Source organism: Paenibacillus tuaregi (genome assembly GCF_900086655.1).
Classification (GTDB): Bacteria; Bacillota; Bacilli; order Paenibacillales; family Paenibacillaceae; genus Fontibacillus; species Fontibacillus tuaregi.
This window is the reverse complement of sequence record NZ_LT575476.1, coordinates 5,006,640-5,064,310: the sequence shown is the minus strand read 5'-3', so window position 1 is coordinate 5,064,310 and position 57,671 is coordinate 5,006,640. Positions and strand designations below refer to the sequence as shown.

Below are 57,671 nucleotides of genomic sequence, written 5' to 3'. Positions count from 1 at the left end.
CGGTGGTTACCAATGAACTGCGCAGCTATGCCAGTATTGATGAAATCGTTCGTGAGTCCGCCCGAATCAAAAAAGTATGCAAAAAACACAGTTTCAGCTGCTACTGTACCAATGAGGGGGAGCAGTCTGAATCTGTGTTGAGACATTAGTCTGCAAAAAAAATGACCGTTTTCAGATGGAAGGGCTTCTTCTAGACATTTAGCTTGCTGCTGCAATCGGCTCCACAGCCCAATTAGTATATGTCTACTGTTGCTCCAAGGGTTGCAGCCTTTATGAAAGGGAGCTGCTGAAGTGTCTTTAGCTGATCCTTCGTTCCTGTAACAACAACGCCGATAATCATGCCTGATTGCTGGTGTGATTTAACCGCAGCAAGCGCTCGTCCTGCATTCTCTGCATAATACGAGTTCGTGCATTTTGCCACGGCCTCGAGATTATTTATGAACTGCTCCTCGGTAGTCCTGTTGCTGTCAGATAAACGTTCGGTATAGGCTTGAAACCCGTACAGCTCTTCGGCCCGCAGCGGTTCTGCCCCATTCTTCAGAGTGTCCCGACTATAGCTGTCTGCCCAGTACCAGGTGGCATGTATGCCCTGCGGCAACATACGGTCTACTTGACTTAGAGTATAGCCTTTATCGAAGGAAAGTCCCATTTCAATATACTGGTCATCGCGCATCCTATTCAGTAATGGAAGATCATTTAAATAACTTGAATATTTCACGGACGGATGGTAAAAGAGCATTTGGCGTTCCCCGCTGCGGTCATTATAGAACCGGGCATCCCCGCCATCATTAACCTGAACACCCATGCTGCTGCCATGCAGTACTTCGCCTTCGCCGCGAATAATATCGAAGGGGACTTTGTGGTCATCCCATGGAATGACCCGATTCTCGATCATCTTGAATTCTTGATACTCGAGGGTTCCTCTCAGGAGACTGAAGTGGAATTGAGGTTTATCCATATACAAATTAGGTCCGGTGATTCGTTTATTCAGCTCAAGCGGGGTTACTGCCTTCCAAGCGGTTTTGGAGAGCAAATACGAATTCAGTAAGTAACCACCACAGAAAACCAATATACTCACCACCCCCGAAATCAGAATATTTCGAAACACACTTCTCCATTTGGCCTTTTGAAATATTTTATTCACGGACTCATCATTGAAGGCCTCTTCCTGTGGGAGTTGTTTATTTCCATGCTCATTCATGCTTACCTGACCTCCTGTATATTTTGGCGAACTGTTTCTTTGCCCGTGATAGATAGGTCTTCACGTTATTAGGCTTCAAATCCATGGACTCGCCGATCTCTTTATAGCTCATTTCATGTTTGTATCTGAGTTCAAGCACTTGCTTGTGCAGCGGGGATAATTCCTGCAGCACTTTCTGCACTTCCTCGCTTTCTTCCTTGACCGCGAGCAATTCCTCAGGCAGGCCTTCTTTGGAGACAAGCTCCTCCGGGGAGGGAAGAGAAGCCAGCCGTGTAGATCGCCTGCATAGATCATAGTAAGCGTTAATGGCTACTCTAAACAGCCAGGCGGAAAGCTTCTCGGTATTAATGGAGTCCGAGTACAGGAATGCCTTGTAGAACGTGTCCTGTACAATATCCTTCGCATCCTCGCTTGAAGCGCCCATCTTTACCAAATAGTTGTGTATTTTGTTCATTTGATTCTGGGTCCATTCCCTCTGCGCAGGGTTCATCTCTTCCCTCCTCCCGGCTCTATAACGTTGGAGCAGCATGAAAGTATACACTTCACGAAAAATTTCTACCGAAAATGTTCATTTAGCTAAGGCTTCTGGACAGCAAAAAACCCGCGCAGCGCGCGGGCCAGGCTAAGGTATAGATGAATCCAGCTGCTTGATTCACTATCACTTACTTATGAAAATATTTGTCCACTCCGCCAGAAATCCCGGCAACCAGCTTGTCCTGGTAAGCGGGGGTCGACAAGCGCTTGTCTTCATCCGGATTAGACATAAATCCAACCTCGATCAGTGTGACCGGTACCTTGGACCAATTGAAGCCGGTCAGATCACTGCGGGGCACCACGCCTCTGGATTTGGCCTTGGTTGCACTCTTCATTTCCTGTTGGATATACTCGGACGCCAGCTTGCTCTTCGCGTAGATGGCTTTCGTGTACTTGTTGCTTTGAGCCGGATAAAGCACGCTGAAGCCTGCGGTCTTCGGAGAGTTGTCCCCATCCGCATGAATGCGGATGAAGAGATCAGCCTTGGCGTTGTTGGCGATATCCGAACGCTCTTTATTGCTCAAATTCACCTTATGTGTCTCGCGGGTCATAACCACCTTGTATCCGCGTTTCTCCAGCTCTTTCTTCAGCTTCAAGGAAATCTCCAGATTCAGCACATATTCCGGTTTTTTGGTAGCTACCCCCTGTGTCCCCGAGCTAACCTTGGGTTTCTTCTCGGCAGCCCCCGGGCCAATCGGTTCCTTCTGGTTGTTGCCCTTAAGCTGATGACCAGGATCAATGCAAATGACATAAGGCTTCTTGGCTTGTGACCCCTCAGCGGATTCAGATGTCCGGGACTTCGCTGCGGAAGAACCTTCAGCACTGGCAGAGGAGACGAAAGCAAACATTAAGGCAAGCATGGCAAGTAGAGATGTGTAATTCTTCTTCAACGCATGAACACTCCTAAATCGCTTGATAGTTAAGATTTCCATTCCAATCTAGTATACAACAATCCATACAACAACAAATACGAAAAATCAGGTTCAGCATAACCTAATGAAGACAGCATGTTCATATCAAAAAAAACGCAAGGCCTGACTCTGCTTCAGGCTTTGCGCTTTACTATTCAACCGTCTATTTCACGTTCTTCTTATTGTTTCTAATGATGTTGTGATAGCGTTCGAGATGCTGCTCATGGGATTTCAGATAAGCATTTGACCCAAAAAGATTATCGTAATAGTCCAAATCCAGGTGGTGGGTCTGCAAATACATTAAGCTGAATACCGAGGGAACGGTAGCCGGAAATTTACCGAAGGTATCAAACACATATTGGGCCTGCAGGGTAACGGCTGCACGGAATTGCTCATCGTGTACTTGCGCACTTTCACGGACTTTGCCACTCTTCTTCCAAGGGCCCGGAGTGTCAGGATGGAATGGTCCTCCGGGTCCAAACTTCCTGTCACAGAAGGCATCAACCGCGGCTTTCATAGACTCGAAGTGCGGCGGGGTGTAGGAGACAAATACATCTTCCAGCCCTGTAGGGTTAGGAAGAGACCATCGCTTATCGGTATCATAACGGAAGCCAAGTCCTGGAACGTCGGGATCTCCGCTGGCCCCTAGCACAGTCAACCGGTCAATTCCGTCGAACATCCAGCCGCCAAGACCTAACGCTTGCTGCATCAATGCACCGGCATAAGTGGATGTGGCAAGCTCAGCCGAGAGCTCTGCTAATGAATACTGGTCGAGGAAGGTGAGCGGAAGCGGATGATCTGTATCCACCAGGTCTTTAAACTGCTCAATGCCCGGGATTTGGCGCTGATTGACATCATCATATATGCATAGCCCGTTCTGTACATAAAAGCACAGGTTAGCGATCGTATGTTGAGCCAGATCACCCACCGGGAAGGCAAGCAGTGTACCGGGTTTGTTCGCTACCCAGGAATTGTGGCCTTCCATGTACGGTTCGTAATTAGGAATATGCAGACGCTCGTCAGAGAGCTTGTGAATGTGTTTCTTATAGGTGCGGAGGAGCTCTTCGACACTCAGCCTTCCATTCTCATCACGCTGGACTTCGGGAACCGCATCACGGGTTTTGAAGATATACGTTCCCGAATCGTCTGTAAAGAAGATTTCAGACGTATGGAAGCCGGCAGCCGAAGGAAAGGTCCGGCCTGTAGCTGAACCGGAGTAATTGGATAGATGGGGTTTATAACGGTCATGACGTGTAACCGAATGGTGCCATCCCGTTACGCCCCCAACTGCAAGCAGAATAAGCAGCCGCTCCAATTCATTAAGCGGGAGGGGTTCATGTTGCGATTTGTAAGCCAGCTGTCCGTCAGGAATCTCAGCTCCCAAGAAGAAACGTCTGGATCGTCTCCCGAACAAGGCATCAACCAAAGGGAAATTTAGCAGGTCTTCAAGCAGCAGGTCATTGTTTACATGATTTTCTTGCCCATTTTGTAATGTTGACATTATCGTACCTCCAAGTAAATTGAAATAAAAAAAGGAGATATTTCTATTGTTTGTTGCAAAAGAAATATCTCCAGTTTGTCTGGTAGAATGTTTATTAAATTCATAGGATTAGTTAAGTTTATGGATTTATAGGATATATTAAACAATGATATAAGGCTTGTCAATCTTGAAAATTACGGATTGACGAAGCTTTGAAAGTTGTGCTAACATGTCCCACATCAAAGCATACTATGTCTATGAGAATAATCACATTTACCGGACCGCCGGAGATGACTTCACTTAATTGCTATTAGGTGTGTCATCTCCTTTTTTATTCGGATCAGTGTATGCGCAATGAAAGCAGCATAGGAGGTACACAGGATGATGAAGTTAAAGGGTTCAATTGTAGATGTGCCGGGGACGAAATTGGGACATGCACACAATGAGAAAGCCCTGACTGGCTGTACGGTCGTTATTTGGGAGGACGGGGCTGTCTGCAGTGTGGATGTCCGCGGCTCTGCTCCCGGGACGCGGGAGACCGACTTGCTTGAACCGACCCGCTTGGTTGACCGGGTCCATGCCGTTTGTCTAAGCGGTGGTTCAAGCTATGGGCTGGATGCGGCAAGCGGAGTTATGGAGTTCCTGGAGCAGAAAGGAATTGGAGCGGATGTCCGCTTCGGTGTGGTGCCTATTGTCCCGGCGGCGGTGTTATTCGACCTGTCCGTGGGAGATCCATCTGTCCGGCCTGACCGGAATATGGGTTATCTTGCGGCCAGCCTCGCTTCGGACGTTGAAGCCCGGCAGGGCAACGTCGGAGCGGGGTGCGGGGCCTCGGTCGGCAAGGTCGGGGGCTTCGAGAAGGCCATGAAGGGTGGACTAGGCACCGCATCCATTAGCCTGCCCGGGGGACTGGTGATTGGAGCGGTTGCCGCTGTCAATGCGCTGGGCGAAGTTCGTGATCCTGCGACCGGAGAGGTACTGGCTGGACCGATTGGAGATGCCGGTGAGCTTGAAGACAGCATCACCTGGCTGGCGAAGCGGCCCTTCTCTTTCAATCCGGTTCCCCCTGGGACGAATACGACACTGGCTATCGTGGCCAGCAACGCTAATTTCAGCAAGAGCCAGGTGAAGAAGGTAGCCGAGATGGCCCAGAACGGGCTAGCCCGCACGATCTACCCGGTTCATACCCTGCATGATGGGGATACCGTGTTCGCTGCCGCGACCGGAGGTGTGGATGCTTCCGTAGACCTTGTCGGGTCTCTGTCAGCAGAGGTGGTGGCAGCGGCCATTGTACGAGCGGTCAAGGCATCTGAATCCGCAGGGGGACTCCCTGCATACCGGGATCTGGCAGGCGGAAGACAAGGGGGGGAATCCGTATGAGCGGCCGTTATCATGTCAGGGACATTCGGATCGAGCGAAATGTTCCCGTTCCCATGAGGGATGGGGTAAGGCTCTTCGCCGACATTTACAGGCCGGATACGGAGGAGGAGTTCCCAGTCCTGCTGATGCGGACTCCTTACAACAAGGAAGATGCACAGACGATGAATTATGCTCATCCATCCTGGTACGCACAGCATGGCTATGTTGTGGTGGTTCAGGATACCCGGGGGCGCTGGGCCTCGGAGGGGGATTTCGATCCTTATCGCAAAGAGAGAGAGGATGGGTTCGATACGATTGAATGGGCTGCGGCTCTACCCCACGTCATTCCGAAGGTAGGAATGTATGGATTCTCTTATGTGGGTGCAGTTCAGTGGCTGGCCGCTTTGGAGCGTCCCCCTCATTTAATCTGTATTGCTCCAGGCATGATCGGGAGTGACGCATATCAAGGAAAGACGTACCGCAGCGGAGCCTTCTCCCTTGCCCTGATCCAGTCCTGGGTCCTGTTCATAGGAGAGAATCATGCTCTGCGCAGCCAGCGGGACGATTGGACCCAAACGTTGTCCAGTCTTGCCTCGTCTGTCCAGAATCTGTATAAGTCCCTTCCCTTGAAGGAGGCCTTCCCTGAGGAGCTTGCGCCCTATTATCAGGAGTGGCTTAAATACTTCACCCGTGGTGAATATTGGGCATCCCAATCTCTGAGAGAGAATTACAATTCCATTGAGGTCCCGGCTCTCCATCTTGGAGGCTGGTACGACATTTTTCTGGACGGCACGATTGAGAATTTCCTTGGTGTGAGACAGGGGGGAGGGACCCAGACTGCAAGAGACAATCAATACCTGCTGTTGGAACCTTGGTATCACATGCCTTGGTCACGATATGTCGGTGAGCTGGACTTTGGCCCTGAGGCCGTCAACCGAATCGATCAGATTCAGCTGAAATGGTTCAACCGGTGGCTCAAGGAGGATCATGGCGCTTGGGAAGGTGTGCCGCCCGTAAGGTATTTCCTTATGGGAGAGAACAAGTGGAAATCGGCAGATCAATGGCCTCTCCCCGAGGCAGAAGAGACCCCTTTCTATCTGCACAGTACATCAAGGGCCAATTCCATTAACGGCGATGGACGGCTCGATCTGAACAAGCCGTCAGATGAGCATCCTGATATTTACGTCTACCATCCTTCAATCCCGGTTCCCGCATTGGGTGGGCGGTCAGGTGCCGTTCCGGACCTGACTCCGATGGGGCCTAAGAATCAGCTGCCGATTGAGATCCGGAATGATGTTCTTATCTATACGTCAGAGGTTCTTACCGAGGATCTAACGATAGCCGGGGATTTGGGAGCCGTTCTGTATGCATCTACCACAGCCGAAGATACCGATTTTGTAGTGAAGCTGGTTGATGTGTATCCCGATGGCAGGGCAATCAATATAGCCGAAGGCATTGTACGGGCAAGCTTCCGTCATTCCCTGGAGCATCCTGAACCCGTGACTCCGGGTGAAGTAGTCAGGTATGAGATTTCACTGGGAGCCACGGCTAATGTGTTCCTTAAGGGACATGCAATCCGTGTGGATATTACGAGTTCCCTGTTCCCTACGTTTGACCGCAATCCGAACCGGTTTAAGGAGCCGGGAGAGGTTAAGGAGACAGACTTTTTGACAGCAACCCAGACGATTTATCATGAGGCGCAGTATCCGTCCCATGTTCTGCTGCCTTGGATCAAGAATAAGAACTAAGAAGTTGAATTTAAGAATTACCAACAGGCAAGAGTGTGAATTGGTTCTGGAGAAGCGAAGCATTCGCCTTTGTGCATCAGGAGGAGAGCATGAAGAAATCTTTTATTTGGTTTGATTTGGGATATACGCTGGTCTATCAGCAGAGGGAGGCCGTCTATCAGCAGTTTCTTCTTGAGCAGGGAATAGACCTTCCCTTGGAGGAGATCGAGCGGGCGTATCATCTGACAGACAAGCTGTTTATGAGGCAGTATCCCGGAGCTTTGGGTAAGGAGATGACCACGTTCTATGCGTGGTATACCGGGGTTCTGAATTACACACTCGGATTACATTTCAATCTGCATGATCAGGTAAACCGGTTGGCTGAATTACAGAACTGTACGAAGCAGCGCTGGCTTCCATATTCTTTTACACCTGAAGTGCTTAAATGGTTGAAACAGAACGCGATTGGAGTCGGTCTGATCAGCAATTGGGATCACAGCGCCAGAGCACTTCTGGACGAGCTGGAGCTTCTCGATTATTTCGACCATATAATGATCTCTTCGGAAGTGGGTGTGGAGAAGCCGGACAAGGAGATTTTCGAACAAGCCCTGCACGCTGCAAGGGTTACCCCAGAAGAAAGCTTATATATCGGGGACAACTACTATGATGATGTGATTGGCAGTTCCAGAGTGGGGATGGAAGCCCTGCTGATTAACCGCTTTGGGCAGCTGGGGATTGAAGAAATCCGGCATGGCCATACGATTAAGTCCATTCAGGAGTTACCGGAAATTATACAAAGATAACCTATGTTCAGGAGGGAAATATGAAAAAGAGAAACCGGATTTTTTCATTTATGATGATCAGCGTGCTGCTTATTGGAGTTCTCTCTGCATGCGGCAGTAGCAAAAACGAGGCTGAAGGTAGTCCGTCTTCCGCAGTAACCGGAAAGGGGACTGGGGATGCCGGGAAGACGGCCGAGGCTGCCAAGGGAGGCAGCATTGTTGTCATTGTCCCGCAGGACCCTGATTATCTGGACCCTCATCTGGCCGTTGCGGCAGGGACTTCCGAGATGATGTTCAATGTGTATGAGGGGCTGCTCAAGCCAAACGAGAAAGGTGAGGTGTACCCGGCAATTGCCGAATCTTATGAAATTTCCAAAGATGGTCTTACCTATACGTTCAAGCTTCGGCAGGGGATTAAATTCCATAACGGGAACCCGCTGACTGCGCAGGATGTGAAGTATTCGTATGACCGTTTGGCCGGCAAGGATACCGGCAAGCCGCTTCAGCCTGCCTTTGCGGGAATTGACAGTATTACAACACCGGATGATCACACTGTTGTCATCAAGCTGAAGGAGAACAATGCATCTTTTCTGACCTCTTTGATTGCAGCCGTTATTCCTAAGAATTATCAGGACAGCAACAAGAAACCCATTGGCACCGGGCCATTCAAGTTCGTTGAGTACGTTCCGGGACAGCGCCTGGTTCTGGAGAAGAACCCGGACTACTATGTGAAGGATGTTCCGAAGCTGGATAAGGTAGAGTTCCGCATCATTCCTGACCAGGAAGCCGCTCTGCTTGCACTGAAAGCCGGCGAAGCGGATATTTTCCCGCGCATCGGTACGGAGAAGCTGGATGAGCTTGGCGATGACTTCAAATCGGTAAGTGCACCACAGAATCTTGTTCAATTGATGACCTTCAATATCGCACGTAAGCCTTTCAATGATCTGAAGGTCCGCCAGGCCATTAACTATGCGATTGACAAAGACGAAATCATCAACGGGGTTGCCCTTGGAAAAGGAACGAAGCTTGGGTCCAACATGAGCCCCATTATGTCCAAGTATTACGAGGCCGGTCTTGAGGATACCTATAAGACCAATCTGGACAAAGCCAAGAGTCTGCTGGCTGAAGCTGGCTACAAGGACGGTTTCTCGACAACGTTAACCGTTCCATCCAATTATAAATTCCATGTGGACACGGCACAGGTTATTGTGCAGCAGCTTGCCAAGGTGGGAATTAAGGTCAAAATCGTGCCTGTAGAGTGGGCCGTCTGGCTGTCCCAAGTCTACCAGGGACGTGACTATGATATGACGATTATTGGTCTCGATGGCAAATTGGACCCGAATGACATTCTTAACAAGTATGTCTCTGATTCGAAGAACAACTTCTTTAATTTCAGTGATCCCGCGTACGACAAGGTGCTGAAAGAGGGACTCAAGGAGATTGACCCGGAGAAACGGGCTGACCTGTATAAGGAAGCTCAGAAAATTCTGACGAATGATGCCGCAGCCGTCTATATTATGGACCCTAATTTGAACGTGGCTCTCAAGAAAAATATTGAGGGATACAAGCAGTATCCGCTGTACGTGCAGGACATTTCGACCCTATATTTGTCAAAATAGACATATCTGGTAATCAGCAAGCTTCAAAAGGGGATGCGCCATCATGAATATCTTGTATTTAACTAGACGTATATTGACATTGCTTCTTACCGTATTCTTTGTGGTTCTTCTATCGTTTGCCGCGTTCCGGATCATTCCGGGTAATCCGGCGCTGGCGATTCTTGGAATGGAGGCTTCACCTGGGCAGGTTGCCGAGCTTCAAGCGAAGCTCGGTGCGAACCTGCCGCTGTTCGAGCAATTTCTGAACTGGATTAAAGGGATTGTGACGCTGGATTTCGGAGAATCGATCCGATTCTCGGAACCGGTTCTTGATATGATTGTCAGCCGTCTGCCCGTAACTTTCTCACTCGCGGTGATATCTCTGAGCATTACGCTGGTCATTGCCGTTCCCCTCGGCATTCTGGCCGCACGGGCAAGAGGACGGGTTATGGATCTAATTATCTCGATTGGCACCCAGCTCGGCCTTGCGGTCCCGTCGTTCTGGACTGGAATTCTGCTGATTCTTATCTTTGGTCTGACCTTGAAATGGTTCTCCATCAGCCAATTCGTTCCCTGGTCGAAGGACCCTTGGCTGGCGTTCAAATCCTTGCTGTTACCTGCTACAGCCGTGGCTATTCCGCAGATTGCCATTGTGGTCCGCTATTTGCGTACAACCATGCTGGAACAGCTGAATCTGGACTATGTGCGGACCGCTTACAGCAAGGGCCTGAAGGAATCGAACATTTACTTCAAACATGTGCTGAAAAATGCTCTGATTCCTGTCATCACGGTCGTTGGCATGAATTTTGGCGAGATTCTGGCCGGAAGTTTGGTGGTGGAACAGGTGTTTACTCTGCCCGGATTTGGCCGCTTGTTGATTACAGCGATCAGCAATCGGGACTATCCATTGATCCAGGGGATGGTTGTGCTGATTGCTTTTATCGTAATCACACTTAATTTTGTGGTCGATCTGTCCTATCGGTGGTTGGATCCCAAAATCCGGTTGAAATAGGAGTCTGACATGAATAGCAAAATAAATTTAACGTTATGGCTGGGTGTTGTTCTTGTATCGATTCTTCTGATCATTATGATTGTCGGTTTATTCTATGTGCCTTACGGAGTGAACGATATGAATATTACGGACCGGCTTAAAGCACCCGGAAGTGCACATCTTCTGGGAACCGATAATTTCGGCCGGGATATTCTGAGCAGGGTGATGGAAGGGGCGCGTACGGCGTTCGCCGTAGGGTTTGTAGCCGTAAGCATAGGTGTTATAGGAGGTTTTATTATCGGCTCATTGGCCGGTTACGTTGGCCGCTGGGTGGATGAGGTATTGATGCGTGCTATTGATGCCCTGATGGCCTTCCCCGGAATTCTACTTGCCTTGATTCTTGTCGCCATCTACAAACCAAGTCTATTTCAGACCATGATCGCTATTGGGGTACTGTCTATTCCTACCTTTGCCCGCATCATCCGAAGCGGCTTCCTTCAGTACAAGGAGGCTGAATTCGTCAAAGCTGCGAAGGGGCTTGGAGCAAGCCATGCAAGGCTGATTGTCACTCATATATTTCCGAATATATTGTCCTCCATTATTGTGGCGGCCTCCCTCAGCTTCTCCACAGCGATTCTGATTGAGGCCGCGCTGAGTTATCTGGGGCTTGGGGTTCAACCTCCCGACCCCAGCTGGGGGAGGATGCTGAATGAGTCCCAGAGTTATATCAGCAAGGCGCCATGGTACACGCTGGCTCCCGGCATTTTCATTACACTGACGGTGCTCGGGTTCAATCTGCTGGGTGATGGAATTCGCGATCTGCGGGACCGCAGGAAATAGAGAGGACACGAATTGGAAAGGAGAATACAGATGCCGCACAAGATAGATGAACAAGCGCTCCTGCTTGATATCCGCAGTTTGGATGTTGACCTCAAATCCCCGAAGGAAACTCTGCCTGTGCTGGAGGGGATAACCTTATCTGTCCGTCCCGGGGAAGTTGTTGGTATTGTTGGTGAATCCGGGTGCGGCAAAAGCATACTTTCGCTGTCGGTGCTCGGTCTGCTTCCCGGTAATATGAGTATCCGAAGCGGAGAGATCTGGGTCGAGGCCAGCCCGGTGCATCAGCTGGGCAAGGAACAGATCCGCCGGATCCGCGGTCGGAAGGTGGCTATGATCTTCCAGGACCCGATGACCTCACTGAATCCTTCGCTGACCATTGGGCAGCAGTTGATTGAAGGCATCCGTCTGCATCTTGAATACTCCAAGACAGAGGCAAAGGCGCACGCAATCAGACTGCTGCACAAAGTAGGATTGTCCCGCCCCGAGACGCTGCTTGGTGAATATCCCCACCAACTATCAGGGGGAATGCGGCAGCGCGTAATGATCGCAATGGCGTTGTCCTGCAATCCTGATCTGATCATTGCGGATGAGCCGACAACGGCCCTGGATGTGACGATTCAGGCGCAGATTCTGGATCTTCTCAAGCAAATTAGCGAGGAGGAAGGAACCGCGATTCTTCTGGTGTCCCACGATCTTGGGGTCATCCTGGAGATGTGTGACCGGGTTGCTGTCATGTATGCAGGCCAAATTGTTGAAGAAGGTCCTGTTGATGATATATTTACCGGCCCGAAGCACCCTTACACCATTGGGCTGATGAGTTCGGTTCCATCTCCAGGCAAGAAGAATCAGCGCCTGTTCTCGATTAAGGGAACCGTGCCTTCCTTAAGAGAGCGTAGAGGAGGATGCCGCTTCAGCACGCGTTGTGCTCATGCGACAAGGGAGTGCTTTGAAGGAACCCCTGTACTCAAGCAGGTCAGCGGGGCACATTCCGCACGCTGCTTTTTACTGGAAGAGAGGGGAGCTGAAGCTGATGCAGTCAGTTGAGCATATTGTGGAGATAGACAGCCTCATCAAGCAGTATCCGGTCGGCGGCGGCTTGCGCGCCAAGCAGGTCCTTCGCGCGGTGGATGGAGTATCCCTCTCGATTCGAAAGGGCGAAACCCTAGGGCTTGTTGGCGAGAGCGGATGCGGGAAATCCACGACCGGGCAATTGGCGGCCCGGCTGATCCCGCTAACCAGCGGGGAGATTAAGTACAAAGGAAGGGACATTACACAGCTTCGCGCCAGAGAATCGAAGGCAGTCCGAAGAGAAATTCAATATGTGTTTCAAGATCCATACACATCGCTTAACCCCAGGCATACTCTGGGCACCTTGCTGGAGGAACCGCTCGTCATTCATGGAATTGGGGAACGGCGAGAGCGAAAATACAAAGTGCATGAGATGCTGGAGCGGATTGGACTTAATTCGGCTTATTCGGCTCATTATGCCCATGAGCTCAGCGGAGGGCAAAGACAGCGGATCGGAATCGCCAGAGCGCTGATGCTGGAGCCGGAATTTCTTATCCTGGATGAGCCGGTGTCGGCCCTGGATGTGTCGGTTCAATCACAGATTCTGAATCTGCTCAAAGATTTACAGAGTCAGTACGATCTAACCTATTTGTTCATCTCGCATGATCTGAATGTGGTTCATTATATGAGTGACCGGGTTGCGGTTATGTATTTGGGTAAGGTCGTGGAATTGACGGATGTGGATACCTTATACGCGTCCCCGCTCCACCCTTACACGCAGGCCCTGATCTCGGCTATTCCCACCGGGACGGGTGAGGTGAAGAGAGAACGAATTATTTTGCAGGGTGAACTGCCGAATCCGCTGGAGATTCAGGGGGGCTGCTCCTTTCAGAGCCGATGCCCTTATGCATACGACAGGTGTAGCAGGGAGGTGCCTGCTCTGACTCATGGAGGGGAAGGCCACTTGGTGAGGTGTCACCTGCACAGCTAATGGTAACAGGAGAGATAGGTATGAGAATAGGCGTTATTTCAGATGTGCACATCGATAAGAACAATGTAAAGAACGAGAGGACCATTCAGGAGGCCTTGGGCAGGATTGTACAGGAGACCGGAACGGACCTGCTTATCATAGCTGGAGATGTCTCCAATAATTATGCGACTACGCTGTCCTTCCTTGAAGAAATAGAGAGTAGATCAGGGGTAGACTGTCTATTTGTACCGGGTAACCATGATCTTTGGAATATCGATTACCCGGAGAAAGACGCTTGGTCTCTCTATCGCCACCTTCAAAAGTTCAAGGGAAATATCACAGCCGCTCCTTATCATATAAATGAAGAATGGGTAGTGATTGGAGATGTGGGCTGGTACGACTTCTCTTTTGGGAGCGATAAATTCGCGGAAGTGCATTTCCAAGAGATGAAGTATAACGGCCGTATTTGGAAAGACAAAATTTACGCAGATTGGGGATTGAGTGCTGCAGAGGTTCATCAATTCTTTTACCAGAAACTTAGAAATCAGATTGAGCAGCATAAGGATAAAAAGATTATTCTGGTTACTCATGTCGTACCCCATGAGAACTTTATTGTCCCTACCCCTCATCAGGTTTGGGACTACTTTAACGCCTTTCTGGGAAGCAGGCATTACAGCGACCTGATTGCCGAATTCCCGCACACTATAAAATATGCGATTTGCGGACACGTTCATTATCGCAAGCAGTTCCGGCTGGGCGAGACCTCGTTAATTTGCAATTGCCTGGGGGACAAGGAAGAATGGCTTCACTCCAAGGAGGCCTATGAGGAGATATCACATACTTATTTGACCATTGAAATTTGATCCAGGTCGCTTAGTTAGTCCTGTCTATTAACAGATCCTTAATCATATAACAAGCAGCCTGTTCCGAAGTGGAAGAGGCTGCTTGTTTCCATATATAAGAGGGACCTTCAAATCAAAATTAAAATCTAAATCTAAATCAGATTACCCGATCGTATCCACCACACGTCCCTGCTGGTCCTTGATTTCAGTTCGAACGACCTTGACCGTAAGGTCCTTGAAGCTGCTTAACTTGAATTCCTGGGCTACCGGGGTAAGCCTTGTGGAGAGCTCGCGAATGGCCTCTTCACTTAGGACAAGCTCTATGCCGCTTTCCTGTTGCTGTACGCCGGGTTGATCCCCTTGGCGGAGAACCACAAGGGTGTCCCGTGAGGATAGCCTAAGGGCCCGCTCTTTCAAAGCTCTTCCCGGCAGGACCTGGCTGATCACTGAAGCCTGCTTGGCCCCGATCACCAGGGTATAGCTTATGCCGCGGAACAGCCCTTTCTTCTCTTCCCATCCCAGCTGGTCCACGAATAGAAAACCGGTGCTGGAGCCTTCACGCTCGGCCCCCTGCCGGAGCTTCTGGGCTAGCTCTGCATCATCCAGTAGGGAGGATCTGAACAGGTCCGTAATATATAGAGGCAGCAGGCCGGAAGATAAGGCTTCGGCTAACACTCCAACGGTATTCCACGCCTGCATAGCTTCAAGCTCGTTCTGGGTGATGCCCACCATCTGCAGGAAAGCAACGCTGCCATTTGGGGTTTGTATTTCAGGAAGCTCCGGGTCTTGGATGAATGCCAGCGCGGTCAGCCTTGTATCGTGCTCGAGCGCAATAGGCCCGTTTGCATCCAGGTAATCGCCGGATTTGAATGTATTTCCGCTGCCAAATACGTATCTCCCCATGTTCTGCAAAAGATTCAGGGCCCAGGCCGGCGGCTCGTCTTCATCGTCCAGCTTCCGGAGCCGGAACGTCAGCTCGAAGCCATATCCGCTTTCCTCCACACTCTCAGATTCCTTCTCATAGAGTTCAGAGAACCCATAGGTGACAAAATGCCAATGCGGAACCGGCTCGGCCCGCAGGTATGCGCTGATTCCGTCCAGCGGGTCGGGTCCTCCCAGGATATAAGGGATCATCGTACCGTAATGCTTCGGCTCCTGATCCCCGTAAATGCCCTTCAACTGCTCATCTATGGCATCCCAGCCCAAGGCTTGAGCTTCGCGTTCTTCCTGATCCTCCACGTTCATCGTCAGTTTCCTCCCATCGGTAGTCCTCAAAGAAATTTTCAAGATTATTCCGGTATATTTTAACATAGGGCCGTCCCCTCAAGGAGGGATATAGCAAAATTGACACTTTAGTCCTGCCATCCTCCAGTGTGGCCGTGATTGGCTTTATTCCACGAATTTGTATTGTTACGGGCACTTTCCCCATATAAAATAAGAGATGCTACATATTAACAAAGCCTGTTAACTTCAGGCGGCAAAGGAACTGAGTTATGACCAACAATAAGATGACCAAGGCATATTTAGCCGCGATTTTGAACGCCCTGATAATCGGGTTTTCTTTTATTTTTGTGAAGCTCGCCCTTCAGGCGGCAGGTCCCATGGATGTTCTTGCGCACCGGTTCACGGTCTCCCTTCTTGCAGCGATGGTAATGCTGGTTGTAGGACGAAATAGGCTGAGGCTGCAGTGGAGCAGCATTTTGCGGATTCTGCCGCTGGCGGTTTTCTACCCGGCGCTTTTCTTCGCTTTTCAGACCTTCGGCCTTGTTTATGCTTCCTCTTCTGAAGCAGGCATTGTTACAGCCACGGTTCCAATTCTTACAATGATTCTGGCCACATTCCTTCTAAGGGAGCGATCCACCCTGCTGCAAAAGCTGTTTATGATTCTCTCTGTAGCCGGGGTTGTGTTTATCTTCGTTATGAAAGGGGCTCAGACCCATTCATTGAATGCCGCTGGCTTAATACTTATTCTTCTGTCCGCATTCTCGTCCGCAATGTATACTGTCCTGGCGAGAAAATGGATGAAGAACTTCAAGCTGTCCGATGTGTCTTTTGTAATGATCGCTATAGGATTTGTGGTCTTCAATGCCATGTCCCTTGTCCAACACATCTCCGAGGGGAGTGTGAGCAGCTACTTAGATCCGTTTCTAAGCCTAAAATTTGTGCTGGCGATCTTGTATCTGGCTGTACTCTCTTCACTGTTCACTTCCCTGCTGTCCAATTATGCCATCTCCCATATTGAGGCTTCCAAGATGAGTGTGTTCAACCAGCTGTCCACCATCGTTACAATCGGGGCGGGGGCTGTGATTTTGCAGGAGCAGTTATTTTATTACCATTTTCTTGGCACGATTATGATTCTAGTAGGCGTTATCGGGGTGTGCCTTCCCCAAGAGACGTTCTCCCGAAGAAACGGAATGCGGGGACAGTAAGCAGTAAAGCGATGAAGTAATGAAGTAATGAAGTAACGAACAATGAAACAACGAATGTTAAAGTAATGAATAAAGTAATGAATGGCAAAATAATGAAATAATAAAGTAATGAACGTTAAAGCAGGGGGCCACAAGCCGCCTGCTTTTGTTTTCGAAGTGAAGGCAGCGGTCGTTCGGAGTTTGAGGCCATTGGAAGAATCAGGGTATAATTATAAAAATAAAATGACTCCCACATGATAGAGAGGAGGACGAGCTATGAAGAAGCGGCTGAACAAGTTATAACGGGCTGTGGACGCCCGTTTAGGTGGCCAGCCCCGTGGTCCACCGGTTAACCAACCCACATGGTTTTTACGAAATTCAAAGAAATGGGAGCGAGCACTATACTACCTAACAATGTGGAGGCGGTTAACGAAGATGAGAAGCGAACAAGAGATGATGCGTATGCTGATAGACTTTGCTGAGCAAGATGCCAGAATCCGGCTGGTAACCCTGGAAGGGTCACGGACCAACAGAAACATCCCTCCGGATACCTTTCAGGATTATGATATCTCCTATTTTGTGACCGATATGGATTCTTTCAAGAAGGGTGATGAGTGGCTTAACATCTTTGGCCGCCGCATAATGATGCAGAAGCCTGAGGATATGGAGCTGTTTCCGCCAGACTTGGGAGGGGATTGGTTCTCCTATCTCATGCTGTTTGAAGATGGGAACAAGCTGGACCTGACTCTTATTCCGGTTCATGGGGTGGAGGAGTATTTTGCCCAGAGCGATGGATTGGTGGAGGTTCTGCTGGATAAGGATAGGTTGGTGACAGACGACGTTACTCCGAGTGACCGGCAATATTGGATCAAGAAACCAACCGCAAGGGAATTTGATGACTGCTGTAATGAATTCTGGATGACCGCGACTTATGTGGTCAAAGGCTTGGCGAGAAAAGAATTCTTGTTCGCCGCGGATCATCTGCACGAGATTGTACGGCCCAATCTACTGAGGATGATGGCCTGGCAGATTGGATCGCAGCACGGTTACGACTTTAGCGTGGGCAAGAACTATAAATTTATTGACCGGTATCTTCCCGTGGAGGATTGGGAAACGCTGTTGTCCACCTATTCCGAAAGCGGCTATCCGGAAATGTGGCGGTCTTTATTCACTTGTTACGGGTTATTCAGACAGTACTCTATAGCAGTGGCCGATAGATTAGGGTATGACTATCCGGACTACGATGCGGCCATTACGAAGTATACAGAAGATATTTATAATACGTGGATATAAGAGCTCAGCGGGCCGCCCATAACAGGGCGGCTTTTCACCCATGCTCACCGGTCAACCATGCTGTTCTCCCGCTTTCTATTCGCAAGATGTCATCTCTGTTCTAACCGGAAGTGAGGAGCCCGCCTAGATGAAGCTGGTCATTATACATAGGACTTCAAATATGACCAGATACACGAAGCAGCCCCCGCGAGTCCTGGAAGAGTCCACAGGACATGCAGGGGCTGCTTACAGGCCAGCAGATATTACTTAACCGAATTCCAATACGTGGTGTCTTCCACGGACAGACGCGCGGTGAACCGGCCAGGTGCGGCAGCTTTGCCGATTGCGATCAATACGGCCGGAACCAGAGTATCTGGAAGGTCGTATGCTGCTTTGAGTTGATCTGCATCGAAGCCGCCCATAGGTACAGTGTCGTAGCCTTTGGCCTTGGCCACAAGCATCAGCTGCATGGAGACAAGACCCGCATCAAGCAGGTTGATATTGTGCAGTTTGTCTTTTGGCAGGCTGCCGTACATGGAGACCGTGCGCTCTACAATCGCTTTCTTTGCTTCTTCCGTTAGCGAGCCAGCCTCGACCGACTTGCTGTAGATTTTCTCGGTTTGTTTATAGGATTCCAGATCACCCAGAACCGCAATGACAGCGGCAGCTTCCGCAACATGCTTCTGGTTGTAGGCAATGGGCACCAGTTCCTGCTTCTTGGCTTCGTCATCAATGACAAGAAAGCGCCAAGGCTGCAGGTTGGAGGAAGATGGGGCTGTGGAGGCGAGCTCCAGAATCTCAGTCAACTCTTCGCGGGAAATACGCACCGAAGGGTCATAGGAGCGGACAGAATGTCTCTCCTTCATAACGGTGTAAAGATCTTGGGCTTCTTGGATTTGGTTGCTCATCATAATCACTCCTAATACGATTTATATTTATTCTGTGCAATAATTAGCACAGTTAAAGCCAAAAAAAGACTATATAAGATCAGCGACAGTATGGCGCTCCAGCACCTGCAGCACTCCGTCGTTAATCTCCTGCACAATCACGCTGAAGGACTCATGCATCTCTCTGCCAAAGGCATGATCACCCGTAGTCTCCAGTATGGCACCACAGTAAGGGCCTTTCTCCTCCAAAGCAAGATAGACCTCTTTCAAGGTAATATCCTCAGGGGAACGCTTAAGACGGTAGCCTCCGACCCGGCCTTCCCGGGTCTCCAGAATGCCCTGACAGGCAAGCTTGGAGAGAATCCGCCGAAGCAGAGTGGGCTCCGACTGAAGCTGGCAGGCAATTTCACCGCTCGGGCAGCAATCTGGATGCTTAGCGAGCACGACCAGTGACTGGATAGCAAGACCAAACCATTTGAAGTTAGGGGCACCTGTTAGTTTATCAGTTGTCATGGTATTTGCATCCTCTCTGCTCAACTCATCCACAGTATATCCCTTAACTGTTGTGATTTCAAGCACAGTTTAGAAATTATAGAAAAAGCCTGGGGAGAACAAGCTTCTCCCCAGGCCGGGCAGCCTGCTAACGCGCGCCTTAAGCTTCAGGCGAGAAGGTGCGTCCGCCGAATTCTTTATCCAGTTCAAAGAATGCCGTGCTGTTCACGTCAATCCGCTTCAGCTTCTGAATAATGCCGTCGAACAGAGCTTCCTCTTCCACCTGCTCTTCAATGAACCAGGATAGAAATTGGAGTGTGGCATGCTCACGGTCATCCAGAGCAAGGTCGGAGAGGTGGTAGATCCGCTGAGTATTCACCTGTTCGTGCTGATACGCATGCTCGAAGGCATCCAGGATAGAGTCGTAGTCATTCTTAGGCTCTTCCAGTGCGGAGAGCACCACGCGTCTTCCACGGTCATTCAGGAATTTATAGATCTTGGAAGCATGGAACCGCTCCTCTTCGGCTTGGACCAGAAAGAAGTTGGCAAATCCATCCCAGTTCACAGCCGAGCAGTAGCCGGCAATCGCCAGATAGACATGAGCGGAGTGGAGTTCGAAATTGAATTGTTCATTGAGAGCTTCGTATAGTGATTCTTTTACCAAGGCGTTCACGCCCTTCCGTAGTAGTGTATAAATTCAACTTTATACTACCATATCCTTGCACCTTGAACAGCTATTTTCTGGAAGCCCCCTTGTCACATATTTGAATCTCCGCCTGGCGGATGCTAGGCTTATGGGTAGAGATCAACCGCAAGTAGAAGCCTTATATAACTCTTTATTAAGGAGGACATGCAGAAGGTGAGCGAAAGCAGGTTTAAGGTCAGTCTGACCCCGGGTCAAGTAAGGCAGTATGTTAAGGATGGTCTTGATGCCGATTTGGTTCATGAGGAATTTCACGACCTGGGGGATGGGCGGGAGATTGGAACGCTGATATTCGAAAAATATTTCTTTCGTGTCAAGAACCGGGTGGCGCTTGTTGTCATTGCCGATAATATTTATGGAACTACGGAAGTCCGGGCCATCTCTACCGGTTCGTCTGAGGGCATGGTCTTTGCATTTGACTGGGGCGCCTCGAAGGATTTTGCAGGCAGTGTGCAGTTGATTTTAAGCAGTTACATTGTGGGAGATTAGCTGGCCATAGTTCATTATTGTGTGGTTGACAGCCGTCAAGCAATGCAACGCCCCTCCCTTGTTGCTTTTCCGTTTGTTGATGTCTTTTCTAATTTTCTGTTTACACTAACCCCTGTATTAAGAAACACCCCTTGCAAAGATTAAAGGTTCAGCACTAACGCTGTCCCGATGTCCTAGTGAGGGGTGTTTTTTTTGCACCCGCTGGGTTCCGGGCTTGGGTGCGGCGTCCGCACCGCCTTTCCAGCAAGGTGAACGCCTGGATGGTCACGCGGCTCTGCGCCGCTTAAAGTCATGCCCGTTCATTCCAGCAGCGGGCTGTGCCCCTGTTCCTGCATTTCAATCGGCTTAAGCTTGGAAGGCTTAACCGACCGCCGCAGGAACAGGGACAGAATAAGGCCGATCACGGCAATCCAGGTGGCGATGATAAAGGCATCGTTAATGCCGTGGATGGCGGATTCCTGGGAAGCAAGTCCATAGATGACCTGCAAGGCCGCCCCCTGAGCGACAGTGGGCGGAAGACCTCCCGATGCCGCAAGGCCTTGGCTTAGATTGCTGAACTGTTCGACTACGGCCGGGTTGTTAAGATTGACCGTGTTGCCATAATCGGCGAGATGCACGGTGGTTTTCGTGGTCATCACCGTGACCAGCAGGGCCGTTCCAATCGAACCGGCAATCTGCCGTACGGTGTTGGACATGGCTGTTCCGTGGCTTCCCAGATGACGGGGCAGCTGATTAAGCCCTTCCGTCTGCACGGACATCATGAGTAGGGACATGCCGAAGCTTCGCACGGTGTAGATCATCATAATATGGCCGTAGGTGGTGTTCGAGGTTAACCGGCTGAACTCCAGCGTAGTCAGGGCGGTGATAGCCAAGCCGACAATGGCGAGCGGCCTTGCCCCGATTTTGTCGAAGATGCTCCCCGAGATCGGGGACATGACTCCCATAAGCAGGGCGCCCGGAAGAAGCAGCAGACCTGAATCAAGCGGGCTGAATCCCCGGATATTTTGCAAATAAATAGGCAGAAGCAGCATCGCTCCGAACATGGTCATATTAACGGCCGAGCCGATAAAGGTCGACACGGTGAAGATGTCGTACTTGAAGACCCTGAACTCCAGCATCGGATTGTCCATCGTCAGCTCTCTGAAGATGAAGAACAGGATGAACAGAACTCCGGTGATGAGCGAGATGACCACAGTGCCGCTGCTCCAGCCCTTGCTTCCCGCCGAGCTGAACCCGTACAGCAGAGAACCGAAGCCTATCGTGGAGAAGATGGTACCAAGCAGATCGAATTTTGGAGAGGACAGCTTGGATATGTTCCTGAGCCAGAGAATGGACAGCACAATATCAAGCAGAGTTAGCGGGATCACCATAATGAACAGAATACGCCAGGTATAGTGCTCCACAATCCAGCCGGACAGGGTTGGACCGATGGCGGGAGCGAACATCATGGCGATTCCCATCGTCCCCATCGCGGCGCCTCGCCTCTCCGGCGGGAACACGGTCAGGAAGACGTTCATAACCAGGGGCATAATGATCCCCGCCCCGCCGGCCTGGATGATCCGGCCGATCAGCATGATCGAGAAGGTAGGGCTGATCGCGCAGATGACAGATCCCACCCCGAACAGGGCCATGGCAGAAATAAACAGCGAGCGGGTGCCGAACGATTCAATCAGGAAGGCGGTAATCGGAATCAGCACGCCGTTCACCAGCATATAGGCGGTTGATAGCCACTGAACGGTGGTGGCCGATACGCCAAAGTCATTCATCAGATGCGGAATCGCAACGTTCAGGAGAGTCTGGTTCAGGATGGAAATGAACGCTCCCAGCATCAATACGGTCAGTGTGCGGCCGAGCGATATATTTTCCATGGAAGCCTCCTAGATATGAACTCTGACCGAAGCGTTCATGCCCGGAATAATGCCGAGCCCTTTATAACCATCAACCTTAATCACAATCGGAATAACCTGCGCTACCTTCGTATAATTGGCATTGGTGTTGGAGGTTGGAAGCAGGGAGAAGGTTCCGGCGGTAGCAAGTCCAATGCTGTCCACTCTACCGGTCAGAACCGTATCTGGGAAAGCATCAACGTAGACATCAACACTCTGTCCGGCTTTAATATCGTTAATCCGGGTCTCCTCAATATTCGCAGTGATCCACAGATTGTCGAAATCATAGGCCCGGCCAAGCTGTGTTCCGGCGGCTACGAGTCCATTCTGAACTCCAGACTGCTGAACCACCGTTCCGTTAACCGGAAGTGTGATATCGGTCGATCCAGCCGGGGATTGAATGGTTCCAACCCGGGTCCCGGCCGTATAGGCTTGCCCGACCTTGGCATCCCAGCGTACCAGCTTACCGGCTGCCGGGGCGTAGAGGTTAATAGGCAGGCCGGCCACTTGGGCGTTATCGGTTTTGACATAGTTGGCATTTTGGTTGTAGTAATAGATCCCGGCTCCTGCCCCTGCAAGGATAATAAGGATAACCAGAACATTGACCAGCACGGCACGTGAACTCATTAAGTGAGGCCTCCTTCTACTTTCGGAATTGCTGTTAAGATGTTAGTGCGTTCCTGTAAAAGAGGTTGTCCTGAAAGGGCATCCATTATTCGGTTATTTGCCGGCTCATGAATCTGAGCCGTTTGGGGGATGAATAAGTCGACCAATTGAAGGCAAAGGGGAATGATCCATGAACATCTTTGTGGTATATGACAGTGATAACGGCCATACCGAGGCATTGGCCAAATCCGTTGCTGAAGGGGCCAAGATTCCTGGGGCCAAGGTATATCTCAGCCATGTCCGCTCTGCCCGGGTGGAGGATCTTACGGAGATGGACGCTATTATCTGGGGATGCCCGGGTCACTTCGGCTCGATTAGTGATGGCCTGAAGACCTGGATAGATAAACTTGGCTACTTGTGGGCCCAAGGCAAGCTCATCGGGAAGATCGGAGCGGTATTCTGTACAACAGCCACCGTGCATGGCGGGCTTGAGGCAACCATGCTCAATCTGATCGTGCCGATGCTGCACCAAGGCATGATTATTGTCGGACTGCCGGGTAATATCCGGGAGAATGCATTATATGGTTCCTATTACGGGGTAGGCGTAACCTGCCCGGTCGAGACATCCCCGCATGACCCGCCAAATCTGCCCTCGGGGAATGATCTTGCACTCGGACGGGCCCTAGGACAACGGGTGGCCGAGGTTGCGGGTAAATTAGCGGATGCCGAATCCAGATAAGGGGCGCTCTATGTTATACGGTCTTTTTGTACTTGTACTGGCGGGTATTGTGTTTCTTGTGATCTTTAACGTGAAGAATGGTAAAAAAGAGCGGGAAGCAGGAACAAAGGAGGCGGCGCGGGATAAAGCTCCGGCGCGTGAGAAAACTCCTGATCTCGTGCAGGCACGAGAGAGTCATCCATCAGATATGGGACAGGTCGGGCTGGGACAGCAGCCCGGGGTTCCCGGACAGGCCGAAAGGGGTCAGGCTTACTCTCCGACATCACCTGCTGCCCCAACCGTTCATACGCATGATTTGAGCCGGGCTTCAGGTCAGGTTCAGAACCAGACTAAATCCCAGGAGCACACAGGGGTGCGGCATGAGAGCGAGGATTTGTCGGGCCCTGCGTATCCAATCCAAGATACACCCGGGCATAAGGCTGGACTGGACTATGACCGTATTGCATACAGGTCAGAACGCCCGGAGTCTCCAACGGAAGCGAGAAGGGAACCCTCCGTAATGAGAGAGGGTGCAGGGCTCTCAGTCCCCCGAAAGAGTGGGGATGAGATGTACCGTCAGGCCCTTCGCCAGATGGCCAGCCCTGAGGAGGCTCTGCCTGTAGAAGAGCAGCAGGAGGAACTTCAGGTCAAGCCGGACTCTGATCAGGCCTACCGGGAAGCGCTGCGGCGAATTCTGGAGAAGCAGAGCGAGGCTAGAGAGCAGCAGAATCACAAAGAACCGCGGCAGCCATAGGCCACTGCGGTTCTTGGTATGCCGCTGGAATTAGCGGCTGAATAGTGACAGGATCAGCGGTGCTGCTCCGAGTGTGAACAAGGCGGCAACGATCATCGAGATGCTCGAGATGGTTCCACTTAAAGAGCTCAGCTCGAACGCCTTGGAGGTTCCGGTACCGTGAGCTCCTGTTCCAAGCAGCACGCCGCGGGCGACCTCGTTGTCGATACGGAACATCTTTACGATCATCGGGCCGATAATGGAGCCGAGCAGACCGGTGATAATCACGAACACTGCGGTGATGTTCGGCACGCCGCCGATGACCTGAGATACGCTCATAGCGATCGGTGTGGTCACAGAGCGCGGAACAAGGCTGCTCACCAGCGCGTTGTCCAGATGCATGCTCTGGGCGAGCAGCAGGGAGGACACGATGGCAACGACGGAGCCGGATAGGACGCTGACCAGGATCAGAGCGGCATGCTTCTTGAGCACATTGTAATATTTGTACAGTGGAATGGCGAAAGCGATTGTAGCCGGCTGCAGGAGACTGCTGAGCCATTTTCCCCCGGCGTTATAGGTCTCGTAAGGGATATGGGCGAGCAGCAGCCCGATGATCAGAATCACCGGGGTCACCAGCAGCGGGGACAGATAGACGCTGGATTTCACCTTGTACACTCTTTTGCATACGTAATACAATGCTATAGTAATGAGCAGACAGAGTAATCCGGTAATCATGATTGGTTCTCCTTTCGCTTAGCAATGCGGGATGCGGTCAGCCCGGAGCTAGCCATAACAATAAAAGTGCTGAAAATAACCACAATCAGAATGCGCACTCCATCGCTTTCCAGCATCGGAATGTATTTCATTACGCCGACAGCGGCTGGAATGAAGAACAGGAGCAGTTCAGCGAGCAGCCAGTTGGCTCCCTGCTCAATCCATTCAAGCTTTATAACCCGGGTCTTTAACAGCGTGAAGATTACAGCAATACCAAGGATACTTCCGGGTATGGGCAAGTGGAGCACGTCCACGATTTTGTTCATAGCCATGGATATGAAGATCAGGATGGCTACCTGCACAACACCTTTGAACAGTGACTTCAGAGCGTTCATGTTTTGCAAAGCCTCTTTTCATTTTCTGTGTGTACTGAAATTTTACATCATTTATTTTCATAGGTATAATGCATATATCGAATGTTCTACATTCCTATTGTCTATGGATGGGAGGGCTGTCTTCCAGTGGATATACGTCAGCTGCAATATCTGATTGAGGTTGCCAGACTGCGAAGCTTTACAAAAGCAGCGGAGTCGCTGTATATTACGCAGCCGACCATAAGCAAGACGATCCGCCAGATGGAGGAAGAGCTGGGGGTTGTTCTATTCGACCGGATTGGCAAGCGGATTGAATTGACCGATGCCGGGCAGATCATGGTGAATCAGGCTCAGAACATTGTCACCTCGTTCAATAATATGTCGGCAGAGCTGGACGATCTGCGCAACCTGAAGAAAGGGCATATCCGTATCGGGCTTCCCCCGATGGTGGGCGCAAGCTTCTTTCCGACAGTGATCGGGCAGTTCCATAAGAAATATCCCGACATCACCATTCAATTGTTCGAGGATGGAGCGAAGAAGGTGGAGGCAGATGTGGCCAGCGGCGCGCTGGATGTGGGCATTGCGGTGCTGCCTCTGAAGATGGAAGGCATCGAGTATTTCTCCTTTGTGGAAGAGAAGTTGAATCTGCTTGTTCATCCCACTCACCGGCTCTCCGGGTTGAAGGAGGCGCCGCTGATCGAGCTTGCCGGGGAATCCTTTGTGCTGTTCCGGGAGGATTTTGTACTCCATGACCGGATTATTGCGGAGTGTGTCCGCGTTGGATTTCAGCCGAGAGTGGTCTATGAAAGCTCCCAATGGGACTTGATCAGCGAGATGGTAGCAGCCAACCTGGGGATTGCGCTGCTGCCGGAGACGGTATGCCGGGAGGTGGACCCGTCCAGGGTCGCTATTCTTCCGCTCGTGAATCCGGTCATTCCGTGGAATTTGGGAATTATCTGGAGGGAGGACCGGTATTTGTCGTTTGCCGCCCGGGAATGGATTCGTTTTGCGGGAGAGGTCTTATCAGATGCAGGCCGGAAATAACAAGTAAGCGTGTGTAATCTCTGATATACTTAGGGTAGATTTTTGCCAATTCAAGCATGGGGAGGTTAGACAACATATGGCGATCAGCAGCCGTTTTTCTGTAGCAGTGCATATATTGTCCCTGCTGGATATAGAGAAGGAAGGCCGGATCACTTCCGATTACATTGCAGGCAGTGTGAATACGAACCCTGTAGTTATCCGCCGGATTATGAGCATGCTGAGCCGTGCAGGCCTGGTGACCACCTCGGCAGGTGTTGCCGGTGCGAAGCTTGCGCGTCCGCTGGAGCAGATAACCCTGCTCGATGTGTACCGTGCGGTACAGGTGGATATATCGGATGAGCTTTTCTCCATTCACAGCAATCCGAACCCGGATTGCCAGGTTGGGAGAAATATTCAAGACACCTTGGAGACGGCGTTCACCCGGGCTCAGAATGCGATGGAGCAGGAGCTTTCCTCAATAACGATGAATCAGGTCGTTTCCGATCTTGTCCGCAGGGCAGCCGCCAACTAGAAGGGGACTTTGTACAGACGCAAGTTTAGTCAGGACACCCGCTCAAGACGGGTGTTTTTTGTGTGGAAGCGGTTGTGATTTTAATGTAATATATTTCCTCACAGCGTATTCTATTTTTGTTTGGTTAAATTCCTTATAATAAGTGGATTAGATTATCCATCTTGGATCCAACTAACAAGAGAACAGGGGTATTTCATTTATGAGTGTAATGAGGAAGAAATCCATCACGTCGATGATGGAATTGAAAGACAAGGGTGGTACCTTGAAAAAAGAGCTGGGAGCATTTGATCTCACCATGCTTGGTATCGGCTGCGTGGTGGGCACCGGCATATTTGTTATGACCGGTGTCGCCGCAGCCCAGCACGCCGGACCGGCGCTGATCCTGTCCTTTATTATTGCGGGCCTGGTCTGTTCCTTCTGTGCCCTCTGTTATGCAGAGCTGGCCTCCATGGTACCGGTGTCCGGGAGTGCATACACCTACAGCTATGCCACATTCGGGGAGATTATTGCATGGATCCTGGGTTGGGATTTGATTCTGGAATACGGCTTTGCGGCCTCTATGGTCGCCAGCGGCTGGTCAGGGTATTTCCAGGGGCTGCTGTCGGGCTTTGGTATCAACCTGCCGCATGCGATAACAAGTGCATTTAATGCGGATAAGGGAACGCTTATTGACCTGCCCGCAGTGATTATCGCCCTGCTGCTGACGTTCCTGGTCTCCAGGGGAGCGAAGGAGTCAACCCGGATTAACACGATCATGGTTGTGCTTAAAATCGCGGTTATCGTGTTGTTCCTGGTTGTTGGTGTCTTCTATGTGAAGCCCGTGAACTGGACCCCGTTCATGCCGTTTGGCTTCGGCGGGGTCGTTACCGGAGCAGCTACCGCATTCATTGCGTATATCGGCTTTGATGTTGTGGCAACCGCTGCTGAGGAGGTTCGCAATCCGCAGAAGGACCTGCCAAGAGGCATCATTGCTTCCCTGATCGTGTGTGCGCTGCTGTACGTGCTGGTTACAGCTGTGCTGACGGGGATCGTGCCTTATCATTTGCTGGATGTTAAGAATCCGGTAGCCTTCGCTATTCAGTTCATTCATCAGAACTGGATTGCCGGGTTTATTTCACTGGGTGCTATTGTCGGTATTACTACCGTACTGTTCGTGCTGCTGTATGGTCAGACCCGTCTGGTATATGCCATGGGACGCGACGGCCTGCTTCCGAAACGTCTGTCCAAGCTGAATCCGAAGACAAAGGCACCTACGGTCAGCACCTGGGCAACCGGGATTGTTGTGGCCTTCTTCGCGGGAGTGCTGCCGCTGGACAGGCTGTCTGACCTCGTCAGTATCGGAACGCTGTTTGCCTTTGTGTCGGTAGCGATTGGGATTATTATTCTTCGGAAAACCCAGCCAAACCTGAAGCGCTCCTTCCGGGTTCCATGGGTTCCGGTGATTCCGCTTCTGGCCATTCTCTGCTGTGGTTATCTGTTGTTCAGTCTGCCGCTCGTAACCTGGGAGGCCTTCCTGGTGTGGATGGTGATTGGCCTGATTATTTACTTCAGCTACAGCGTACGAAGCAGCCGGCTTGCATCTGGGAATACAGAAGAGGAGTAGCGGAATCGTTCGTTTGATTGATGGCAAGTCGCAAAATGTTCTTACGACCGCTGCTGCTCTGGTTTCTTAAGGGCTGATGCCCTGCGTTTAAGTTGATCTTGTATACAGGACGGGCTTTTGTCTTTGATGACAGAGCCCGTTTTTAATTTTGCTGCCAAACATGATATTGATAATTTTGCCGCAGGAAGTATAGAAATGGCTCCGCATACAGAACTTAATGGTGTGTGAAGGATCAGATGACAGGTCTGACAATCAAGATGAAAATGTACAAGGGAGCATACACATGAAACGAATCTTCAGGTTGGTATTAGCGCTGTGTCTCGGCGCGGGGATCGGTTTGGCAGGATCGGCTCAACCCGTGTTGGCCGACGGACCCTTCCACTTTGGGTTTAAGAAGAGTGTGAACGGGAGTCTTCCGTCCATCAACGAGGAAGGCTTTAAGGACATAATTGATAAGAACGGGGCTATCTTCACAGGAGATACCAGGAAGAAAGATATCTACCTTACGTTTGATAACGGGTATGAGAACAAGGGGTATACCTCCATTATTTTGGACACTTTGAAGGCGAAGAAAGTGCCGGCGGCTTTTTTCATTACCGGCCATTATGTCAAGGACCAACCGGAGCTGGTTAAGCGCATGGCCGCAGAGGGGCATATTATCGGCAACCACTCATGGAGCCACCCGGACATGACCACGATCTCCAATGAGAAAATCAAAGAGGAGCTGGACAAGGTCAAGCAGGCGGTGACGGAGGTAACCGGTATTAAGGAGATGGTTTATCTGCGCCCGCCGAGAGGCATATTTGATGAGCGGACGCTGAGCGTTACCCGACAGTACGGGTACACGAATGTGTTCTGGTCTTTGGCATACAAGGACTGGGATGTGAATGACCAGAAGGGGGGCGCTTACGCCTTCAAGAAAGTGGTCAGCCAGCTTCATCCCGGAGCAGTGCTGCTGATTCACGCAATTTCCAAGGACAACACCGATGCGCTTGGGAACATCATTGATGAGGCGAGAAGACAGGGCTACACGTTCAAAAGCCTGAATGATCTGCCTGGCAAGGCCGATGCGGCCAAGCCGGACACGGTTAAGCCAGGTCAGCCGGGAGGTCAACCGGGAAAGAAGTGATCTTCCCCTAAATAAGCAAGCTATGGCGGGGATTTAAGCCAAAGTCTGCTTAAGAGTTGAACGACCCGCGGCCAAGCGCTAGTCGTCGCCTTTGGTTTTGGATTTCATTCACTGTTGATAATTCAAGAAATCCAAAACCAATAGCGAGGGGAGCGGGCGTTTGCTCTGAAGTCTTTACGAACACACACACCGATCTCCTAAACAAAATGAGGGGCTGCCTACTGGGGCGCCTCTTTTTTGTCATGGACTAGCGCTAGACAAGCTCTAAACTGAAAATTGACTTTGCTCAGAGGGCGGAATATAATTAGCTTTGCAATATAGTAGGTAACCTAAATATTAGCTAACTTAAATAACGATAAAGAAGGTGAAAATTTGAGTATTCATGATAATCCCAAAGCGCAGAGGCTGTTTGATGCCTTCAATCGTGCCCGCAAAGCGGACTGGCGCAGGCCTTCGGTAGGCGGATGCAAGCCGAGTGAAATGAGGCTGCTGTTCTACATCAAGAGGGGGATGAAGAATCATGAAGAAGGCTTCAGTGTGTCCGAGCTTAGCAGTGCCCTGGAAGTGACGTCGCCTACCGTAACCCAGCTGATTAACAGCCTTGAGGCTGAGGGCTTGGTGGAACGCAGAATGGACTCGAACGACCGCAGGGCCGTCCGGGTCAAGCTGACTCAGCAGGGAATGGACCTTACGGAGAAGGCGATGCAGGCGTTCTTCGGCCGGTTTATAGAGTTGTATGAATACTTGGGTGAGGAACAGAGTGAGCAGCTCTCGGAGCTGCTGGAGAAGGTAGGCCGTTTTCTGAGTGATTATCCGGGCCGGGAAGAAGAGAAGAAGGAATAGATTCAGGGCCCGTTCGGGAGAGGAGAGTTGTCCATGATCAAAGTTTTTCGTTATCTTAAGCCGTTCCGTATGCCGCTGATCTTTGTCGTTGTGCTGTTATTCCTGCAGTCGATGACTGAGCTGTATCTGCCCACCTTGATGGCGGATATTGTGGATAAAGGCGTGGCTCAGGGTGACACCAATTACATTTGGCGTATTGGCCTGTTTATGATCCTTGTTGCTTTTGGAGGTATTGCCGCCTCCATTGCTGCCAGTTATTTCTCATCCAAGGTTTCCTCCGGGTTCGGCAGGGACCTGCGCAGCAAGGTGTTTGGCCACGTCGAGCGCTTCTCTCTGGAGGAGTTCGACAAGCTTGGTACCGCATCGCTGATCACACGCACAACGAATGATATTACACAGCTGCAGCAGGTTCTGCTTATGATGATGCGCATGATGGTCAGCGCCCCCCTGCTTGCCATCGGGGGAATTATTATGGCGATGTCCAAGGACAAGACGTTATCCCTGGTTTTTGTTATCGTAATTCCCGTTCTGGTTGGTGCGATATTCCTCATCGCTGGCCGGGGAATTCCGCTCTTCAAATTGATTCAGAAAAGAATTGACCGTCTGAATTTGGTGCTTCGCGAAGGATTGACCGGAATCCGGGTTATCCGCTCCTTTAACCGGACTGAGCATGAAGCCAAACGGTTCGAGAAGGCGAACTTCGACTTAACTGAGACTTCCATTAAGGTAAATAAGATTATGGCTGCAATGATGCCAACTATGATGCTGGTGCTGAACGTTTCGTCTATCGCGATCATCTGGTACGGGGGTCTGCGGATCAATAACGGGAGCATGAATGTTGGTGATCTCATGGCGTTCCTGCAGTATGCGATGCAGATTATGTTCTCGTTCATCATGGTCTCGGTGATGTTCGTTATGATTCCAAGAGCTTCTGCTTCGGCAGCCCGTATCAATGAGGTGTTGGACACACAGCCAGTCATTAAGGATGCCGAACACGCGGAGAAGGCCTCAGAACAAAAAGGATATGTGGAGTTCCAGAATGTCAGCTTCAGCTATCCTGGCGCGGAACAGCCGGCTGTATCGGACATCAGCTTCAGCGCCAAGCCGGGGGAGGTTACGGCGATTATCGGAGGTACGGGGTCAGGGAAATCTACCTTGATCAGCCTAATCCCGCGCTTCTATGAAGCAGACAGCGGCGCTGTGCTTGTGGATGGTCAGGATGTGCGGAACCTGTCCCAAGCGGATCTTCGGGCCAAAATCGGCTTTGTGCCGCAGAAAGCTGTACTATTTACGGGGACGATTGCAGACAACATCAGATACGGGAATGAATCGGCATCGGATGAGGAGATCGAGCATGCGGCCCGCATTGCCCAGGCTGCGGATTTCATCGCAGAGATGGATAAGGGCTATGAGGCTGAAATTTCTCAAGGGGGCAACAATGTCTCCGGGGGCCAAAAGCAGCGCCTGTCTATTGCCAGAGCCTTGGTGCGGCGGCCGGAAATTTATATTTTTGACGACAGCTTCTCGGCGCTTGATTTCAAGACCGATGCGAAGCTGAGGGCTGCCCTGAAGGAGGAGACCCGGGAATCCACCGTTATTATTGTGGCCCAACGGGTCAGCACGGTGAAGGATGCCGACCGGATCATTGTCATGGATGAGAGCCGTATAGCGGGCATAGGCACACACCGCGAGCTGCTGGAGACCAGTGAAGTATACCGGGAGATCGTGTACTCCCAGCTGTCAGAGGAGGAGATCGCATGAGTGAGCAGCAAAGATCGAGACCTGCGGGCGGAGGATTCGGCAGAGGCCATGGACCTGGAGGGCCGGGCATGGTTATGCCAGGGGAGAAGGCCAAGGATTTCAAAGGAACTTTAAGAAGGCTCCTCAGCTACCTGAGACCTCACCGGGGCCAGATTCTCGCCGTGATCGGCATGGCGGTGCTGAGTACGATATTCAGCATTGTGAGTCCGAAGATCATGGGTAAAGCCACGACCGAACTGCTTAATGGGATTATTGGCCGGATGCGCGGCGTACCTGGTGCGCATATCGATTTCGATTACATCTGGCAGATTGTTATGCTGCTCCTGGGGCTGTATGTGATCAGCTCCCTGTTCACTTATGTTATGCAGTTGTTGATGGCAGGGGTGGCGCAGAAGACCGTATACGACCTGCGCCGCGATGTGAACGACAAGCTGGGCAGACTGCCGCTCAAGTATTTCGATTCCCGCACGAATGGGGAGATTCTCAGCCGGGCCGTCAATGATGTGGACAACATCAGCACCACGCTTCAGCAGAGCTTGACTCAGCTGATTACAGCGGTGCTGACGATTATTGGGGTCATCGTCATGATGCTGACGATCAGTCCGCTGCTGACATTGATCGCACTGGTTACACTGCCGGTCAGTTTTCTGGCCATCAAGAAGATCAGCGGCCGGTCTCAAGGGCATTTTATCGGCCAGCAGCGCAATCTGGGGGAACTGAACGGACATGTGGAAGAGATGTACACCGGACACCGGATTATCAAGGCGTTTGGGCGTGAAGAGAAGTCCATCCAGAAGTTTGACCAGATTAACGACAAGCTGTATGACTCCGCCTGGAAAGCCCAGTTCATATCAGGTCTGATTATGCCAATCATGAGCTTTATCGGGAACCTTGGTTATGTTCTGATCAGCGTAATTGGAGGCCTGCTGGTGACCAAGAGATCGATGGAGATCGGGGATATCCAGGCATTCATTCAATACGTGCGCCAGTTCACCATGCCTATCACCCAGACTGCGAATATCGCTAACATTATCCAATCCACGGTAGCCTCTGCTGAGCGGGTGTTCGAACTGCTTGATGAAGAGGAAGAGGTACCGGAAGCTGCGAAGCCGGCTGAACTGGCTGACGTGCGCGGAGATGTGGCGTTTGAGCATGTGAGCTTTGGATATGGGGAGAACATGCTGATTGAGGACATGAACATCGATGTAAAAATGGGACAGACGATTGCCATCGTTGGTCCGACAGGCGCCGGTAAGACTACGCTGATCAATCTGCTCATGCGTTTTTACGAGGTGAACGAGGGCAGAATCACCGTGGATGGTGTGAACATTACCGACTTTAAACGGGGAAGTCTGCGGAACATGTTTGGTATGGTGCTTCAGGATACCTGGCTGTTCAACGGTACGATCCGGGACAATATCGCCTACGGACGGATTGGAGCTACGGAAGAGGAGGTTGTGGCGGCAGCGAAGACTGCCCATGCGGATCATTTTATCCGTACCCTGCCGGACGGTTATGATACGGTCCTCAATGAGGAAGCCTCGAACATCTCCCAAGGTCAAAAGCAGCTGCTGACCATAGCCCGGGCGATTCTTGCCGATCCATCGATTCTGATCCTGGATGAAGCGACGAGCAGTGTGGACACCCGTACAGAGGTGCTGATTCAGAAAGCGATGAACGAACTGATGAAGAACAGAACAAGCTTTGTGATTGCCCACCGGCTCTCGACCATCCGGGATGCGAGTTTGATCCTGGTCATGAATCACGGACAAGTGATCGAGAAGGGTACCCATGAAGAGCTGCTGGAGAAGGGCGGCTTCTATGCGGACCTGTATAACAGCCAATTTTCGAACGGTGCAGCACAGGAGATTGCAGGATAAGCTGTATCTATAAATTTTGACGTGAGTGCTATAAAAAAATGAACTTTAGAATTAACCGATCACAGCTTCGATCCCGAGTGATTCTGAAGAAGCGGAGCGTCCGCCTTTGTCTCCGAAATGCCCCTACTTAGATATCTAGTTCAAGGATTTCGGAGACAACAGGGGTCGTAAAGAACACTCGGCATCGCAGCACCCCAAAAGGTAACCTTCATAAGTTCATTTCATATAGTTACACTGAAAAAGCCTTTTGTCTTTCGCTTGACGCGGAGCAAAGGCTCTTTTTGTATGAAAATTTAAATTCCTGTGAATTATTGTCACTTGGGTTGCTTACCTGACCCGTGGGTATATATAATATGACTTGAAAATGACCCGTGGGTCATTTAGGGCTAGGTAATGATTCATCCATCATATTGATTGAATATTAGGAGGAAACCAAGTGAACCAGGAGAAGAAGGGATTTGGCGCATGGGTATCTGGCCGCAGCGGCAAGTGGGTTATGCTGGGCATCTGGGTGCTGATTGCCGGACTGCTTAACTTGTTGTGGCCAGGTGTGAACAAGGAGACAATTAACAATTCTCCGAATCTGGCTGAAAGCAAGTCATCAGTTCAGGCAGAAGCTGTTGCCGCACGTGAATTTCCGAATGGCAAGGGACTGCCTGCCCTGATTGTGTGGCATCGGGAGGGAGGACTGAAGGATGAGGACCTTCTGCATATTCAGAAGTTAACAGAGCAGGCTGAAGGGTCTCCCCTGCCGGAGCAGTCTTTTGTCGTGCCGCTGCACAAAGCGCCCCTGCCTGCATTAAAGGCTCAGTTGTCCAAGGACGGAAGCACGCTGGCTGCCCCGATCTTGTTTAATGCTTCTGCAGAGACGGATGAGCTGAAGGAGAGTCTGGAGCAGTTCAAGAGCCGGGCGGCGTCCGAATTCGGTAGCGATCCTTTTGCCGAGGAGAATACCGCGGGCGGGGAGATGACAGCCAGAGTGACTGGGCCAGTCGGTATCTCGATAGATGCTACAGGTTTGTTCAAGAATGCGGACTTCTCGCTGCTTATGTCTACGGTTGTGCTTGTGCTTGTCATTCTGCTGCTGATCTACCGCTCGCCGATTCTGGCACTGATTCCCTTGATTGCCGTAGGCTTCGCCTATGGGGTGGTAAGCCCTATCCTCGGAATAATGGCTCATAAGGGCTGGATTGTCGCGGATTCGCAATCGATCTCGATCATGACGGTGCTGCTGTTTGGGGCGGGAACGGATTACTGCTTGTTCCTGATCTCCCGTTTCCGCCAACTGCTGCATGAGGAAGGCAGCAAGGGAAAAGCCCTCAAGCGGGCAATCACAGGTTCATCTGGAGCCATTGCCATGAGTGGCTTTACTGTAGTTCTGTCCTTGTTTGCTCTGCTGCTCGCCGAGTATGGAGCTTATCACCGGTTCGCAGTGCCCTTCAGTATTTCAATTCTTATTATGTTTATTGCAAGCCTTACGCTGGTTCCTGCTCTATTGGCGATCTTCGGCAGAGCCTCCTTCTGGCCGTTTGTCCCCCGCACACCGGAGATGGAGCAGGAGCGTGCCCTTGCGAAGGCCAGACCTGTCCGTGAACCCCGGCAGAGCCGGATGCGTATTGGGAGCGTCGTTGTTCAGAGGCCTTGGGTTGTTATGCTGGTTACCGTCCTCGTTCTGGGAGTTCTTGCTTCGTTCTCATCCCAGATCAGGTATACGTATGATCTTTTGTCGTCATTTCCGAAGAACATGGCTTCCCGCGAAGGCTTTGATCTTATTGGACAGCAGTTCTCCAAGGGAGAGCTGGCTCCCGTTAAGCTGATGGTTGATACCCAGGGCCAGGCAACCGACCTTGAGGGCAAGCTCGCCCAACTGGATTATGTGGATCAGGTTGGCATGCCGCAGAAGGGTAAGATGAACCCGAACATTCTTAGTTATGACCTTCAGCTGAAGATGAATCCTTACTCGATGGAAGCGATGAACCATATCCCAGATCTGCGGGCAATGGCGGAACAGTCGCTTGCCAGTTCGGGTGTATCCTCCCCGGATCAGGCGGTCTGGATCAGCGGGGCCACGGCAGCCCAGTACGACACCAAGGTCACGGGCGACCGGGACACCCGGATCATTATCCCGGTTGTAATCGGCTTGATCACGCTGCTGCTGCTCATCTACCTGCGTTCGGTAGTGGCTACCGTGTACCTGGTGCTTACCGTAATTCTGTCCTATTTCTCGGCACTCGGCCTCGGTTGGGTTATCCTGCACTATGGATTGGGGGCTGAAGCGATTCAGGGCGCCATTCCGCTGTACTCCTTCGTCTTCCTGGTGGCGTTGGGTGAAGACTATAACATCTTTATGATCTCTAGCATCTGGGAGAAAAGAAAGCATATGCCGCTTAAACAGGCCGTCAAAGAAGGTGTAAGTGAGACGGGGGCTGTAATCACTTCGGCGGGCATTATTCTGGCCGGCACCTTCGCCGTCCTTGCCAGCCTGCCGATTCAGGTGCTTGTGCACTTTGGCATCATCACAGCCGTAGGCGTGCTGCTCGATACCTTTATTGTCCGTCCATTCCTCGTACCGGCAATTACTGTCCTGCTTGGCCGCTGGGCTTTCTGGCCGGGCAAGCATGAAGTGGTGAAGGAGAGACCGGTAAGTGCGGATATGTAGTTGAGATCGGCACAGGCCCGCTTAAAAAAAAGGAGCTGTTCCCATAGGCAGATATATCTGCTGAGGGGAACAGCTCCTTTTTCAAGTGATTCGAGGTGATGCAAGAGCGGACGAGCCTTTGTTATGCAGCGCCAAACTGCCACGTTGAGAGCTGTGCGCGGTGAGAATCGCCAGATTAAAGCAAGCGACCAGCAGCGGTAGTCCGGCAGGAACTGTACTTCCGCTTCCATATCTTCCAAGCACTACAGCAGCGGAGGCAGCGGAATCGTCCTGAAGAAGCGAAGCGTTCGCCTTTGCTCCCGGATTCCCACCCTGAAGCTACAATACAAGGAATCTGGGAGCAACAGTGATCGGAAGATGATCCGCAGGCGTAGCGGCGGACTGTGACGTACATTGGCCACACCCGTAATGGTGGCTGTGACGTGCAGTGGCCGCAGCTGTAATGGTTGGTGGCTGTGGCACATATGACCTGATCGCTACTCGACTTGACCCGCGGTACGATAAAGCCAGTTACTTCGCGATCAAATACACACCTACAAGAATAACAGCCACACCAATAATTTTGGTTACGGTGATCACTTCACCGAAGATGAAGTAGGCTGCGACCATCGCGAAGACATAAGCCAGGCTCTGCATTGGATATGCAACTGTGAGCGGCAGGCGGTTCAACACCGCGAACCACAGCAGTGTTGCGATCCCGTACAGGGCTAGTCCCCCGATGATTGTCGGGGAGAAGACCAGCTTGACCCACTGCCCGGCTCCGGAGAGACCACCGTTCTTCTGCAGTCCAATCTTGAACAGAATTTGTCCCGTTACAAGCAGCAGAATGTTGGCGAGCAGGTAGGCGTAACTAATCATCTTGTCCATGACGGGACTCCTTTTCTTTGCGGATCGTGAGCTCCTGGGTTAACCGGAGCACCTGGTTGGACAGCTTGGTCACCACCAGTGTCAGGTGGAGAATGAAGGCGAAGCAGAAGAGCAGCCCGAACAGGAATAACATCGCTGGCGCATATTTGACACCGAGCCAGGAAGCAATCGTCTCAATGAACTTGACGTTAAGCGAAATAATAAAGAGCAGGACTCCGAACAAAATCCAGAGAAGGGAGTACTGTTCCTTTAACTTCTGATGGCGGACAAGCTCAAGAACGATCGCCAGGAACAAGAACGACAGGATTACGGATAGAAAATAGATGGTCATCCCACCTCACCGGCTTTCGTCGTTTTATCGTAGCGGACTGCGCTCATCAGGACAGAGAGGGTAACCTTGAGCATGTAATAGACGGACTTAATTGGAGTAATGGAAGATTTACCGGTCTCTCTGGAACGCATCTCTGTGGATACCTCGGTAATTCGGCAGCCTTTGCGTTTCAAATAAACGATCGATTCAACTTCCGGATAATCCATTGGATAATACTCGGCGTACAGGTTAATAACTTTGCGGCCCGCTGCGCGGAAGCCGCTGGTCGTGTCGGTAAATTTCTGACGGGTGACCAGAGTCACCAGCTTCGAGAAGAAGATAATCCCGACCCGCCGCATGCTTGATGAGCGGTAAGAGGTTTCTTCCACAAAACGGGAGCCAATCACGAGATCATAATCCGAAGCTTTGGCGATCAGCTTGGGAAGTTCCTCAGCAGGGTGCTGGCCATCCGCATCCATCTGAATCGCCACATCGTAGCCGTTGTTGCGTGCATACATGTAGCCGGTCTGCATGCCGCCCCCGATTCCCACATTAAAAGGCATAGTCAGCACATGAGCTCCCGCTTCAAGCGCCAGTGCCTCGGTATTATCCGTCGACCCGTCGTTGACAACGACAATATCGGCATCTGGCGCGTGCTTGTTGATATCGCGGATAACCCGCACGATGCTGCCTTCTTCGTTATATGCCGGAATAATGATGAGTGTCTTCATCGGATGCCTGTTCCTCCCTGGTTTGCGTTAAGCAATGGTTCATTTTTTCTAATGGACAACAATCGGTCAATCAAGTAAGCTGCGAACAAGAATAAAATGATTTCGTTAGGATACCCATAACGGTTAAAAGCCACAAATGGCTGATAGATCAAAGTGAAATAAGCAAGCGTCAGCAGCAGCGGGGCCATTCTCCGCATCGGGTGTTTGATCAGCGCCCACACTAGTCCAAGTATGCTTACCACGATCATAATTATTTGAAGCACGTTCATGACCGGACGGGTCACAGGCCAGAAAGGTCTGGAATAGAACGGATGGCTGTAAAGCTCGACCCATCTGCCAATGGTATACCAGTAAGTATACTTCAGAGGCTCATGCATGAAGCCGTACTTGACGATATCAAGTCCCTTGGTTACCGCACTGCTGTCGGCTCCCTGGAATATCGTCTTCGGATCATACTCCGGGTGTTCAACGAAGAAACCGGCTGGCGGCAGTGCTCCGTGAATTCGCGTTCCCAGCAGGAACGGGCTGCCCCCCGAATTCGTGAACAGAATGAACTTGTCGAAAGTTACCATGTTGCGGATCCACCAAGGCAGAAGGCATACAATATACACAGCGGCCATGGCCCCAACATAACGGGCCATCTCTTTCCAGCCAATTTTCTGCTTCCACCATAGAATAAGGAAGATCGCCGGATACAGGGTCGCATGCGGTTTGAAGTAAGCCGCGACAGCGACCAGAAGTCCAATAAGCACATACCAGATAGTTTTTCGCTTGTCCAATGCCACAAAAGCGAGGCAGATGAGCAGCAGCTGAATCGTGCGGAAGGTCGTCTCGGACAGGATGCTGCCTGAGGAGTAGTAATCCGGCGGGTAGAGCACACAGATCACTGCCGTGATCAGGGCCACCCGGGTATTGAAAACCCGGCGTCCGATAATGAAGATCAGATAGACCGAGAAGGCCTGCATCACACATTGCAGAATCCGGAAGGCGTTGATGCCGACATCGTCCTGTCCGAATATAGCCATCACACCGGCCAGCAGGAACGGCATGCCAGGCATGATAAACGCAGAAGGCTGTTCGCCCGAGTTGTAGGCCAGAATACCCTGATTAAGCAGCAGTCTCGCACTATGAATGTACTTAACATCATCATTGTTGCGCTTCACTAGATCCCCAAGCAGAAAATAGTTATTATAGGTTAACACAATAATGCAGGACAGGATAAGCACGATCGCGATACACACCGCAAGAAACCGTTTTGCGGGACGGCTGACCTCGGTTAAAGAAAACAATTTGGTTTCAACCCCACTCTATTTAATCTGGAAATTACAGGATTTACCTAGCATTAGCCCATTGTCCATGTTATCTCATATTCCGTGAAAGTTCCATGCTTATATTTCAAACGTTTCACATTTGTAAAAAGTTACTGCCGGGTTGTTCCAGCTGCCCGATCTCCCGAAATGAATATCCAGTGTTCCAGGTTGTCTGATCCATCCACGGCCCCACAGTTGATGGCCTCCCAGAGATAGAGGCCTGCGATGGCCCCGTATGGGGTCCAAAGATGCGAGATTTGCTCCAGATATTTCTTGTCTTTACGCTCTTCAAGACCGTGCAGCCACCGGGCCGCACGCTGCAGCCCCGCATCCCCATTCGAGACCACATCATACCGGCCCATGGCGAAGATCAGAAACATCTCCGCCGTCCAGCGGCCGATGCCTTTCACAGCGGTAAGGGCCTGAATAATCTCTTCATTTGTCAGAGAAGGGAAGAGGTTGAAATCCAGCTGGCCTGCAAGAATCCGGCTGCACAGGTCGCGCAGGTATACAACCTTGGCTGCGGACAAGCCGGCCGTCCGTAAAGCCTCATCCTCCTGCTGGTGGATGGCCTCAGGGGTGAAGGCGCCTGTTACTTCCAGCACACGGCCGCGAATCGTTGCAGCCGCTTTAACAGAGATCTGCTGGCTGATAATGGATCTGACTAGAGAGACAAAAGGGTCGCTTTCAATCCGGATCTCAAGGTCGCCGATGAACCGGATTAATAGCCCCATTCTGGGATCGGCAGAGCTGAGGGCCAGCGCCCGGGGATCGGTAATTTCGAACTTCATAGAAACCTCCTCAGGAGCATAAATTCAGGAAACCGGCTCCTCTAGGAAGAGGAGTCGGTTAACAAGAAGTATTTCTCATACAATTCATCCAGACGGCAGGTTAATTGATCGCGTTCAAGCTGCAGCTCAACCAATCGCTGGGCATCAAGTACAGCTTCCGGCTCCTGCATAGCCTCATCTATCTCCGCTACCCTCGACTCTTCCGCTGAGATGGTCTGTTCCAGCTTGAGCAGGGAAGAGGGGGTTGCGGCCGGCTTACAGATCTGCGTGCCAGCTTCCCGGTCAATCCTGTTATCTTCCATAATAACAGGATTCGCGTTCCGCTCAAGACTGGTGTTGCCCGCCTTCCTATTCACAGCCTCCTGGGCCAGTGCTGTAGAGGACGGGGCTGCCACTGCCGTATCCTTGTGAGCCTGCAGTTTCTCCTGCTCGGACCGGAAATCATCGTAATTTCCGATATAGGCATGCAGGGTACCCTGCTCCAAGGACCATACCCGGTCCGCGATCCGGTTGATGAAGTACCGGTCATGAGATACCGCAAGGACGGAGCCTGGATATTCTTCGAGCGCCTCCTCCAAGGCCTCCCGCGAATCAATGTCCAGATGGTTCGTCGGCTCATCCAGAATAAGGAGATTCGGTCTGCGGTGCATCAGAACCGCAAGCCGCAGCCTCGTCCACTCCCCTCCGGACAGGTTGCGGACTTGCTTGAACACATCCGCCCCGTAGAACAGGAAGCGGGCCAGCTGACCGCGGGCCTCTCCAGCCTCCATCGCCGCCTCATCCTGGAAATAACGCAGTACGGTCTGTTCTGCTTCTTGCGGAGCTGACTCCTGGGGAAGATACCCGGTCTCCACACGGGAGCCAATGGTGATCTCTCCGCTGTCTACCTTCTCAAGCCCCAGTATGCTTTTGAGGAGCGTGGTCTTGCCGGAGCCGTTTCCGCCGATCAGAGCGGCAGACTCGCCGTATTGAAGCGTCTGGTTCACGCCGCTGTAGAGAGCCCGGTCTCCAAACTGCTTGGAGACATCTTTGAGCACAAGGGCCAACTTGCCGGAGCGGTCCTGCTGCTGAAGCTCAAGGCCAATCTTCTTCCGTTCGAGGACAGGCCGCTTCAGCTTGGTCATCCGGTCCAGCGCCTTCTGCATGCTAGCGGCCCGCCGGTGGAAGCTCGGGTTCGGTGGAACGGACCGGTTTCCCCATTCAATCAGACGTTTAATTGACTCTTCCATCTTCTTGATCTTCTTCTGCTGTTCCTGGTAATCCGCGAACTGCTGAAGGAGCAGCGCTTCCTTCTCCTGCTTGTACTGGCTGTAGCTGCAGTGGTAAGTGAAGGCTTCACCGTCTTCAAGCTCGATGATCTTACGGGCAACCGCATCAAGGAAGTAGCGGTCATGGGAGATCACCACCACCGTTCCGCTGTATTCCCGCAGGAAGCCCTCCAGCCACTGAATGGCTGCCATATCCAGATGGTTTGTCGGTTCGTCCAGCAGCAGAAGATCAGGCTGCTTCAGCAGGATCACGGCGAGACCGATCTTCGTCTTCTCTCCACCGGAGAGTGAAGAGAAGGGGCGGCTGAACTGCTCTGCCGCGATGCCCAGACCAGCTGCCACGCGGTCCACATTTGCTTCCATCTCGTACCCGCCGCCCCGCTCGAACTGTTCCTGCAGCTGGCCGTAGCGGGCGAGCAGCCGCTCAAGTTCCCTCCCGGGAGAGTCTGAGCCTGCCGAGGCCATATCAGCCTCCATCCGCGCCATCTCATCCTGGAGGGCCAGCAGGTCATCATAAGCGCTAAGCAGGACCTCACGTACCGACTTGGTGCTGCCGTAATCCGGGATTTGGCTTAGAAGCCCGATCCGGGCCCCCTTCTTCACGGCAAGCAGCCCCTGATCCGGCCGTTCGCTGCCGCTGAATAGTCGCATCAGTGTGGTCTTGCCGCTGCCGTTTTGACCGATAAGACCTACCTTGTCGCGGTTTTTAATTTCCAGAGTAACTTGGCTGAGCACCAGCTCGGCACCGTAATATTTTTGAATGTTTTGACATTGAATCATCATAAGGGTACGCTCCTTCGGCGAAGCCATGCTCCCGTAACCGAAAGAAAGGGTTGCAGGAAATCCCTGCAACCCTCTTCACGCGTGATTCTATCCGTGAGATTAAGGTAGGAGCGGCATTTCGCATCGTAATAGGTTAATTGAATTACCGAAAATGGACAGACTTCTCCCGTTGTCGGCAAATTCATGAACGATGCCAGACAATGCCAATGGCAGCTGGCTCAGTTTACTCCATACCCGATTGCGATCCACTCGTACCTCACCTCCTGATTACATAGTTAATTTATATTTTATCCGAAAAGTGGAAGTGTTTCAAGATTCTATTCCCTGGCCAACAGGCAGCTTACCCGACACAAAATCAAGAAATGCGCTATTGAACTTGTCGAGCTCGTCATAGAAGACCCCATGACCACTCGCCCGGAAACGGTATAACATCGAGCCCGGAATATTCCGCTGCAGGGCCTCGGCAGACTGGACAGGAACAATCCGGTCCTGCTCCCCGTGAAAGATTGCCGTAGGGACGCGGATATGAGGCAGATCCCCGCCCAGATCCTCATCCCGCAGGGAGAAGGACGTATTGATTGTCCCGTGGCCGGAAGCTTCAAGCCCCATCCTCAGGAACCATTCCTCGAATTCCGGACTGAGTCTGGTGGCGAAGAATTTGCGTCCAAATTCCTTCAACAGTTTGGGGCGGTCTGTATACAGCTGCATGATCTGCCGGTTGATCTCCTCTTTGGTCTGGCCGAAGGGGTAGCCTTTCTGTTTCGTAAAAGACGGGGCAGCCGCGGCAAGCAGGGCCAGCCTGCTGACCCCGTGCCCCCGGTGTCTCGACATGTACCTGATGGCTACGGCTCCCCCAACGGAGAAGCCGGCTAATGTGATATAGCGGAGTCCCATGGCATCGATAATGACCCGGATGTCGTCGGCCAGGCGGTTATAGTTGTACCCTTGCCAAGGGTGGTCTGAGCGGCCGAATCCCCGCAGATCGAGGCTGATGCAGCGGAAGCCGTATTTCGGCAGTTGATCGAGCTGGTATTCGAACATGTGATGATTGAGGGGCCAGCCGTGAATGAACAGAACGGTACGGTCGCCCCCGGGGTTAAGATCCTCCACGTAAATACGGACGCCAGGCTCGGTCTCGATATAGATCATGCTCTTCTTCGCCTCCCTATAACATGCTTAGTTAAGATTATGGGAAGGCGGGAAAGATCAGACCGTGAAAGTGATTTACGGTCTGCATTTGGCCAGTACGGGGTAGTCCTCCCGGGTCTTAAACAGATTCTCCAGCGTCTGCATGAGAAGAAGCACCTGATCCTCGCGGAAGGGTCTGCCCACAATCTGCACGCTGACCGGCAGGCCGGCGGAGCTGCGTTCAAGATCGGCAAGCGCTGCAGCTGCCTTATCTTTAGGGTTTGCTTTGCGGGCGAGGGCTTCCTCGGGACGTACGGTGGAGAGAGACAGCGTTCCCGCGGGAAGAGAGAGATAATTGGGCAGTGACACATACGCTCCTTCGAAGGAGATCATCTTGGTCCCACCATGAGGCGGAGCGGTGGTCACAAAGGAAGGGCAGAGCAGGACGTCTACATTTGTGGAATCCATGGTACGGATGAATTGCTCACGGTGAGCCTCTCTTTGCATAGTTAATTTTTGGTACTGCGGCTCTGTCTTTGCCCCAATCTGGGACACTATCAGCTTGGCGAGGGCCTTCTGGCCGGAGAAGCCCAGCAGCTTGGTGATGAGCCAGCGCTTGGCAGGGGGGAAGCCTTGGGAAGCCAGCACGCCCGCAATATGAGGCGCAGTCGGGCTATCACCCAAAGTCAGCTTCATTCCCTGACCCCCATCGGCAGTCATCAGTCCGTAAAAGGTCTGAATCATGTGTTCCGGCTCTGGCAGAGTGAAGGGCACCACTTGGATACCTCGGGCTTCCAAGGCGCTGGAAGCTTCGCGCAGCAGGCGCAGTATCGCCGGATGGGCTTCAACAATGCCGTCCGAGAGAACGATGCCCACACGAAGTTCAAGCTCAGACTGTCCTGGCCGTTCAAGCGGATACTCCTTCTGCCGGGATGCCAGCACCCGCATCGCAAGGTGCACATCCTCTGTGCTGCGGGCCAGGGGACCGAGCGAGAACATGGCACCGGCTTCCGGACGAACATGATACACGCCTCTTGGAAGAGAGGCCGGAATCCGACCGGGTGTTGGCTTCAGCCCGTGAACCCCGCAGAAATGGGCAGGGACCCGAATGCTCCCGCCAATATCGCTGCCTATGCCAAGGGGAGATCCCCCAAAGGCCACGGCAGCTCCTTCGCCACCTGAGCTGCCGCCTGGGGTTCGTGTCAGATCCCACGGATTCGATACTTTTCCATAGACCGGATTATCGGATTCAAAACCAGTCAGGAGCTGCATCACATTGGTCTTGGCGACAATGACGGCTCCCGCCTGGCGCAGCAGATTGACGGACGCGTCATCTCTGACCGCAGGCTCGGTAAGGTGGCTGATGCCCCAGGTGCTCGGAGAGCCCTCGACATCAATGTTCTCCTTCACCGTAACCGGCACACCATGAAGCGGGCCGAGCTTCTCTCCGCGTCTTACAGCTTCATCTGCAGCGGCGGCCTGCTTGAGAGCCTTTTCATAAAGAGGGATGGCGACCGCCCGGGTGCTGGATTGCATCTGCTTCAGCCGTTCAATCAGCGCGCTTGTGATTTCAAGCGAGGAGTATCGGCCAGCGGCAATACCGGCGGCCATTTCAGACGCACCCATTTTGGAATAATCAATCTGGATCATGCTCATGGGCAGCTGGCTCCTGTTCCTGAAGTTTAGCAATAAACATTTCTGTTAGCTCAAGCTTGTTGTAATTGGAGCGGATTCCGTATTCCAGCGAGAACTGCTGTGGCAATGGCATCCTGCTGCCGAATTGCTCCTTAAGCTGTTCAAGCTCGGTGATATTCTTGCGGGCGGCTTCGCGTGCTTCACTGAGCCATCCTATGATGGTGCTCTTGTCCACGTATTTTCCGAAGAACAGCCTCATCAAGGTATCGGAACGGACGGTATCGGGTTCGTAAGGGCCGACCAAACATTCAAGAAATTCGGCACGTCCGGATTCCGTGATGGAATAAATATTTTTGTTGGGCTTACCGTCCTGTGTAACTACGGTCTTCGTGAGCAGTCCGTCCTGCTCCAGGATTTTGAGAGTGGGGTAAATCGTCCCGTAGCTTGGATCATAGAAATAGGACAAGCGATTCTCAAAATACTGTTTGATTTCATAGCCTGATCTGGATTCATCCATAAGCACGCCGAGGATAGCATGACGGACTTTCATATATATCACTCCGATACAATTTTTAGTATCATATATCGACTCGATATATGATGTCAATAATATGTTTAGAGGTTATTTTTTTTGGGTAATAGTTAGATTGTGGTTCTAAATCCCTTTGATTTCCATTATAATAAACTTTAGTATGGCATAGCATACTTTATTGTTTAAATCATGAAGAAATAAGGGGAGTAAATTGGATAGAACCATAGCAAAGCAAATTTTTGATGATTTGGTGGAGCAAACGGGCAGTCAAGTTACCGTGAACATTCGGAGCCGGTTTCCAGGCGGACGTAATGTAGGCGGCAAATATAGCATGAACGAGCACAAGGTCACCATGTACCTTGGCGAAATCCGTAAGCAGTGTCTGAACATATTCGGGACGCTTGACCGGTATGAGGAGGTGCTCCGCATTGTGTTTGCCCATGAACTGGGCCACGCGGCGGATGCTGAGCTGGCGGGACTATCTGACCAGCTGGATACGTGCGAGAATGAGCTTGAGCGGAAGAAGCTGGCTTTGTTGATCGAGGAGAATGCCTGGAACTATGCGGTGAAGGTTCTACCAGATGCCGACCAAGGTATACTGCAGACCATGATTTATGTGTCTTTGCAGGCTTATCGTGACGCTATCGCACAAGAGATTGCCTAAGTTGCACCTTATATAGATGCGGATATATATGCAGAAACAAAAGAGGACGCCTGGGGCGTCCTCTTTTTGATAGGAACATTACTTCAATTATTCGGGCTTGTGGCTGACTACAAGCTCATATTGGTCCAGGGAAGCGCCAAGCATATATTCTCTAGCCACTCCCGCACCCCGGTGGGATTCCCGGAAGGCCTCGCTGGAGGTCCAGCCCTTGAATGAAGCTTCATCCTTCCATAAAGTGGTCACTTTCACTTCTTCGGCCCCATCTTTGGGGCTTTGGCTGAGCCATACTTCAAGCCGTAGGAACCCCGGCATGGATTTGACTGCTCCGGCTGTGGTGAACCGGTCCGCCACCTGGCGTCCGTAGCCTTCCTTCACTTTGATAGAATTCGTTACAACGAGCATATAGCGTTTCCTCCTTCACGTCAGTTTAACTACTCGATGTCAATGCTCCCGGATTCGGTGCGGGCTTTAATGACATCTGATGAAGTCTTCGGCGAATCAGGAATCTTCACACTCCCTGAATCAGCCTGGGCGTCGTAGAAGCCTTGGAAATCCGGATTCGCCTTAACTTTAATACTGCCTGATTGTGCGCTTAAGTCAAGCTGGGTCGAATTCTGGTCAGCGATTCGGATGCTGCCGGATTCCGCCTTGATGCTTCCGTTGCCGTCAAGGTGTTCAATCTTAACGCCACCCGACTGGGTGGACAAATCCACATCGGCTTGGATGGTCCCTGCTGTAATGCTGCCGGATTCAATCTCCACTTTTAACTGCCTTGCTTTTACGGAATCCAGATCGACATGGCCAGAGCTGCTTGAAATTTCAACCTGTTCCGCCTGAAGTCCCTTGAACTCCCCGCTTGAAGAATCCAGGTCGAATTTGATCTGCTCCAGTTCGGACGGCTGCGCCAGGGCAATGGTCATGTGCTGTCTGGTTGATTGGAAATTAAAATTAAAAAATCGAAACTCGGGCTTCGTAGAGAGATCCAGCGCAAGCTTGCCGCCGGAGAGCTTTACCTGATTGACCCGGTCTATAGTATCCTGCTCCAAGTTCCCCGAGATTTCCACATAATTAGTGCCATCAGAGCTCTCTACGAACTCGGCTTCAATGGTATGCTCGCTGTTAACGAACAGATCTTTAAGCTCCCCGGCTTCAAAAGTCCATTTCTTGCTGTATGAAGGGAGTTCGTCTCCAAAGGCGAATTTGTGGGCGGCCATTCCGCCAGCACCGATAATGATAAGCAGGATGGCAAGTACAACTGCGTACTTTTTCATGGTTAAGCATCTCCTTTAGCGGTTTGATGGTTCCAGCTAAAATACTTTTGTGTGGATATCAGCACGGCTCTGAACAGTCCCTTGGAGGCCAGGGCAAGCAGAATGCCAATGCCAACCATAAATACGCTTGCGAACCACTTTGCTGTGGAGACCTCGTTGTACAGCATATCCATAGTGAGAAGCACAGGGCTTGCGATGCATGCAACAGCTCCAATGGTTATCGCAGCGGCGAATGTCCAGAAGGCCAGCATTAAAGGTGCAAGCACGAGATTTATGAAGAACATGCCGATAATGACAAAGGTCTGGGCTGTGGCTCCTCTTCTCCTGCGGGCTGGTGCCGGCGGAGCACTGGCTTCGGGCCGTCTGCTCGGATCGTGATACCAATAGACCGGCTCGCGTGATGTGAACCGCTCCCCAAGAGCTTCCTTGGCGAGCTCATGCGGATCACCCAGCTCATGTACGATCTCTTCCTCTGTCTTGCCATTTTGTTTGCCGAAGGCAAAATGGGCTTCGTAGTCCTCAAGCAGCTCCAGCTTCTCTTCGGGTGGAAGCTGGGACAGCTGTGTGTTCAGCAAAGTTAGAAACTCGTTCTTGTTCATAGTATTGGCCCTCTCTCGATTAATCTTGATACGCTGTATACAAATTGCTTCCATTCGGTGATCAGCTTCTTCATATGGGCTTTTCCTGATTCGGTAAGCTTATAGTACTTCCGGGGAGGCCCTCCGGTAGATTCCTGAAGGTAGGTCGTGCAGTATCCTTCATTGACCAGCCTGCGAAGCAGCGGGTATAGAGCACCCTCGGCAACTTCAATATGCTCGGATACGGACTGGGCTAACTCGTAGCCGTAGCGGTCACGCTCGTGAATGAGCACGAGAACGCACAGCTCCAGCGCCCCTTTCTTGAATTGGATGCTGATATCCAAGGGACATCCCTCATTTTCATTTCATTTTCACTTAAGGTGTAATCCTTAGTACTGAATATTGATCAGTAACTGAGGTAAATGTTACCACGCACTACTGAATAATGCAATATAGTGAATATAATTTAATAAATATGTAAGAAAAGGGCGGCAGTTAAAAGAGCCGGAATTAAAATAAAAAATGACGCACATCACAGAGAAGAAAGCCTGTGTCTGTGCGCCATTTTCAAAGCCTGTTATATGGCAGTTAAGCAACAAAGATCTATTGATGGGAATCAAGGGACTTGAGTGGTTCCTTGGCAGGGCCTTCGATTACAGCACCCTTATGGTCGAAGCGCGAGCCATGGCATGGACAATCCCAGGTGCGTTCTCCCTCGTTCCAGGATACCTCACAGCCCATATGAGTACAGGTTGAATCGACAACGTAGAGCGTACCGTCCTTATCCCTGTAGGCGGCCGCCTTTTGACCCAGATGGCGTACAATACTTCCCTCGTCATTCTGAAGGTCCTGAGCTTTCCGGTGCACGATATCGACTTTGCCGGCAATCAGCTCTTTCGCCACGTTGGCGTTCTCCACGATTAAATTCTTGATGCCCGGGTTTGCTTTAAAGCGTGAAGGACTAAACAATTCAGCATATCTGTTCTCCCGTCCGAGAATGAGATCCCGGTTGATCAGGGCAGACAGGGTCCCATTGGTCATTCCCCATTTGCCAAAGCCCGTGGCCACATAGATATTCGGATGCCAGCCATTTAACCTTCCGATATAGGGAACATTATCCACTGTGATCAAATCCTGAGCGGACCAGCGGTAAGGAATCCGCTTGGCTCCAAGCAGTTCGCCTCCGAACTGCTCAAGACGCTCGTAGTACTGGATCGTACAGATGCCTTGTCCTGTCTTATGTCCTTCCCCGCCAACCAGGATTACTTCCTTGCCGTCCAGCTTGGCGGAGCGAAGAGACCGGGAAGGAGTACCTGCGTTGATATACATGCCGCCAGAATAGGAGGTTTCGGGTTCTATGGCAACCACATAGGAACGATCCGCATGAAGCCGCGCGAAGAAGAGGCCCTCTTTGTCACAGAAGGGGAAATGGGTGGCGGCTACCGCGTGATTGCATTTGATCGTATACCCTTCCGAGGTATTCAAGTGAAGAACACCGCTTTCTTCCTCAATCTGCCCATCCAAAGTAGTCTGTTCGTAAATAGCACCGCCCTGCTTCTCAATAAACTCAAGCATAAAGCGCAGATATTGCAGCGGGTGGAATTGGGCTTGATTAGAAACCTTGATCGCCCCGTGTACCGTGAGCGGAACGGGTATGGAATCCACCCATTCCCCAGGAATGCCCAGTTTCTCATAGGCCTCCCATTCCTTTTGCAGCTTGCCAAGGGATTCCTCGGATTCTGCATAGAGGTAGGCATCCTGCTTCTCAAGCTGACAATCAATTCCATGCTCGGTTACGGTTTGCCGTATAAATTCCAGCGCCTCATAATTGCCGTCATGATACAGCCTGGCTTGTTCCTCACCAAAGTGGCTGATCAACTTATCGTAAAACACTCCATGCTGGGTTGTGATTTTGGCGGTTGTGTAGCCGGTTGTTCCTTCCAGCACACGATTCATCTCTACGAGCGCAACCTTCAGGCCTTCCTTGGCCAACAAATAGGCGGTAGTAATTCCGGAAATACCCGCACCAATAATGGCAACATCGGTATATATCGTCTCCTTGAGCTTATCGTAGGTTGGAAGCTGTACAGTACTTCTCCACAAGGACTCCGGGAACCTTGGGAGCTCGCTGTGCGGGGGGATTGAGCTGTTCATTTTAGTTACCTCCTGCTTTCACTTAGGGTTATGTTCATTTATTACCATTTTCAGGCTGTTAGAAACCATCAGCAGTCTAGAGGGGGAGGCATGGGAGCAGGAACGGGCGCAGAGTTGACAACAATCATATTTATATTTATACTTATTCTAAATACAACTGAAGGAATGAGTAGAATTATGAAGTCTTTGAATCTAACTACACAGCGTAAGGCTGTTTATGACGTGGTACGCAACTCGAACGATCATCCTACAGCGGCTGAAGTCATGAACCGGTTGGTGGAGCAGGGGCATAATTTCGCTTATGGGACCGTATATAATTCACTGAGATATTTAACGGATAAAGAGATGATCCGTGAGCTTAAGCTTGGGGAGGCAGCCAGCCGTTATGATGCCAAGCTGGATGATCACCAGCATATTCTATGCGAGGTATGCGGCCGTGTGGATGAAGTGATGTCACAAGTGCCTGAAGAGTGGAGTGCAGCTGTGGCCAAGGAGACAGGCTATGATGTTCATCATGCTCATGTCGTATTCGGGGGAGTGTGTTCTAAGTGTCTGCAGAAGAAGTAAATACATTTGAGCCAGTTATGCAGCCGGATTTCTGTCCGGTTACCCAGCGGGTCATTGTAGTTAGTCCGCTTCCGAGGGGACTTCATGAGCTTGTACGTGATTTGTCGGACGGCTGCTTTGATGTGATGGTGTTCCACCATCTGGAGCAGGGAATTCGCAACGCCCAATCCGCCGACCTGCTGATTCTGGATCTAACCTCCTACCGGGAGCACGAAGAAGAGGTGGCTCTTCAGACTCTGCTGATGCAGGAGACCGGCGGGGTTCCTGTGCTGCTGCTGATTAAGGAGTCCATGCTCGGACATATGGACGAACGCCTCCGCCAGCAGGAGCTCGTGGTCTGGCCCGCAAGGCCCCAAGAGGTTCTGTACCATGCCCAGCGGATTATTCGGAGCAGTAATAAGAAGGCTCCTGCCTCCTTACTGCTCAGCGGGACATCTCCTGCGATCTTCAAGGATTTGTGGATTGACCGCAAGAAGATGTCTGTCTATCGGAACGGGGCCCGCATCGAGCTAACGAAGACGGAATATGATCTGCTGCTGAAGCTGCTGTTGAGTGACGGGGCGGTACTGACCCGTGAGGATTTGCTCAGTGATATCTGGGATACGTCCTTCTTGGGAGGCAGTAACGTGGTGGATGTGCACATCAAGAGCTTAAGGAGAAAGCTTGGAGACCGGGCATCCAATCCGACTTACATTGCTACCGTACGTGGGGTTGGCTACCGGATGGCTGATTAAGGGAAACATCACTTGAGTTTGGAGAAACCGTTTGTCAGGAAATGAATGTAAGGGTCTGGAAAGGCAACCCATCGTTACTGGGAGATTTGTCTTAGAGCCAAAGACCTAAAAAATTCACCTGACCAAGCGGTTTTTTTGTCTTAGTTGTCAACTTTTAATGATAAAATGCCGATATCAAATGGGGATACACTGATTAATGGGAAGTTATGAATAAAATAGGGGGAGTTTCTTTTGGATATGGGAGAAGTGGCAGAGCTAGAGACAAATAATAAGACAGAGCCAACTGGGACAACTGAGAGAGAGAACAAGCGAAGTAAGAATAAAAACAGGAATAAAGGCCGATTCACGATCCGCAAGCGGCTGATTATTGCCTTTACCGGGATTCTTCTGATTCCAAGCATTGTTATCGGCGCTGTTATATTCTTCACCTCTTCGCAATCCATCATTTCAGAGGTTACCAGTAACTCGAAAGAAATGGTCAAGCAGGTTAACGGCATCATTGACGATAAGATATCCAATAAGATGCTGAATGTGGAGTACTTGGGCAGACAGGTTACCAATCAAATGTTGGGACCTGAAGCCAGACCGCAGCTGATTGGAATCCTGGATAACTATATGGGACTTAATTCCGACGTGGATAACGTCTTCATCGCTACAGCTCAGGGAGATATTATTCAGGCTACTGATGGGAAGATGAAAGATTCTCCAGCCGAGGTTCAGAAGAGCACCTGGTTCACCGATGCTATGACAACGGCCGATACAACTTTTGTAAGTCCGGTAGTTATTAATCGAGAGAAGCTGCCTGTAATTTACATAACCCGTCAGTTGAAAGAAGGAGCCGGAGTCCTTGGGCTTACGCTTAATCTGCAAGTTCTCCAGCGTTCCGTGTCTGTTAAGCTGGGGGATACCGGATATATCATGGTGCTGGATAATAAGAGGCAGTACGTAGTTAACCCGAATGCCAAGCAGGGGACAGTGGCCGCAGACAACTATGTGAATGACATCTTTAAGACGGATGGGAATTTGACCGAGCTGAGTTACACGGAAAAGGGCACGGCCTTAAATATCCAAACCGTGGAGAACGTCTCAACCGGCTGGCGAATTGCGGCGGTCAGAAATCAGATCGATATTAACAACCAGGCTGCGACCAGTTTCTATGTATCTATCGGCGTGCTCGTCGGGGCTCTTGCCCTTGGTGCTATTGTGATTGTGTTTATCATCCGGTCGATCGTTGGGCCGATTCGTAAGCTGCAGCAGGAGACGGAAAGCGTCAGCCAGGGTGATTTAACATCGGAAATCGAAGCTGTACGCAACGATGAAATTGGCGATCTAGCGGCTAACTTCTCGCTCATGGTGCAGAATTTACGTGAAATGATCGTGAATGTCCAACGGACTACAAATAATGTAAGCACCTCTGCCGAGGCGCTCTCCTTGGGTGCAGAGCAGACCACAAACGCCATCGAGCATGTAACTGTCACGATCCAGGAAGTCGCCTCAGGCAGCGAACGCCAGCTGCAGAGCGTGGAAGTTGGTTCGGACAGTATTGAAGATATGACGGGTAAGGTTGTTGTCATGTCAGATAATTTGAAGAATGTGACCGGCCGGATGAGTCAGACGATCCAAGTGGCCGAGGATGGGAATACTTCCGTCCTCAGTGTAGTGGAGAAGATTGAGAACATCAATCAGACGGTGGAGGAACTGAGTCAGGTTATCCATACTCTGAATGGCCATACCGAGCATATTGGAGGCATTGTCACAGTGATCACGGACATTGCCCAGCAGACGAATCTGCTTGCCCTTAACGCCTCCATTGAGGCCGCTAGAGCAGGGGAGCATGGCCGTGGATTCGCCGTTGTCGCCGAGGAAGTCCGTAAGCTGGCTTCAGATTCGGAGCAATCGGCCCATCAGATCGGAGATTTAATCCAAGGTATCCAGGGTGAAGTGAAACGGGCTATGACCTCCATGGAACAGGCGGTTCAGCGCGTGGAAGAGGGGATTTTAGCTGTGGACTCCACGGGGAGATCCTTCTCGCGTATCCGCAAAGCCGTTAAGGAAGTGGCGGCGAAAGTGGATGAAGTCACTTCGGCGGCTGTACAGTTAGCCGAAGGGGCAGAGACTGTTAACGCTACAATCACCGAGATACGCCGGATTTCTGAGGAATCCGCGGGAAGCACCCAGACCATCTCAGCTGCTGCTGAAGAACAGCTTGCTTCTGTAGAGGAAATTGCCTCGTCTTCCGCAGATCTCAGCCGGATGGCAGATGAACTGCAGGGGCTGGTTGGAAAGTTCAAAATTCCCCAATCTGAATAAGCTGTGCCCAGGCTGGGTTGGGCCAAGGATTGAACTGGGTTCGGTTGATTTAGAATAAAGTAGGTTTATCATAAATGCGATCAGGTCAGCCGGGATGTCCGGCTGGCTTTTTTTCATGAATGGAGTTGGCCAGCATATGATTTTTAAAAGTCAGAAAAAGCGGAAAGAATACCATGGAACGATTTACAACCCTCCCGCTCTCGTATAAGCTGTTAGCAGAAGAAGAGCGGCAGATGCGGCTTTCATGGGGGGAGTACGATGGCAAGAAGACTTGAAGGCAAGAGGATTGCCCTTACCGGTCCGAGAAAGGCACAGGACCTCAGTAAGCTGGTGGAGAATATGGGCGGGATTCCACTGCTCCGGCCGGCCCAGGGAACGGTGTTCCTGGACGATATGAACCTAAGGAATGGGCTGGTGGCTTGGGTGGATCAGCGGCCAGACTGGTCTGTATTCACTACCGGCGTAGGACTTGATGCCCTGTTTGAAATGGCCGAGGATATGGGGATTGCCGAAGCTTATTGGGATCTCCTGCGTGAGACTTCGATCGCCGCGAGAGGATATAAGACGGTGAATAATCTTAGGAAACGTCAGCTTGAGCCGCTGGTCCGGGACGATGATGGAAGCACGGAGGGCCTGATCCGGGCCTTTGCGGGGCATGACCTTAAAGGCCGAAGCGTTATGATTCAGCTGCACGGGGACCCTGCGCCAAGGCTTGTGGAATGGCTTAAGCAGCAGGGGGCTAAGACGCAGCAGATTCTGCCTTACCGTCACATCCCGCCTGCAGAGGAGCAGCTGGATCAGCTGTTGTCCGATCTGCTTGGCGGTCATATCGACGCGGTCACCTTCACCAGTACGCCGCAGGTGAGATTCCTGATGGAATATGCTGATAAGCTCGGCAAGCTGTCAGAACTGATCGGGGTGCTCAGTGGACCAGTGGTGGCTGTGGCAGTCGGCAAGGTTACCGCCCAGGGGCTGGTAGAGTCGGGAATCCCGCGTATCATCGCTCCGCGCGAGGAGCGCATGGGGAGCATGATGGTGGAGCTTGCCCGCTATTATGCTGGTGAGAGCGAGCCCTTTCAGGCGGGTCATTGAAATGCCACAGCTGAACGATTCCTAATGAATACCGGGTATCTCCCGGCCACAGGAGGAGATTTGATGAATAAGAAGAAGGCTCTACTGATTGGGGATTATACTCATCCCAAGTTCCATCCTCTACAGGGGGTGGATGCGGAGATCACCCACGCGCTGCAGGATTATTTAACAGTCCAGTGCAGTGAGAATAACCATATGTTCGAATTTAATAACTTGGGCGCATTTGATCTGTGTATCTCCTACCGGGACAGCTGGACGGAGAAGCTGTCCCCCAAGCAGACCGGTGGCCTGCTTGCTTTTGTCAGCGGGGGCGGGGGATTGCTTGTGCTGCATAACGGCATTGTGCTGGGCAATCGGTATGAAATTGCCCAATTGATTGGGGCGAAGCATTCGGTGCAGCCTACCAGACAGACGCTGGAGCTCCGGGTAACGGAACCCGGACATGATATTACGGAGGGCGTAGGCACATTTCAGATGGAGGAGGAGCCCTACCGTTTCGAATTTGACCCGTTCACAGAGAAGACAATTCTCATGGAATACAATATGGACGGAGAATGGCATCCTGCCGCGTGGGCTCACTCTTATGGGCTTGGACGGGTGGTGTATCTGATGCCGGGCAATGATCAGCCGGCGTTTCAGCATCCAGTGTACCGGAAGCTGCTGCTCCAGGCTGCCAAATGGGCGGCACGGATATCCGGCTAACGTCGGACTGAACCGCTTGGTTCCGGTGTAAGAAACAGGTAAACATGTTATACTGTAAAATGTATAGAGGCCGGAACGCCGACATGAGGCGTAACGGTCTTTTGTTTGTAGAGGAAATGTTTGGTACAATGTCCGTGCAACGCGGATTATTCGAGCTATGAGGTGAATTCATTTGACAACTTTTCAAGATTGGGGCTTTTTGCCCGCTTTTTATGATATTTTGCGTGATCAGGGAATCGTGAACCCAACCCCTGTTCAGGAAGCTGCGATTCCTAAGCTGCTGGAGGGACATGATCTGATTGCCCAGGCGCAGACAGGAACGGGAAAGACGCTTGCTTTCCTGCTTCCGATCATGCAGAAGATCCGCCCGGATGTCGAAAGCGCCCAGGCGCTCGTCATCACACCGACAAGGGAGCTCGCCATCCAGATTACGGCTGAGGCCAGAAAGCTTGCCGCAGCGAGAGAGGGCGTGTCCGTTCTTGCGGCATACGGCGGGCAGGACGTGGAGCGTCAGCTCCGCAAGCTGCAGGGCGGCAGCCAGCTTGTCATTGGCACACCGGGGCGGCTGCTGGATCATATGCGGCGCGGCTCTCTCCAGCTGGGCAAGGTGCGGATGCTGGTGCTGGACGAAGCGGATCAGATGCTGCACATGGGATTCTTCGAAGAGGTGGAGTCGATTATCCGCTCTATTCCGCGCAGCCGCCAGACGATGTTGTTCTCGGCGACCATGCCGGAGAAGGTTCGCAATCTCGCGAAGACTTACATGAAGCAGCCTCAGGACGTGCGGATTTCCACGAAATCTGAAATTCCCCGCGAGCAGATCCGCCAGCTCGTCATCGAATGTACGGACGCTTCGCGCGAGCGTGCCCTTTTGGACATGATGGAGCGGGATATGCCTTATCTCGGCGTGATTTTCTGCCGTACGAAGGTAAGGGCGAAGCAGCTTAACCAGTCGCTGCAGGAGAAAGGGTATATGTCGGGGGAACTGCACGGTGATCTGTCCCAGGCGAAGCGGGAGCAGGTAATGCGTTCTTTCCGGAAGGCGAAGCTGCAGTTCCTGATTGCGACTGACGTAGCCGCGCGCGGTATTGATGTGGAAGGGATCACGCACGTGTACAATTATGACGTGCCGCTCGACCATGAAAGCTACATCCACCGGATTGGACGGACAGGCCGGGCAGGCGAGAAGGGGCTGGCGGTTACCTTTGCCGCTCCGAACGACATGCCCGAGCTCCGGAATATTGAGCGCGGCATAGGGCAGAAGATTGCCCGGGAGCGTTATGAGGCTT

Annotated in this window: 56 protein-coding genes (1 of these 56 only partly in view); 30 read left to right on the top strand and 26 right to left on the bottom strand. The window is 51.4% G+C overall.

The annotated features are described in order from the left end of the window. Positions 1-149 carry the 3' end of a GGDEF domain-containing protein gene (locus tag BN6628_RS22770; RefSeq protein WP_068620855.1) on the top strand. 823 nt of this gene lie to the left of the window's left edge, so the window shows 149 of its 972 coding nt (coding positions 824-972); its start codon lies beyond the left edge, outside the window; it ends in the stop codon at positions 147-149. 83 nt (positions 150-232) lie between these two features. Here BN6628_RS22770 and BN6628_RS22765 read toward each other — a convergent pair whose 3' ends face one another. The 4 genes from BN6628_RS22765 to BN6628_RS22750 all read right to left on the bottom strand — a co-directional run bounded on the left by BN6628_RS22765 (position 233) and on the right by BN6628_RS22750 (position 4,147). After that, entirely contained in the window at positions 233-1,201 is a 969-nt protein-coding gene (locus tag BN6628_RS22765) for an anti sigma factor C-terminal domain-containing protein (RefSeq protein ID WP_068620853.1), read from the bottom strand. Beyond that, entirely contained in the window at positions 1,194-1,691 is a 498-nt protein-coding gene (locus BN6628_RS22760) for an RNA polymerase sigma factor (RefSeq protein ID WP_068620851.1), read from the bottom strand. The genes BN6628_RS22765 and BN6628_RS22760 overlap by 8 nt, the downstream gene beginning before the upstream one ends. Positions 1,692-1,863: 172 nt before the next feature. After that, positions 1,864-2,625: an N-acetylmuramoyl-L-alanine amidase family protein gene (locus BN6628_RS22755; RefSeq protein WP_235847686.1), complete on the bottom strand. Its 762-nt coding sequence runs from the start codon at positions 2,623-2,625 to the stop codon at positions 1,864-1,866. 184 nt (positions 2,626-2,809) lie between these two features. After that, positions 2,810-4,147 (bottom strand): hypothetical protein, encoded by a 1,338-nt coding sequence (locus BN6628_RS22750; RefSeq protein WP_068620847.1) that lies wholly within the window; start codon positions 4,145-4,147, stop codon positions 2,810-2,812. 360 nt (positions 4,148-4,507) lie between these two features. Between BN6628_RS22750 and BN6628_RS22745 the strand changes: the two genes are divergently transcribed. The 9 genes from BN6628_RS22745 (at position 4,508) to BN6628_RS22705 (ending at position 14,264) form a co-directional block, all read left to right on the top strand. Then, positions 4,508-5,506: a P1 family peptidase gene (locus BN6628_RS22745; protein WP_068620845.1), complete on the top strand. Its 999-nt coding sequence runs from the start codon at positions 4,508-4,510 to the stop codon at positions 5,504-5,506. Beyond that, positions 5,503-7,233 carry a CocE/NonD family hydrolase gene (locus tag BN6628_RS22740; protein WP_068620843.1) on the top strand — a complete coding sequence of 577 codons (1,731 nt, stop codon included), beginning with the start codon at positions 5,503-5,505 and terminating at the stop codon, positions 7,231-7,233. Before BN6628_RS22745 ends, BN6628_RS22740 begins: the two co-directional genes overlap by 4 nt. Positions 7,234-7,322: 89 nt before the next feature. Beyond that, entirely contained in the window at positions 7,323-8,015 is a 693-nt protein-coding gene (locus tag BN6628_RS22735) for an HAD family hydrolase (protein ID WP_068620841.1), read from the top strand. 20 nt (positions 8,016-8,035) lie between these two features. Next, complete coding sequence (locus BN6628_RS22730) at positions 8,036-9,613, top strand: ABC transporter substrate-binding protein (protein WP_068620839.1); 1,578 nt, start codon at positions 8,036-8,038, stop codon at positions 9,611-9,613. Between the two features lie 43 nt (positions 9,614-9,656). Then, a complete protein-coding gene (locus BN6628_RS22725) occupies positions 9,657-10,604 on the top strand; it encodes an ABC transporter permease (RefSeq protein ID WP_068620837.1) in 948 nt (315 codons plus the stop codon). A gap of 9 nt (positions 10,605-10,613) precedes the next feature. Next, positions 10,614-11,423 carry an ABC transporter permease gene (locus BN6628_RS22720; protein ID WP_068620836.1) on the top strand — a complete coding sequence of 270 codons (810 nt, stop codon included), beginning with the start codon at positions 10,614-10,616 and terminating at the stop codon, positions 11,421-11,423. Positions 11,424-11,453: 30 nt separating this feature from the next. Further along, positions 11,454-12,467, top strand: a complete 1,014-nt coding sequence (locus BN6628_RS22715; protein WP_068620834.1) for an ABC transporter ATP-binding protein — start codon at positions 11,454-11,456, stop codon at positions 12,465-12,467. Next, positions 12,454-13,422 (top strand): ABC transporter ATP-binding protein, encoded by a 969-nt coding sequence (locus BN6628_RS22710; protein ID WP_068620832.1) that lies wholly within the window; start codon positions 12,454-12,456, stop codon positions 13,420-13,422. The genes BN6628_RS22715 and BN6628_RS22710 overlap by 14 nt, the downstream gene beginning before the upstream one ends. A 20-nt stretch (positions 13,423-13,442) precedes the next feature. Beyond that, positions 13,443-14,264, top strand: a complete 822-nt coding sequence (locus BN6628_RS22705) for a metallophosphoesterase (protein ID WP_068620830.1) — start codon at positions 13,443-13,445, stop codon at positions 14,262-14,264. A gap of 141 nt (positions 14,265-14,405) precedes the next feature. Here BN6628_RS22705 and BN6628_RS22700 read toward each other — a convergent pair whose 3' ends face one another. After that, positions 14,406-15,488 carry a suppressor of fused domain protein gene (locus BN6628_RS22700; protein WP_068620827.1) on the bottom strand — a complete coding sequence of 361 codons (1,083 nt, stop codon included), beginning with the start codon at positions 15,486-15,488 and terminating at the stop codon, positions 14,406-14,408. A gap of 248 nt (positions 15,489-15,736) precedes the next feature. On the opposite strand from BN6628_RS22700, the gene BN6628_RS22695 reads away from it, so the two are divergent. Both BN6628_RS22695 and ant(6) read left to right on the top strand, forming a co-directional pair. Further along, positions 15,737-16,672 carry a DMT family transporter gene (locus BN6628_RS22695; RefSeq protein ID WP_068620825.1) on the top strand — a complete coding sequence of 312 codons (936 nt, stop codon included), beginning with the start codon at positions 15,737-15,739 and terminating at the stop codon, positions 16,670-16,672. A gap of 414 nt (positions 16,673-17,086) precedes the next feature. Then, on the top strand, positions 17,087-17,944 hold the full coding sequence (ant(6), locus tag BN6628_RS22690; RefSeq protein WP_068620823.1) for an aminoglycoside 6-adenylyltransferase: 858 nt from the start codon (positions 17,087-17,089) through the stop codon (positions 17,942-17,944). A gap of 242 nt (positions 17,945-18,186) precedes the next feature. Here ant(6) and BN6628_RS22685 read toward each other — a convergent pair whose 3' ends face one another. The 3 genes from BN6628_RS22685 to BN6628_RS22675 all read right to left on the bottom strand — a co-directional run bounded on the left by BN6628_RS22685 (position 18,187) and on the right by BN6628_RS22675 (position 19,966). Further along, positions 18,187-18,834, bottom strand: a complete 648-nt coding sequence (locus tag BN6628_RS22685; protein ID WP_392397652.1) for a nitroreductase family protein — start codon at positions 18,832-18,834, stop codon at positions 18,187-18,189. Positions 18,835-18,900: 66 nt separating this feature from the next. Next, complete coding sequence (locus BN6628_RS22680; protein WP_068620819.1) at positions 18,901-19,323, bottom strand: RrF2 family transcriptional regulator; 423 nt, start codon at positions 19,321-19,323, stop codon at positions 18,901-18,903. Positions 19,324-19,462: 139 nt separating this feature from the next. Next, positions 19,463-19,966 carry a ferritin gene (locus BN6628_RS22675; RefSeq protein WP_068620817.1) on the bottom strand — a complete coding sequence of 168 codons (504 nt, stop codon included), beginning with the start codon at positions 19,964-19,966 and terminating at the stop codon, positions 19,463-19,465. Positions 19,967-20,161: 195 nt separating this feature from the next. On the opposite strand from BN6628_RS22675, the gene BN6628_RS22670 reads away from it, so the two are divergent. Next, positions 20,162-20,494: a DUF6054 family protein gene (locus tag BN6628_RS22670; protein WP_082927154.1), complete on the top strand. Its 333-nt coding sequence runs from the start codon at positions 20,162-20,164 to the stop codon at positions 20,492-20,494. Positions 20,495-20,793: 299 nt separating this feature from the next. On the opposite strand, the gene BN6628_RS22665 is transcribed toward BN6628_RS22670, so the two are convergent. Further along, positions 20,794-22,362, bottom strand: a complete 1,569-nt coding sequence (locus BN6628_RS22665) for a DHA2 family efflux MFS transporter permease subunit (protein WP_082927026.1) — start codon at positions 22,360-22,362, stop codon at positions 20,794-20,796. A gap of 9 nt (positions 22,363-22,371) precedes the next feature. Beyond that, positions 22,372-23,007 (bottom strand): HlyD family efflux transporter periplasmic adaptor subunit, encoded by a 636-nt coding sequence (locus tag BN6628_RS22660; RefSeq protein WP_068620813.1) that lies wholly within the window; start codon positions 23,005-23,007, stop codon positions 22,372-22,374. Between the two features lie 169 nt (positions 23,008-23,176). Here BN6628_RS22660 and BN6628_RS22655 point away from each other — a divergent pair, with 169 nt between their 5' ends. Further along, positions 23,177-23,725 carry an NAD(P)H-dependent oxidoreductase gene (locus BN6628_RS22655; protein WP_068620811.1) on the top strand — a complete coding sequence of 183 codons (549 nt, stop codon included), beginning with the start codon at positions 23,177-23,179 and terminating at the stop codon, positions 23,723-23,725. Positions 23,726-23,735: 10 nt separating this feature from the next. Beyond that, complete coding sequence (locus BN6628_RS22650) at positions 23,736-24,458, top strand: hypothetical protein (RefSeq protein WP_068620809.1); 723 nt, start codon at positions 23,736-23,738, stop codon at positions 24,456-24,458. 30 nt (positions 24,459-24,488) lie between these two features. On the opposite strand, the gene BN6628_RS22645 is transcribed toward BN6628_RS22650, so the two are convergent. After that, positions 24,489-25,172, bottom strand: a complete 684-nt coding sequence (locus BN6628_RS22645; protein WP_068620807.1) for a CidB/LrgB family autolysis modulator — start codon at positions 25,170-25,172, stop codon at positions 24,489-24,491. Further along, positions 25,169-25,537 carry a CidA/LrgA family protein gene (locus BN6628_RS22640; protein ID WP_068622571.1) on the bottom strand — a complete coding sequence of 123 codons (369 nt, stop codon included), beginning with the start codon at positions 25,535-25,537 and terminating at the stop codon, positions 25,169-25,171. The genes BN6628_RS22645 and BN6628_RS22640 overlap by 4 nt, the downstream gene beginning before the upstream one ends. Positions 25,538-25,672: 135 nt before the next feature. On the opposite strand from BN6628_RS22640, the gene cidR reads away from it, so the two are divergent. From cidR to BN6628_RS22600, 8 genes are all read left to right on the top strand, one after another. After that, positions 25,673-26,569, top strand: coding sequence for a cidABC operon transcriptional activator CidR (gene cidR, locus BN6628_RS22635; RefSeq protein ID WP_187386151.1), 897 nt, complete (start codon positions 25,673-25,675; stop codon positions 26,567-26,569). A 76-nt stretch (positions 26,570-26,645) separates the two neighbouring features. Then, positions 26,646-27,080 carry an Rrf2 family transcriptional regulator gene (locus BN6628_RS22630; RefSeq protein ID WP_068620804.1) on the top strand — a complete coding sequence of 145 codons (435 nt, stop codon included), beginning with the start codon at positions 26,646-26,648 and terminating at the stop codon, positions 27,078-27,080. Between the two features lie 199 nt (positions 27,081-27,279). Beyond that, entirely contained in the window at positions 27,280-28,683 is a 1,404-nt protein-coding gene (locus BN6628_RS22625) for a branched-chain amino acid transporter BcaP (protein WP_068620803.1), read from the top strand. A gap of 283 nt (positions 28,684-28,966) precedes the next feature. Continuing rightward, positions 28,967-29,812 carry a delta-lactam-biosynthetic de-N-acetylase gene (gene pdaA / locus BN6628_RS22620; RefSeq protein ID WP_082927025.1) on the top strand — a complete coding sequence of 282 codons (846 nt, stop codon included), beginning with the start codon at positions 28,967-28,969 and terminating at the stop codon, positions 29,810-29,812. Positions 29,813-30,184: 372 nt separating this feature from the next. Beyond that, on the top strand, positions 30,185-30,655 hold the full coding sequence (locus BN6628_RS22615; protein WP_068620801.1) for a MarR family winged helix-turn-helix transcriptional regulator: 471 nt from the start codon (positions 30,185-30,187) through the stop codon (positions 30,653-30,655). Positions 30,656-30,688: 33 nt separating this feature from the next. Further along, positions 30,689-32,416, top strand: a complete 1,728-nt coding sequence (locus tag BN6628_RS22610) for an ABC transporter ATP-binding protein (RefSeq protein ID WP_068620799.1) — start codon at positions 30,689-30,691, stop codon at positions 32,414-32,416. Continuing rightward, positions 32,413-34,296, top strand: a complete 1,884-nt coding sequence (locus BN6628_RS22605; RefSeq protein ID WP_068620797.1) for an ABC transporter ATP-binding protein — start codon at positions 32,413-32,415, stop codon at positions 34,294-34,296. The genes BN6628_RS22610 and BN6628_RS22605 overlap by 4 nt, the downstream gene beginning before the upstream one ends. 496 nt (positions 34,297-34,792) lie before the next feature. Beyond that, the gene (locus tag BN6628_RS22600; protein WP_068622569.1) at positions 34,793-36,955 is read left to right on the top strand and encodes an MMPL family transporter; all 2,163 of its coding nucleotides are present in this window, start codon (positions 34,793-34,795) and stop codon (positions 36,953-36,955) included. A gap of 510 nt (positions 36,956-37,465) precedes the next feature. On the opposite strand, the gene BN6628_RS22595 is transcribed toward BN6628_RS22600, so the two are convergent. From BN6628_RS22595 to BN6628_RS22555, 9 genes are all read right to left on the bottom strand, one after another. Beyond that, entirely contained in the window at positions 37,466-37,822 is a 357-nt protein-coding gene (locus BN6628_RS22595; RefSeq protein ID WP_068620795.1) for an EamA family transporter, read from the bottom strand. Continuing rightward, positions 37,806-38,153 (bottom strand): DUF2304 domain-containing protein, encoded by a 348-nt coding sequence (locus BN6628_RS22590; RefSeq protein WP_068620793.1) that lies wholly within the window; start codon positions 38,151-38,153, stop codon positions 37,806-37,808. Before BN6628_RS22590 ends, BN6628_RS22595 begins: the two co-directional genes overlap by 17 nt. Continuing rightward, a complete protein-coding gene (locus BN6628_RS22585) occupies positions 38,150-38,863 on the bottom strand; it encodes a glycosyltransferase family 2 protein (protein WP_068620791.1) in 714 nt (237 codons plus the stop codon). The genes BN6628_RS22590 and BN6628_RS22585 overlap by 4 nt, the downstream gene beginning before the upstream one ends. Next, positions 38,860-40,152 carry an ArnT family glycosyltransferase gene (locus BN6628_RS22580; RefSeq protein ID WP_068620789.1) on the bottom strand — a complete coding sequence of 431 codons (1,293 nt, stop codon included), beginning with the start codon at positions 40,150-40,152 and terminating at the stop codon, positions 38,860-38,862. Before BN6628_RS22580 ends, BN6628_RS22585 begins: the two co-directional genes overlap by 4 nt. 131 nt (positions 40,153-40,283) lie before the next feature. Further along, on the bottom strand, positions 40,284-40,964 hold the full coding sequence (locus tag BN6628_RS22575) for a DNA-3-methyladenine glycosylase family protein (protein WP_068620787.1): 681 nt from the start codon (positions 40,962-40,964) through the stop codon (positions 40,284-40,286). Between the two features lie 41 nt (positions 40,965-41,005). Further along, entirely contained in the window at positions 41,006-43,015 is a 2,010-nt protein-coding gene (gene abc-f / locus BN6628_RS22570; RefSeq protein ID WP_068620784.1) for a ribosomal protection-like ABC-F family protein, read from the bottom strand. Between the two features lie 309 nt (positions 43,016-43,324). Then, positions 43,325-44,164: an alpha/beta fold hydrolase gene (locus BN6628_RS22565; RefSeq protein ID WP_068620783.1), complete on the bottom strand. Its 840-nt coding sequence runs from the start codon at positions 44,162-44,164 to the stop codon at positions 43,325-43,327. Between the two features lie 75 nt (positions 44,165-44,239). Further along, positions 44,240-45,799, bottom strand: a complete 1,560-nt coding sequence (locus tag BN6628_RS22560; protein WP_068620781.1) for an amidase — start codon at positions 45,797-45,799, stop codon at positions 44,240-44,242. Beyond that, complete coding sequence (locus BN6628_RS22555; RefSeq protein ID WP_068620779.1) at positions 45,780-46,328, bottom strand: PadR family transcriptional regulator; 549 nt, start codon at positions 46,326-46,328, stop codon at positions 45,780-45,782. The genes BN6628_RS22560 and BN6628_RS22555 overlap by 20 nt, the downstream gene beginning before the upstream one ends. 193 nt (positions 46,329-46,521) lie before the next feature. Here BN6628_RS22555 and BN6628_RS22550 point away from each other — a divergent pair, with 193 nt between their 5' ends. Beyond that, positions 46,522-46,974, top strand: a complete 453-nt coding sequence (locus BN6628_RS22550) for a hypothetical protein (RefSeq protein WP_068620777.1) — start codon at positions 46,522-46,524, stop codon at positions 46,972-46,974. Positions 46,975-47,061: 87 nt separating this feature from the next. On the opposite strand, the gene BN6628_RS22545 is transcribed toward BN6628_RS22550, so the two are convergent. From BN6628_RS22545 to BN6628_RS22525, 5 genes are all read right to left on the bottom strand, one after another. Beyond that, positions 47,062-47,376, bottom strand: a complete 315-nt coding sequence (locus BN6628_RS22545; RefSeq protein ID WP_068620775.1) for an antibiotic biosynthesis monooxygenase — start codon at positions 47,374-47,376, stop codon at positions 47,062-47,064. Positions 47,377-47,405: 29 nt separating this feature from the next. Next, positions 47,406-48,245 (bottom strand): DUF4097 family beta strand repeat-containing protein, encoded by an 840-nt coding sequence (locus BN6628_RS22540; protein WP_068620773.1) that lies wholly within the window; start codon positions 48,243-48,245, stop codon positions 47,406-47,408. 2 nt (positions 48,246-48,247) lie between these two features. Continuing rightward, complete coding sequence (locus tag BN6628_RS22535) at positions 48,248-48,844, bottom strand: DUF1700 domain-containing protein (RefSeq protein WP_068620771.1); 597 nt, start codon at positions 48,842-48,844, stop codon at positions 48,248-48,250. Beyond that, the gene (locus BN6628_RS22530) at positions 48,841-49,167 is read right to left on the bottom strand and encodes a PadR family transcriptional regulator (protein ID WP_068620769.1); all 327 of its coding nucleotides are present in this window, start codon (positions 49,165-49,167) and stop codon (positions 48,841-48,843) included. The genes BN6628_RS22535 and BN6628_RS22530 overlap by 4 nt, the downstream gene beginning before the upstream one ends. 259 nt (positions 49,168-49,426) lie before the next feature. Then, positions 49,427-50,977 carry an FAD-dependent oxidoreductase gene (locus BN6628_RS22525; protein ID WP_068620767.1) on the bottom strand — a complete coding sequence of 517 codons (1,551 nt, stop codon included), beginning with the start codon at positions 50,975-50,977 and terminating at the stop codon, positions 49,427-49,429. Positions 50,978-51,154: 177 nt separating this feature from the next. Here BN6628_RS22525 and BN6628_RS22520 point away from each other — a divergent pair, with 177 nt between their 5' ends. The 6 genes from BN6628_RS22520 to BN6628_RS22495 form a co-directional block, all read left to right on the top strand. Beyond that, complete coding sequence (locus tag BN6628_RS22520; RefSeq protein WP_068622567.1) at positions 51,155-51,544, top strand: Fur family transcriptional regulator; 390 nt, start codon at positions 51,155-51,157, stop codon at positions 51,542-51,544. Continuing rightward, complete coding sequence (locus BN6628_RS22515; RefSeq protein ID WP_068620765.1) at positions 51,526-52,278, top strand: response regulator transcription factor; 753 nt, start codon at positions 51,526-51,528, stop codon at positions 52,276-52,278. The genes BN6628_RS22520 and BN6628_RS22515 overlap by 19 nt, the downstream gene beginning before the upstream one ends. A 237-nt stretch (positions 52,279-52,515) precedes the next feature. Continuing rightward, positions 52,516-54,588: a methyl-accepting chemotaxis protein gene (locus BN6628_RS22510; protein WP_235847747.1), complete on the top strand. Its 2,073-nt coding sequence runs from the start codon at positions 52,516-52,518 to the stop codon at positions 54,586-54,588. A gap of 258 nt (positions 54,589-54,846) precedes the next feature. After that, on the top strand, positions 54,847-55,680 hold the full coding sequence (locus tag BN6628_RS22505; RefSeq protein WP_068620763.1) for a uroporphyrinogen-III synthase: 834 nt from the start codon (positions 54,847-54,849) through the stop codon (positions 55,678-55,680). Between the two features lie 63 nt (positions 55,681-55,743). Next, entirely contained in the window at positions 55,744-56,382 is a 639-nt protein-coding gene (locus BN6628_RS22500) for a ThuA domain-containing protein (RefSeq protein WP_068620761.1), read from the top strand. Positions 56,383-56,554: 172 nt separating this feature from the next. Continuing rightward, positions 56,555-57,671: DEAD/DEAH box helicase (locus BN6628_RS22495; protein WP_068620760.1), on the top strand; the 1,117-nt coding region annotated here is incomplete at its 3' end.

Bases quoted from the DNA above. Each gene is read 5' to 3' on its own strand.
- BN6628_RS22765 (WP_068620853.1), bottom strand. From the start codon at position 1,201: ATGAATGAGCATGGAAATAAACAACTCCCACAGGAAGAGGCCTTCAAT.
- BN6628_RS22760 (WP_068620851.1), bottom strand. From the start codon at position 1,691: ATGAACCCTGCGCAGAGGGAATGGACCCAGAATCAAATGAACAAAATA.
- BN6628_RS22750 (WP_068620847.1), bottom strand. From the start codon at position 4,147: ATGTCAACATTACAAAATGGGCAAGAAAATCATGTAAACAATGACCTG.
- BN6628_RS22745 (WP_068620845.1), top strand. From the start codon at position 4,508: ATGATGAAGTTAAAGGGTTCAATTGTAGATGTGCCGGGGACGAAATTG.
- BN6628_RS22740 (WP_068620843.1), top strand. From the start codon at position 5,503: ATGAGCGGCCGTTATCATGTCAGGGACATTCGGATCGAGCGAAATGTT.
- BN6628_RS22735 (WP_068620841.1), top strand. From the start codon at position 7,323: ATGAAGAAATCTTTTATTTGGTTTGATTTGGGATATACGCTGGTCTAT.
- BN6628_RS22730 (WP_068620839.1), top strand. From the start codon at position 8,036: ATGAAAAAGAGAAACCGGATTTTTTCATTTATGATGATCAGCGTGCTG.
- BN6628_RS22725 (WP_068620837.1), top strand. From the start codon at position 9,657: ATGAATATCTTGTATTTAACTAGACGTATATTGACATTGCTTCTTACC.
- BN6628_RS22720 (WP_068620836.1), top strand. From the start codon at position 10,614: ATGAATAGCAAAATAAATTTAACGTTATGGCTGGGTGTTGTTCTTGTA.
- BN6628_RS22715 (WP_068620834.1), top strand. From the start codon at position 11,454: ATGCCGCACAAGATAGATGAACAAGCGCTCCTGCTTGATATCCGCAGT.
- BN6628_RS22710 (WP_068620832.1), top strand. From the start codon at position 12,454: ATGCAGTCAGTTGAGCATATTGTGGAGATAGACAGCCTCATCAAGCAG.
- BN6628_RS22705 (WP_068620830.1), top strand. From the start codon at position 13,443: ATGAGAATAGGCGTTATTTCAGATGTGCACATCGATAAGAACAATGTA.
- BN6628_RS22700 (WP_068620827.1), bottom strand. From the start codon at position 15,488: ATGAACGTGGAGGATCAGGAAGAACGCGAAGCTCAAGCCTTGGGCTGG.
- BN6628_RS22695 (WP_068620825.1), top strand. From the start codon at position 15,737: ATGACCAACAATAAGATGACCAAGGCATATTTAGCCGCGATTTTGAAC.
- BN6628_RS22685 (WP_392397652.1), bottom strand. From the start codon at position 18,834: ATGATGAGCAACCAAATCCAAGAAGCCCAAGATCTTTACACCGTTATG.
- BN6628_RS22680 (WP_068620819.1), bottom strand. From the start codon at position 19,323: ATGACAACTGATAAACTAACAGGTGCCCCTAACTTCAAATGGTTTGGT.
- BN6628_RS22665 (WP_082927026.1), bottom strand. From the start codon at position 22,362: ATGGAAAATATATCGCTCGGCCGCACACTGACCGTATTGATGCTGGGA.
- BN6628_RS22660 (WP_068620813.1), bottom strand. From the start codon at position 23,007: ATGAGTTCACGTGCCGTGCTGGTCAATGTTCTGGTTATCCTTATTATC.
- BN6628_RS22655 (WP_068620811.1), top strand. From the start codon at position 23,177: ATGAACATCTTTGTGGTATATGACAGTGATAACGGCCATACCGAGGCA.
- BN6628_RS22650 (WP_068620809.1), top strand. From the start codon at position 23,736: ATGTTATACGGTCTTTTTGTACTTGTACTGGCGGGTATTGTGTTTCTT.
- BN6628_RS22645 (WP_068620807.1), bottom strand. From the start codon at position 25,172: ATGATTACCGGATTACTCTGTCTGCTCATTACTATAGCATTGTATTAC.
- BN6628_RS22630 (WP_068620804.1), top strand. From the start codon at position 26,646: ATGGCGATCAGCAGCCGTTTTTCTGTAGCAGTGCATATATTGTCCCTG.
- BN6628_RS22625 (WP_068620803.1), top strand. From the start codon at position 27,280: ATGAGTGTAATGAGGAAGAAATCCATCACGTCGATGATGGAATTGAAA.
- pdaA (WP_082927025.1), top strand. From the start codon at position 28,967: ATGAAACGAATCTTCAGGTTGGTATTAGCGCTGTGTCTCGGCGCGGGG.
- BN6628_RS22610 (WP_068620799.1), top strand. From the start codon at position 30,689: ATGATCAAAGTTTTTCGTTATCTTAAGCCGTTCCGTATGCCGCTGATC.
- BN6628_RS22605 (WP_068620797.1), top strand. From the start codon at position 32,413: ATGAGTGAGCAGCAAAGATCGAGACCTGCGGGCGGAGGATTCGGCAGA.
- BN6628_RS22600 (WP_068622569.1), top strand. From the start codon at position 34,793: ATGCTGGGCATCTGGGTGCTGATTGCCGGACTGCTTAACTTGTTGTGG.
- BN6628_RS22595 (WP_068620795.1), bottom strand. From the start codon at position 37,822: ATGGACAAGATGATTAGTTACGCCTACCTGCTCGCCAACATTCTGCTG.
- BN6628_RS22590 (WP_068620793.1), bottom strand. From the start codon at position 38,153: ATGACCATCTATTTTCTATCCGTAATCCTGTCGTTCTTGTTCCTGGCG.
- BN6628_RS22585 (WP_068620791.1), bottom strand. From the start codon at position 38,863: ATGAAGACACTCATCATTATTCCGGCATATAACGAAGAAGGCAGCATC.
- BN6628_RS22575 (WP_068620787.1), bottom strand. From the start codon at position 40,964: ATGAAGTTCGAAATTACCGATCCCCGGGCGCTGGCCCTCAGCTCTGCC.
- abc-f (WP_068620784.1), bottom strand. From the start codon at position 43,015: ATGATGATTCAATGTCAAAACATTCAAAAATATTACGGTGCCGAGCTG.
- BN6628_RS22565 (WP_068620783.1), bottom strand. From the start codon at position 44,164: ATGATCTATATCGAGACCGAGCCTGGCGTCCGTATTTACGTGGAGGAT.
- BN6628_RS22560 (WP_068620781.1), bottom strand. From the start codon at position 45,799: ATGAGCATGATCCAGATTGATTATTCCAAAATGGGTGCGTCTGAAATG.
- BN6628_RS22555 (WP_068620779.1), bottom strand. From the start codon at position 46,328: ATGAAAGTCCGTCATGCTATCCTCGGCGTGCTTATGGATGAATCCAGA.
- BN6628_RS22545 (WP_068620775.1), bottom strand. From the start codon at position 47,376: ATGCTCGTTGTAACGAATTCTATCAAAGTGAAGGAAGGCTACGGACGC.
- BN6628_RS22540 (WP_068620773.1), bottom strand. From the start codon at position 48,245: ATGAAAAAGTACGCAGTTGTACTTGCCATCCTGCTTATCATTATCGGT.
- BN6628_RS22535 (WP_068620771.1), bottom strand. From the start codon at position 48,844: ATGAACAAGAACGAGTTTCTAACTTTGCTGAACACACAGCTGTCCCAG.
- BN6628_RS22525 (WP_068620767.1), bottom strand. From the start codon at position 50,977: ATGAACAGCTCAATCCCCCCGCACAGCGAGCTCCCAAGGTTCCCGGAG.
- BN6628_RS22520 (WP_068622567.1), top strand. From the start codon at position 51,155: ATGAAGTCTTTGAATCTAACTACACAGCGTAAGGCTGTTTATGACGTG.
- BN6628_RS22510 (WP_235847747.1), top strand. From the start codon at position 52,516: ATGGGAGAAGTGGCAGAGCTAGAGACAAATAATAAGACAGAGCCAACT.
- BN6628_RS22505 (WP_068620763.1), top strand. From the start codon at position 54,847: ATGGCAAGAAGACTTGAAGGCAAGAGGATTGCCCTTACCGGTCCGAGA.
- BN6628_RS22500 (WP_068620761.1), top strand. From the start codon at position 55,744: ATGAATAAGAAGAAGGCTCTACTGATTGGGGATTATACTCATCCCAAG.